43 protein-coding genes and 4 pseudogenes are annotated in these 45289 nt (G+C 40.4%); 3 read left to right on the top strand and 44 right to left on the bottom strand.

The annotated features are described in order from the left end of the window. Positions 1–108 precede the first annotated feature (108 nt). From trxB to STRDD10_RS04160, 17 genes and pseudogenes are all read right to left on the bottom strand, one after another. Positions 109–1020, bottom strand: a complete 912-nt coding sequence (gene trxB / locus STRDD10_RS04240) for a thioredoxin-disulfide reductase (protein ID WP_067193397.1) — start codon at positions 1018–1020, stop codon at positions 109–111. A gap of 61 nt (positions 1021–1081) precedes the next feature. Then, entirely contained in the window at positions 1082–1306 is a 225-nt protein-coding gene (locus tag STRDD10_RS04235) for a DUF4059 family protein (protein ID WP_067193395.1), read from the bottom strand. Between the two features lie 346 nt (positions 1307–1652). Continuing rightward, positions 1653–2396, bottom strand: a complete 744-nt coding sequence (locus tag STRDD10_RS04230) for an amino acid ABC transporter ATP-binding protein (protein ID WP_067193393.1) — start codon at positions 2394–2396, stop codon at positions 1653–1655. After that, entirely contained in the window at positions 2393–3172 is a 780-nt protein-coding gene (locus STRDD10_RS04225) for an amino acid ABC transporter permease (protein WP_067193391.1), read from the bottom strand. Before STRDD10_RS04225 ends, STRDD10_RS04230 begins: the two co-directional genes overlap by 4 nt. Before the next feature lie 483 nt (positions 3173–3655). Beyond that, on the bottom strand, positions 3656–4999 hold the full coding sequence (locus STRDD10_RS04220; protein WP_067193389.1) for a DEAD/DEAH box helicase: 1344 nt from the start codon (positions 4997–4999) through the stop codon (positions 3656–3658). 231 nt (positions 5000–5230) lie between these two features. Beyond that, entirely contained in the window at positions 5231–5776 is a 546-nt protein-coding gene (locus STRDD10_RS04215) for an ECF transporter S component (protein WP_067193386.1), read from the bottom strand. Then, a complete protein-coding gene (locus tag STRDD10_RS04210) occupies positions 5748–6632 on the bottom strand; it encodes a pyridoxamine kinase (protein WP_231853371.1) in 885 nt (294 codons plus the stop codon). Before STRDD10_RS04210 ends, STRDD10_RS04215 begins: the two co-directional genes overlap by 29 nt. Before the next feature lie 86 nt (positions 6633–6718). Next, positions 6719–7390 (bottom strand): CPBP family intramembrane glutamic endopeptidase, encoded by a 672-nt coding sequence (locus STRDD10_RS04205; protein WP_067193382.1) that lies wholly within the window; start codon positions 7388–7390, stop codon positions 6719–6721. 53 nt (positions 7391–7443) lie between these two features. After that, positions 7444–7665 (bottom strand): hypothetical protein, encoded by a 222-nt coding sequence (locus STRDD10_RS04200; RefSeq protein ID WP_156468585.1) that lies wholly within the window; start codon positions 7663–7665, stop codon positions 7444–7446. Positions 7666–7833: 168 nt separating this feature from the next. After that, complete coding sequence (locus STRDD10_RS04195; RefSeq protein ID WP_067193379.1) at positions 7834–8550, bottom strand: alpha/beta fold hydrolase; 717 nt, start codon at positions 8548–8550, stop codon at positions 7834–7836. After that, the gene (locus STRDD10_RS04190; protein WP_067193377.1) at positions 8547–9107 is read right to left on the bottom strand and encodes a sugar O-acetyltransferase; all 561 of its coding nucleotides are present in this window, start codon (positions 9105–9107) and stop codon (positions 8547–8549) included. The genes STRDD10_RS04195 and STRDD10_RS04190 overlap by 4 nt, the downstream gene beginning before the upstream one ends. Before the next feature lie 53 nt (positions 9108–9160). Beyond that, positions 9161–9334 (bottom strand): twin-arginine translocase TatA/TatE family subunit, encoded by a 174-nt coding sequence (locus tag STRDD10_RS04185; RefSeq protein WP_067193375.1) that lies wholly within the window; start codon positions 9332–9334, stop codon positions 9161–9163. After that, positions 9318–10046: a twin-arginine translocase subunit TatC gene (tatC, locus tag STRDD10_RS04180; RefSeq protein ID WP_067193373.1), complete on the bottom strand. Its 729-nt coding sequence runs from the start codon at positions 10044–10046 to the stop codon at positions 9318–9320. The genes STRDD10_RS04185 and tatC overlap by 17 nt, the downstream gene beginning before the upstream one ends. Continuing rightward, positions 10033–11722, bottom strand: a pseudogene (locus tag STRDD10_RS04175) (FTR1 family iron permease). The gene tatC and the pseudogene STRDD10_RS04175 overlap by 14 nt, the downstream one beginning before the upstream one ends. Then, positions 11700–12875 carry an iron uptake transporter deferrochelatase/peroxidase subunit gene (gene efeB / locus STRDD10_RS04170; protein ID WP_067193372.1) on the bottom strand — a complete coding sequence of 392 codons (1176 nt, stop codon included), beginning with the start codon at positions 12873–12875 and terminating at the stop codon, positions 11700–11702. The pseudogene STRDD10_RS04175 and the gene efeB overlap by 23 nt, the downstream one beginning before the upstream one ends. A gap of 34 nt (positions 12876–12909) precedes the next feature. After that, positions 12910–13779: an iron uptake system protein EfeO gene (gene efeO / locus STRDD10_RS04165; RefSeq protein WP_067193370.1), complete on the bottom strand. Its 870-nt coding sequence runs from the start codon at positions 13777–13779 to the stop codon at positions 12910–12912. Between the two features lie 353 nt (positions 13780–14132). Then, positions 14133–16229, bottom strand: a complete 2097-nt coding sequence (locus STRDD10_RS04160; RefSeq protein ID WP_067193368.1) for an AAA family ATPase — start codon at positions 16227–16229, stop codon at positions 14133–14135. 384 nt (positions 16230–16613) lie between these two features. Here STRDD10_RS04160 and STRDD10_RS04155 point away from each other — a divergent pair, with 384 nt between their 5' ends. Together STRDD10_RS04155 and STRDD10_RS04150 are read left to right on the top strand one after the other, a co-directional pair. Further along, positions 16614–17387 (top strand): DeoR/GlpR family DNA-binding transcription regulator, encoded by a 774-nt coding sequence (locus STRDD10_RS04155; protein ID WP_067193367.1) that lies wholly within the window; start codon positions 16614–16616, stop codon positions 17385–17387. Continuing rightward, the gene (locus STRDD10_RS04150; protein WP_067193365.1) at positions 17374–18183 is read left to right on the top strand and encodes a Cof-type HAD-IIB family hydrolase; all 810 of its coding nucleotides are present in this window, start codon (positions 17374–17376) and stop codon (positions 18181–18183) included. Before STRDD10_RS04155 ends, STRDD10_RS04150 begins: the two co-directional genes overlap by 14 nt. Here the strand turns inward: STRDD10_RS04150 and STRDD10_RS11875 are convergent. The 4 genes from STRDD10_RS11875 to STRDD10_RS04135 form a co-directional block, all read right to left on the bottom strand. After that, positions 18175–18432, bottom strand: coding sequence for a sigma(X)-activator ComW (locus STRDD10_RS11875; RefSeq protein ID WP_082782037.1), 258 nt, complete (start codon positions 18430–18432; stop codon positions 18175–18177). The genes STRDD10_RS04150 and STRDD10_RS11875 overlap by 9 nt on opposite strands. Positions 18433–18687: 255 nt before the next feature. Then, positions 18688–21024, bottom strand: coding sequence for an endonuclease MutS2 (locus tag STRDD10_RS04145; RefSeq protein WP_067193363.1), 2337 nt, complete (start codon positions 21022–21024; stop codon positions 18688–18690). A 44-nt stretch (positions 21025–21068) separates the two neighbouring features. Beyond that, positions 21069–21611 carry a CvpA family protein gene (locus tag STRDD10_RS04140; protein WP_067193362.1) on the bottom strand — a complete coding sequence of 181 codons (543 nt, stop codon included), beginning with the start codon at positions 21609–21611 and terminating at the stop codon, positions 21069–21071. Further along, positions 21608–21910, bottom strand: coding sequence for a hypothetical protein (locus tag STRDD10_RS04135; protein ID WP_067193430.1), 303 nt, complete (start codon positions 21908–21910; stop codon positions 21608–21610). The genes STRDD10_RS04140 and STRDD10_RS04135 overlap by 4 nt, the downstream gene beginning before the upstream one ends. Positions 21911–22154: 244 nt before the next feature. Between STRDD10_RS04135 and STRDD10_RS10430 the strand changes: the two are divergent. Further along, positions 22155–22298, top strand: a pseudogene (locus tag STRDD10_RS10430) (transposase); the annotation flags it as partial. On the opposite strand, the gene comW reads toward STRDD10_RS10430, so the two are convergent. The 23 genes and pseudogenes from comW to STRDD10_RS04025 form a co-directional block, all read right to left on the bottom strand. Then, positions 22295–22522 (bottom strand): sigma(X)-activator ComW, encoded by a 228-nt coding sequence (gene comW / locus STRDD10_RS10810; RefSeq protein ID WP_156468584.1) that lies wholly within the window; start codon positions 22520–22522, stop codon positions 22295–22297. The pseudogene STRDD10_RS10430 and the gene comW sit on opposite strands and share 4 nt — an antisense overlap. Before the next feature lie 265 nt (positions 22523–22787). After that, positions 22788–23771: a phospho-N-acetylmuramoyl-pentapeptide-transferase gene (mraY, locus tag STRDD10_RS04130; RefSeq protein ID WP_067193360.1), complete on the bottom strand. Its 984-nt coding sequence runs from the start codon at positions 23769–23771 to the stop codon at positions 22788–22790. A 1-nt stretch (position 23772) separates the two neighbouring features. Next, a pseudogene (gene pbp2x, locus STRDD10_RS04125) lies at positions 23773–26040 on the bottom strand (penicillin-binding protein PBP2X); the annotation flags it as partial. Between the two features lie 26 nt (positions 26041–26066). Next, positions 26067–26372, bottom strand: a complete 306-nt coding sequence (gene ftsL / locus STRDD10_RS04120; protein ID WP_067193357.1) for a cell division protein FtsL — start codon at positions 26370–26372, stop codon at positions 26067–26069. Between the two features lie 43 nt (positions 26373–26415). Next, positions 26416–27365, bottom strand: a pseudogene (gene rsmH, locus STRDD10_RS04115) (16S rRNA (cytosine(1402)-N(4))-methyltransferase RsmH). 266 nt (positions 27366–27631) lie between these two features. Then, complete coding sequence (locus STRDD10_RS04110) at positions 27632–27889, bottom strand: DUF896 family protein (RefSeq protein WP_067193355.1); 258 nt, start codon at positions 27887–27889, stop codon at positions 27632–27634. A gap of 12 nt (positions 27890–27901) precedes the next feature. Next, complete coding sequence (gene glyS / locus STRDD10_RS04105; RefSeq protein WP_067193354.1) at positions 27902–29938, bottom strand: glycine--tRNA ligase subunit beta; 2037 nt, start codon at positions 29936–29938, stop codon at positions 27902–27904. Between the two features lie 282 nt (positions 29939–30220). Continuing rightward, complete coding sequence (glyQ, locus tag STRDD10_RS04100; RefSeq protein ID WP_000038760.1) at positions 30221–31138, bottom strand: glycine--tRNA ligase subunit alpha; 918 nt, start codon at positions 31136–31138, stop codon at positions 30221–30223. A 453-nt stretch (positions 31139–31591) separates the two neighbouring features. Continuing rightward, entirely contained in the window at positions 31592–32434 is an 843-nt protein-coding gene (locus tag STRDD10_RS04095) for an aldo/keto reductase (RefSeq protein ID WP_067193352.1), read from the bottom strand. Positions 32435–32548: 114 nt separating this feature from the next. Next, entirely contained in the window at positions 32549–33703 is a 1155-nt protein-coding gene (nagA, locus tag STRDD10_RS04090; RefSeq protein ID WP_067193350.1) for an N-acetylglucosamine-6-phosphate deacetylase, read from the bottom strand. Between the two features lie 398 nt (positions 33704–34101). After that, positions 34102–34869 (bottom strand): acetyl-CoA carboxylase carboxyl transferase subunit alpha, encoded by a 768-nt coding sequence (locus tag STRDD10_RS04085; RefSeq protein ID WP_067193348.1) that lies wholly within the window; start codon positions 34867–34869, stop codon positions 34102–34104. Next, positions 34866–35732, bottom strand: coding sequence for an acetyl-CoA carboxylase, carboxyltransferase subunit beta (gene accD / locus STRDD10_RS04080; protein ID WP_067193347.1), 867 nt, complete (start codon positions 35730–35732; stop codon positions 34866–34868). The genes STRDD10_RS04085 and accD overlap by 4 nt, the downstream gene beginning before the upstream one ends. A gap of 29 nt (positions 35733–35761) precedes the next feature. Continuing rightward, on the bottom strand, positions 35762–37141 hold the full coding sequence (gene accC, locus STRDD10_RS04075) for an acetyl-CoA carboxylase biotin carboxylase subunit (RefSeq protein WP_067193345.1): 1380 nt from the start codon (positions 37139–37141) through the stop codon (positions 35762–35764). Positions 37142–37152: 11 nt separating this feature from the next. Further along, positions 37153–37575: a 3-hydroxyacyl-ACP dehydratase FabZ gene (gene fabZ / locus STRDD10_RS04070; RefSeq protein WP_067193343.1), complete on the bottom strand. Its 423-nt coding sequence runs from the start codon at positions 37573–37575 to the stop codon at positions 37153–37155. Further along, positions 37572–38060, bottom strand: a complete 489-nt coding sequence (accB, locus tag STRDD10_RS04065; RefSeq protein ID WP_067193341.1) for an acetyl-CoA carboxylase biotin carboxyl carrier protein — start codon at positions 38058–38060, stop codon at positions 37572–37574. The genes fabZ and accB overlap by 4 nt, the downstream gene beginning before the upstream one ends. 6 nt (positions 38061–38066) lie before the next feature. After that, entirely contained in the window at positions 38067–39299 is a 1233-nt protein-coding gene (fabF, locus tag STRDD10_RS04060; RefSeq protein ID WP_067193339.1) for a beta-ketoacyl-ACP synthase II, read from the bottom strand. 232 nt (positions 39300–39531) lie between these two features. Continuing rightward, positions 39532–40266, bottom strand: coding sequence for a 3-oxoacyl-[acyl-carrier-protein] reductase (fabG, locus tag STRDD10_RS04055; protein WP_067193338.1), 735 nt, complete (start codon positions 40264–40266; stop codon positions 39532–39534). Between the two features lie 13 nt (positions 40267–40279). Next, a complete protein-coding gene (gene fabD / locus STRDD10_RS04050; protein ID WP_067193336.1) occupies positions 40280–41200 on the bottom strand; it encodes an ACP S-malonyltransferase in 921 nt (306 codons plus the stop codon). Continuing rightward, entirely contained in the window at positions 41193–42167 is a 975-nt protein-coding gene (gene fabK, locus STRDD10_RS04045; protein ID WP_067193334.1) for an enoyl-[acyl-carrier-protein] reductase FabK, read from the bottom strand. Before fabK ends, fabD begins: the two co-directional genes overlap by 8 nt. Before the next feature lie 119 nt (positions 42168–42286). Then, positions 42287–42511 (bottom strand): acyl carrier protein, encoded by a 225-nt coding sequence (locus STRDD10_RS04040; protein WP_067193333.1) that lies wholly within the window; start codon positions 42509–42511, stop codon positions 42287–42289. Positions 42512–42562: 51 nt separating this feature from the next. Beyond that, positions 42563–43537, bottom strand: coding sequence for a beta-ketoacyl-ACP synthase III (locus tag STRDD10_RS04035; RefSeq protein WP_067193331.1), 975 nt, complete (start codon positions 43535–43537; stop codon positions 42563–42565). Then, entirely contained in the window at positions 43537–43971 is a 435-nt protein-coding gene (gene fabT / locus STRDD10_RS04030) for a fatty acid biosynthesis transcriptional regulator FabT (protein WP_067193330.1), read from the bottom strand. The genes STRDD10_RS04035 and fabT overlap by 1 nt, the downstream gene beginning before the upstream one ends. 110 nt (positions 43972–44081) lie before the next feature. Next, positions 44082–44873: an enoyl-CoA hydratase gene (locus STRDD10_RS04025; protein ID WP_067193328.1), complete on the bottom strand. Its 792-nt coding sequence runs from the start codon at positions 44871–44873 to the stop codon at positions 44082–44084. Positions 44874–45289: the final 416 nt, after the last annotated feature.

Raw genomic sequence — 45289 nt, 5'->3', positions numbered from 1 at the left:
GAACATTTCTAAACTTCATAAAAAATCACTGAAAGTATTTAGCACATATAAAAAAATGAGTATATCGTTTTTTCTGGAAACGCTATACTCACTCCTTTAATTAATTGATTAGTTTGTTTCAGTGATATACTTATAAACTTCTTGCCCAGCGATAGCACCATCTCCTACAGCAGTTGTAATCTGACGTAAATCTTTTTGGCGAACATCACCGACCGCAAAAATCCCAGGAACTGATGTTCTCATATGTTCGTCTGTTACTACCCATCCTGCTTCATCTAAGATTCCCAGATCTTTAGCAAAGGCACTAACCGGATCTAGACCAACGTAGATAAACACTCCTCCAAAAGATTCTTCACGTGATTGACCAGTTTGAACATCTTTTAGAACGACACTAGTCACTCGGTTCTCACCTTTTATTTCTTCAACAATTGTATTCCAAGCAAACTGAATCTTGCTATTGGCAAAGGCACGTTCCTGCAACACTTTTTGTGCGCGTAACTCCTCACGGCGGTGAGCAATCGTGACACTCTTAGCAAACTGTGTTAAAAAAACAGCTTCTTCGACTGCTGAATCTCCACCACCTACAACCAGCAAATCCTCATCTCGGAAAAAGGCTCCATCACACACTGCACAGTAGGAAACACCGCGACTATTTAGCTCATGCTCACCAGGCACTTCTAACAAACGATGATTGGAACCCGTAGCTATAATAACTGTTTTAGCGACAAACTCACCATCATCTGTTTTAACTTTTTTTACTCCTCCCTGATCTTCAATCTTTTCAACAAAACCAAATACATGTTCTACGCCAAGCTTTTCTAACGGCTCAAACATTTTCTCAGACAAATCAGGTCCCGTAATATTGACATAACCTGGATAATTTTCTATATCAGAGGTATTGTTCATCTGCCCACCAGGAATTCCTCGCTCAATAAGAGCCACTTTTAAATTACTGCGGGCTGCGTATAACGCTGCAGTCATACCAGCAGGTCCTGCACCAATAATAATCGTATCGTACATGATTTCTCCTTTTCGTTGTAATAATAGTTATTCTAACATTGTTTTTATAAATTCGCAATTCCTATGCTCGTAAAGCTAAAATTAAGCCCATGACAGCGAAAGATAAAACCGGTGTAACCATAATTCCAATCAATAAAACATCATAGAGATGAACATGGCGTTCTCGTAAAGTTTTATCCTTTCTGCGGCTTGCTCTAAAGCCAATCCATAAAATTGAAATCACCGTAACAGACAAAGCTGTAATCAGTAAACTTTGCATATAAAGCATTAAAATATCATTTAACATCATCTAAAACTTTCTAATTTTTAGCACTCCTAAAGATTTTTACAGACTTTATTCTTTTTTATTTGTATCATCTTAGTAGACTTTACATGCGTCAGTCAATTGAGTTAACGGTTTACTTTTTAGACCTTATCATTTCAATTTTAAATTTAAAGTATAAAACTTGGTTCTTCCGTTTTTAAAATTTGGATACTCTTCAAAGACCTTTAAAAGAACGTGATTGCTATCCAACTTTCATCACTATGGAAAAGGATTGAAGAATAATCTCATCTGACAAAAAGAAATAACTCAAAAATCAAGAGGTTGGAACACTGACTCCGACCTCTCTTTTTTATATTATACCAAATAGTCAGATAAATGTCCGTTTGTAGTTGGCAAAGAATTCCTTTGTTCGTTCTTCCTTTGGATTTCCAATTACCTCAGCAGGAGTTCCAGCTTCAAGAATTTTTCCTTTATCTAGAAAGAGAACCTTATCGGCTACCTGCTCTACAAAAGCCATGTCATGGCTCACCAAAATCATGGTTTGTCCAGCTTTTGCCGCCTCTGCGATTGATTTTTCCACCTCTCCCACTAATTCAGGGTCAAGAGCTGAAGTCGGCTCATCTAAAAGTAAAACATCTGGCTTCATAGCCAATGCTCGTGCTAAGGCCACACGCTGTTTCTGTCCACCTGATAATTGCCTTGGATAGTGATTTTCGCGATCCGATAAACCCACCTTTGCTAATTCCTCTTTAGCAATCTTGGTCGCCTCTTCTTTAGAAAGTTTCTTAACAACTAAAAGACCTTCCTTCACATTATCCAGGGCCGTCCTACGACTGAAAAGATTGAACTGTTGAAACACCATCGATAACTTTCTCCGAAGAATTAGAATATCTTCTTGACTAATCGTTGAAAAGTCAACCTGAAAATTATCAATAGTAAGAGTGCCACTATCAGGTTTTTCTAGATAATTCAGACTACGTAGAAAGGTTGATTTCCCTGCACCAGATGAGCCAATCAACGCAACGACATCACCTTTTTGAATATCGAGATTCAGATTATCCAAAACCGTTTGTCCATTGAAGGACTTGCTCAAATTTGAAATTTTAATCATAAACCAAATCCTCCTTCAGAACGATTTTCAGTAGGATTCTCAATAGACATCCTTTTTTCAACCCATCGACCAAATTGCTCGATGACGACACTTACAACCCAATACACAAGAGCTACTGAAATAAAACGCTCAAAGTAGCGATAGTCTGCACCACCAAGAATTCTCGCCTCTGCAAAAACTTCAACTACCCCCGCACTAAACGCAAGAGAGGTTCCTTTCGTCAACCCAATTAGGGAGTTAATCAAGGTTGGAGTGGCAACAACTGCTGCATTTGGAATGATGACACGACGATAAACTTGCGTATTGGTCATGCCAAGGCTCCGTGCTGCTTCCACCTCACCTGGATCAACAGACAAGATTGCTGCCCGAATGGTCTCACTTGCATAGGCTGCTTCATTGAAAGCAAAGGCGACAATAGCAAAAGCAGCTGCTGGAATATCATTAATATTAAAAGCTGTTCCGAACCGTTGGTTCAAAGCTTTCAAGATCAATGGAATTCCATAAAATGTCAACATAAGCTGGACTAAAACAGGAGTTCCCCGTAAAAAACTAACAAAAAAAGCTTGGATTGGATACAAAATTCGAGTGCGATTAATTTTTACGATAGCAAAAATCAAGGCCAAGACCAATCCTAAAACCGCACCACCAATCGTCAGACCAAGGGTAGTTGGCAACTGTCCAATAATACGAGGAATCCCATCAAAAACAGATCGGAGGCTAAAAAGCTGTCCATCTGGAATTAGCTGCATGAGATTGTCATACCATGTTACATTCATACTTTTCTCTCTTTCGTATCTTTCAAACTTTATTTTCTTATTGTAGCATCTTTTGTTACAAAACGCTTGATTTTGATACGCTTTGAACTATTCCTTTATTTTAGCATAATTTCAAATGAAAATATAATAGATTTTATCTATCTCGCTGATAGATAAAAATTATCACAAATTTGAAAACAAGTACATTTTACTTACTTTGTGTTTCTGTATTGTTCAATATTGTTCAATCTAAAAAGTACTTGTTTAGTCGCTCTATAAGCGATAAACGAGAGAAACCAAGTCTGACTATGGACTAAACGTTCTGGAACTTCAACTTTTTTTAAAAATAATTTACTGGCAACATAAAAAATGGAGGTTTGCTAATTACAATGCTCTATAAGGATAAAAAAATTGAAGAAATCGTTCTAATGCACTTTTTCTTCAATCTGTACAACTCTTAAATTGTTCCTTTTATCTCACTTTTCAAGTTGAGAGAAACTGATTCTAAAACGTTTGTCGCTTCGCTTTACGCTCTGCTCGTCCTCGAGCACGATTTTCTGCTCGTTTGGTTTTCCGGCGTTTTTCATTAACCGCCCACTGAATTTTTTTCTTGTAGCCTGGTTTAACCTTTTTCTTTTTCTTCTTAACCAGACCAATCATTTCAATATCTAACTTGTCCTGTTTTTTCTCACGATTTGCACGGCGATCACGGTCATAAGTCTCTTGAAACTCACCATTTTTAACCATTTTAGGTACAAACTTGATACCCATTTTTTCCAGCTCGCGGATATCCGAGTCGTCACTAGGTTGGTAAAGGGTAATCGCAGTGCCAGACAATCCATTACGCCCTGTACGACCCACACGGTGAACAAAGAAAGAAAGATCCTGCGGGATAGCATCATTGATGACGTGGCTAACCCCTTCAATATCAATACCACGAGCAGCAAGATCCGTCGCTACGATATACTCAAAATCCAAGTTCTTGACTTGATTCATAATTCGCTTACGATCTCTCGGAGGAATATCTCCATGAATCTTTGCCACTTTAAGTCCTTGAGAAGCAAGGTAAGCCTGCAACTCATCAGCTCGTGTCTTGGTATTAACAAATATCATAGCCAAGTAAGGTTGCATCAGCTGGGTCAATTCATAAATCTGAGCATTTCTATCTCGCCCTTTGGTAGAAATTAGCCAGTTGTCAATAGTGTCTGAGATTACTGTTTTCGTTTTAATCTGCTCCATGACAGGATTTGAGAGGTACTTTTTCAAGAAAGGTTGAAGCTTTTGGGGAATAGTCGCTGAAAAAACAAGAAACTGCAATTCCTTAGGTAAACTGCTCGCAATCTTATCTACTGTCTCCAAAAATCCCATATCCAAGGTCATATCCGCTTCATCCACAACAAAGGTATGTGCCTTATGGATTTCCAGATTACCTGACTGAACAAGATCATAAATGCGACCCGGTGTCCCGATGACGATATGAGGCTGACTACTGGTCAACTTGTCAATCTGGCGCGCCTTATCTGTTCCACCGACGTAATTGGCAACACGAATTTCCTGCTTAGAGTGCTCAGCAATCTGACGAGCTGCTTGGTAAATTTGCGTAGCAAGCTCACGGCTAGGAGCAGTGATAACTGCCTGTACATTATTACTAGCTTCTTCTAACTGCTGAAAGATAGGAAGCAAGAAAGTGTGAGTTTTCCCCGAACCCGTCTTAGACTCGCCGACCAAGTCACGTCCGGACAAAACAACAGGAATCAACTTTTCTTGCACTTCTGTCGGCTTGACAAAGTGAAGCTCCTGTAGTGCCTCCTGAATATAGTCTTTAAATGTATAATCTGTAAAATTCATGATATCCTCAATTCTATCTTATCATTTCCATTATACCACATTTTTGATTAAGACAGAGGTAGAGAGACAACACCAACATTAAAAGTCATCACGTACTCTATCGAATATTAAAAATTAAGAATCTATTTCTACAATCTGATTCACTAGCACTAAACAGCTTTCTAAATCATCTTCTATATAATCACTAGTTGATTTCTTATTTTCAATAATACTTAACTCCTATCCAATTCTTTATTTATTTTTCAAGTCAGTCAGTAAGCCTTTGAATACCGGATAGAGTATCGGTACCGCTACAACCGTCGCAAGAGCTGAGCCAAAACTCCCCACTATTTTCCCAAAAGCGAGAAGAACAGACGCATCCCAACTCAAACTCCCCCCCAACATACCTGTAATGGTATACTTGACTAAATTGAGAAGAATCTTAGTTACAGCCCCAGCTACAGCCACTCCCACAATATTAACCGCTCTATCTCTGCCTTTCAGAATTTTTTCAAATAGTAGAAAGACGATAAGAGCAACTACTCCACTCTCTAAGACCGTAATCCATACTACGGCTGTATAACCATTTAAGATATCAAAAACACTGAGTCCCACTGCCGCTGCAAGAAAACCTTTCTTGCTACCAAAAAGTAGAAAACCAACTAAAACCAAGGCATTCCCAAAGTGGATAAACTGAGGTCCAACTGGTATCCGGAAAAATTGGATACTAAGGTAAATTAAAGCTGCGTAGAGACTGAGTAAGGTTAATTCACGCAAGGTAAGATTTGTCTTTTTCATGATATTCCTCCATTATTCGTTGAAATTTCTGTACCCATTCCCCTAAGAATGGCTGATAATAAACTCCCATTCGCAAGTCTACTTGCTCTTCTAAGGTTCGCTCAAGGCTAGCATCCATGAAGTCCAAGACTGCCAATAAGATGATTTCTAGAGAAAGTCCCTGCACCCAAGCACTAGCTAACAGTGCGGTCACCATGTCTCCTGTTCCAAAAAAATGCTGGGAAAATTTACGGGTTGTGTAGAGTTGAAAATACTGTTTTTCTCCTTCATATAACGCCACCCCAATCTGTTCATCAGAAAGCTCCAATCCCGTCAAGACAATCGTTTCTGCACCTAAATTATGTAGGCCCAGGCAAATCTCCTGATAGTCAGACTCAGTGAGCGGACTCTCTGGGTAGGGACGGTTCAAAAGCAGGCAAGCCTCGGTTAGATTAGGCAAAATTAGTTTGGCTCTACTAGCTAGTTTTTGCATGGATTGAACAAAACTCTTTGTAAATCCTGCATAGAGCCGACCTCTGTCCCCCATAATAGGATCAACAAGTAAAGGAATCTTCTCTTGATTAGCAAAGTCAAAAATCAAGTCCACCTGGGCACTTTCTCTCAAATACCCTGTCACCATAGCTGAGAAATCCAACTGTAAGCTCTGCCATTGTCTCAAAAAAGCCTGCATCCCCTGAGTGTAGGACTGAACATAAGTCCCTGGAAAACCTCCTGTATGCGAAGACAGGAGAACTGTTGGGAGGACTGCAACCTCCACTTGACAAGCAGCAAAAAGGGGAAGAGCAGTCGTCGTCGAAACCCTGCCAAGCCCTGTCATGCTATTGGCAAAGATGATGCGTGGATGTTTCATAGGCATTCCTTTCTCTCATGATAGTTCCAGTATAAAAGAAAAACCATCTTGAAACAAGATGGAAATTTCCTAACTGTCTGGGGTCAGATTAACTATAGGTTAGATAGAACAATCAGAATCACATACCAAAAGGCTAAAATATTCACCAAAATATGCATCAAAATAGGATAAAGTAGCGACTGCGTCTGACGATATAAAAGCCCTAAAATGAACCCCGAACTAGCATAGATAAGAAAAGCTAAGGGAGTTATCCCCGAACGAACATGCACATAAGCAAAAAGCAGAGTTGATAAGAGAACGTCCAGATACCAAGGAGATTGTTTAAAAAAGGTCGTCATCACTACTCCTCTATAAATCAACTCTTCAAGGATTGGACCAAATAGACACATATTCAAGAGGAGATAGGGCAAGTCCTTCACTCCTGTCGTTTCTATCAAGGAGTTTAGTCCCACTTGGTTAGAAGTCGTAGGAATAAATAAAGCTAAGAAAGAGTCGCATAGATACCAAACCATGCAAGCCACTATCAAATATAGAAATTGAACTCTTTTCTGTCTCATCAATGATTTTTGAGGACCGTGGTATATCCATAAATAGCAAGAGGCAAGAAGAATGACTGCTAGATCAATGAGGGCTAATACAATAAAATATTCTCGACTTCCTTTTACATAAGGAGCTGAAAAATAGAAAAATACTGACCAAAACCAAACTAGATGATAAGAAAGTAAAATGCATGCATAGAATATTTGAAACACTCGTTTTCCCATGTTTTCCTCCCTCATTATAGCTCAATAAAAGCAGATATTATTCCGTCTAAGTGTTAAAAACGATTTGAACTTCCTTTGCATAGGAAATCTCCTCCACCAATGTAGCCTAAGTTATAGGTTCCTAGTGGACAATTTCCATGTACAGGTCGTATCATCACAGGTTCTTCTTCCCAAGAATGAATTCCGTGAATTGTAATTCCATAAGGATTATCACCACCACGGTATTGCATCAGTTCATCAATAGATAAGGCTGGAAATTTATTTATTTCTTTCATTGCAATTACCTCGATTACATTTTTATAATCTTTCACTACCATTAAGGGGACTCTTCATGTAATCGCATCGAGAACCTTCTCGCCTCCTGTTTACATTCTTACTATACTCTTCTAAAAAATGTTTTTCAATCTACTTTTTTTAAAAAAATACACAAATTTAATAGGTGCTTAGCTTTTTAAAAATTTCTCCACTAGGTCTGCAAGTCTCTGTGGCTGTTCCACATACAGGTCATGGCTGGCATTTGCCAACTGAACTACTTCCACAGAGGTTGGGACTTGGGTCAAACTTTCTCTGACCCAGTTGGGCGTTAGTTCTGTCAGTTGAGGAATGAGAAACAGACAGTCTTGCTGCAACTGCTGAATCTGCCCTTGCACCTGACGACGCAAACTGAGTAGGCGACTAACCCTATCCAGCGTCAAAAAGGACTGCCAGACAGCTTCTGCTGGATTCCAAACCAGACCTGCACGCACTGCCTGCTCCAGATAATCAGACCAGATAGCCGACTGGGATTTTTCCTGCTCCACCGCTTCTTCAACACTACTAAAACGGTAGCTGTTCAAGTAAGCCGCAGCACCCTCCAATTCCTCTTCCAAACTGCAAATTCTCTCCATATCCAGATAGCCACCGTCAAGGAGGATGAGTTTTTTAATGGCTGGAAAGTGATTTGACAGGTAAACCGCTAAGTCCCCACCCAAGGAATGGGCTAGGAGGACGACATTTTCTTCTGACTGGATTTGCTGAGCAAACCAATTATCCAACTCTTCCAAAGTTTCAATACTTGCTCTATAAAGATCGAGATAATGGACAGGAAAAGACAATTCTTGAAAAAATGCTTGTGGATAGACTGGATTGCAACCCAGCCCACCAATAAAATAGGATTTCATTCCTTGATCTCGATCTCCTTAATCACCCGTGCAGGATTACCAGCTAAGACAACATTGTCACCAAAAGACTTGGTCACAACTGAACCTGCACCGACCACCACATTGTCACCCAGCGTCACACCAGGAAGAATGGTCACGCCACCGCCAGCCCAGAAGTTATCCCCAATCGTGATGGGGGCTCCATACTCAATTCCTGAATTACGCTCAGTTGGAGCCAACGGATGGAGGGGTGTCAGTAGCTGACAATTTGGTCCCAACATGGCATTATCACCAATGGTAATAGGACAAACATCCAAGAGGGTACAGTTGAAATTGGCATAAAAATACTCCCCAACATGAATATTAACACCATAGTCACACAAGACCTGCTGCTCCATGTGCAAGTGCTCGCCCGTTGAGCCAAACCACTCCTTGATAAGGGCATTGCGCTTGCTGTTATCCTGCTCCGCATTAACTCGATATTGGAAATCCCGTGAACGCTGGACCAATTTTCGTAACTCTGGGTCTGCTGGACGATAGAACTCACTTGCGATCATTTTTTCATATTCTGTTTTCATGATGGACTCCTTTTTCTTTTATTATAGCAAAAAACGCGGAAAATTCCCGCGCTTTACTTGTTTTCTTCCTTCTCTTTATCAATACCATTAATCGCAGTCTTAAACTCAGACAGCATCTTGCCGATGGACTGACCAAGCTCAGGTAGGCGTTTGGGGCCAAAGATGAGGAGGGCGCCAAGAATGATAATAATCAAACCTGGAGCACCAATATCACGTAAAATTCCCATTAGATTTCTCCTTTTTTTTATAAATCAATTTGCTCAAAAAGACGCTGAGCTCATAGAGCAAAATAAGCGGAACAGTCATTGCCAAATCGCTAATAAAGTCCGCTGGGGTCAATACAACAGCTAAAACCAGCAAAATAAAATAAGCGTACCTGCGATAGTGAGTTAGAAACACTGGAGTCAAAAGACCAATTGAGGTCAAAAAGCTGACAATGACTGGAAGCTCAAAGAGCACAGCAATCGGTACAGTGGTATGGAGCAGAAAAGTTAGATAATTGTGAGCCGTCAATTGCGTCTCAAAGAGACCGTCTCCCAAACTAAGTAATACCTGCAAGATAGCTGGACTAACAAAATAAAAACCAAATAGCAGGCCTATCACAAAGCAGGAAAAACTAGCAGGAACATAGAATAAAACTGCTCCTGCCTCCCCCTCACGAAGTGCTGGCTTAACAAACTGCCAGATCTGAAAGACCGTAATAGGAAGAGTGAGAGTGAAAGCCATAATGCTGGATAAATTCACATAAATCCAAAGTATATCATTTGGACCTAAGACAATCAACTTCTGCTCAAAACGAGTTGTTAGCAGTTTATATAGGTTGCCTGCAAAGAGAAAACTAATACAAAAAATTAAGACGAAACAGACTAAAACAACTATAAATCGCGTGCGAAATTCCAGTAAATGTTCTACAATGGTTAGTTCCTTATCCTTTTTCATAATTTCGTACCGAAACAATCGCAATCACAAGGATAAAGAAAAACTGAGCTCCAAGAACTTCTACACTTGGATAAATTCCTGCCCAGTCAATCGTTGGAAAACCATTGACCAAGTGGTTTGGTGCCATATTGGTCAACTGAAGGGCATGAATACTAACTCCCAACATTTTAAAGGCCAAGGCATAAATTAGCCAAGTTAAGATGAAAAAGATTTTATGAGGTTTGAAATAGTGACTAGCCTTGGTCATGACCAGCGCAATAATGACTAAGATCAGGATAGCTAGTAGAATTCCCAATAAGAAATCTGCCATAGTAATGCGAGGTATGATTCCAACATAAAAGAGGATGGTTTCCGCTCCTTCACGGAACACGGCTAAGAAACTAAGGGCAAACATGGAGACAAAACTTCCCGTCGCCGTCACTGCCTTCATTTGTCGATCCATAAAATCATTCCATTGTTTGATGGAGGTCTTGCTATGTAGCCAAATCCCAATCAAAATCATCATCAAGACTGCAAAGATTCCGACTGCTCCTTCTATAATCTCCCGGTTGGAAGCTGAGGTTACAGCTGGAAAGACCAGTTGCAAGACGAGTGCAATGACCGCACTCGCTAAAATACCGACAAAAGCGCCACCGTAAACCCACTTCAGTCCCTTTTTCAGTTTGGTTGCTTTGAGTGTCGTCACGAGAGCCATGACGATGAGAAGTGCTTCGACGCCTTCTCGTAGAAGGATCAACATAGCATCAAAGGCATTATAGCTAGCACTGGTATCAATGGCTGATAAGTCTGTAATCAAACTTTCCAGTTTATCTTGGTATTCTTTTTCTGCTCCCTTTACCATAATCACAGGACTGTCACTTTCGACCCGTGTATAGAGGCTCGGATTGGTCGTGCTAACAGCTCCCTCAATCGTCGGCCAAATGGTGATAAATTCCTTCATATTGGCAGAAGCTTTCTTGTTCTCACCAGATTGAAACTGACTAAGTGCTTCTTTAAGGAGTTTAATCCCATCTTGCAAGGTCAAGTCAGTAGAAGTTTCTTCCACCTTCGTTCCCTTAACAAAGTTATCAATGGCTGTTTTTAAATCATCAAAAGAGGTCTGAATGGCTTCAAAATCCGTAGGCTCTGTCTCAATCGCACTTCGAAGGAAAGAAATCGCAGTCTCAACCTTCCCATAATGTCCTGTACTACTATCCCGGACGACACCTTCGTTGATCGTCCAGGTAGAGTTCATCTTTTTATAGGCTTCTTTGGTTTGATCCAAATTCTTCGCTGTTATGGCTGACTGCAGGTCTGCAAACTTTGGCTCCAAGCGGCTAACCAACTTGGATTTTTCAGCATCCAAGTCCACGGGGTTTTGCTCTTTTTCAAAGGCCAAAATCGCCGCTGAAACCTGAGTCAACTTGCTCTCGGTCACTTCCCCCTCTATTTCCAAGGCCTGACTCACTTTTTTTTCCTGCTTCAGAGTCATGATTGGTTTTGCTAGCGAAGTCTGCCTGTAGCTCTTCTACCAACTCCTTGGCTTTTGCCTGGTCCCCATCCTTTACAGCCGTCGTCGCATCCGTAATCTTAATAAAGAGCTCGCTATAGGATTCTGCAGCAGAAACGGGTGTCCCCCAAAAAAGCAATAAGACACTCAGTACCCACAATATTCTACTCAAATAAGTCTTGGCCAATATAGCCTCCTTTCTCCACCCCAGCAAAGCAGGCAAAGAGGCCGCTTCCGATATGGGTAATATATTCGTTCATCTTGTCGTCTGCTCCGAGATTGGTTTGCACTTTTACAAAACTATCTGGGTCCTTTTGATAAGAGATAAAGAGTAGTCCCGAATCAAACTGACCGGTCGTCTCATCGATTCCATCTGAGTAAGAATAGGACCTGCGGTAGATGGGTTTGTCCACCTCTTTGGCGAGTCGAACGTGGGAGTCTACCGGAAGGAGACTCAGGTCTACCTCGTCAAACTCATTTTTTTTACCAAAAGGCGCTCCACTATCTTTGTAGCGTCCAAAGGTATTTTCCTGCTCCTGAAGGTTGGTCCGATCCCAGGTCTCTAAGTGCATCTGAATCCTGCGAACGGCCATATAGGAGCCATCTTTCATCCAGTCCTTACTATCCGTCCAAACCACCTTATCAAAGTCACTTTCCTTCGTGACATTTGCCGTCCCATCTTTAAATCCAAAGAGATTTCGCGGGGTCTCCAAACGATTTCCAATAGCCGCAAATCCCGACTGACTCCATTTCATGGTAATGCTATTGCGACCTTTGCGAATCAGATTACGGATAGCATGAAAGGCTACCTGCTCATCGTCTGCACAGGCTTGAATGGCGATGTCCCCACCAGTGTATTTATCCTGCAATTGCTCCTTAGGAAAAGGAGGCAAATCTCGAAATAGTTTTGGTCGTTTGCTTTCCAGTCCCATCTTTTTGAGAAAATCAGCCGATACTCCAAAGGTCAAGGTCAAGCGATGAGGATTAAGTCCAACCGTCTCCCCAGTATCCGTAGGTGGTAAGAGAGCATTGCTCCCATCCTTTTTGACCAATTCGCCCTCGACGAGCTTCGCGCTATAATCCGTCCAGTCCTTAAAGAGCTGGATGATTTTGTCCTTGTCCGTAGTATGTAAGTCCAAGACAACAAAGTAAATATTTTTTTGCATGGCGGTAGTGATACCTGCCTGATGCTTTCCGTAAAAACGGATCTTCTCATCGCCATAGGAAATCTTCTCTGCTTCATCCGTCTTAGTAGCGAAAAAAGCAGATGCACCAGAGAGACCTAGTGCCAGTCCTGCTCCTCCGATACCTGCTTTTTTGAGAAATTCCCGACGATCCATTTTTTATCAAAAACAGTTTCGTCTTTTGTCATATTTATTCTCCATCAAGGATGGTTCCCATTTGAGACAAAGGTTCTCCGAGTTTGGTAACTGCTTCTGCCAACTCTTTCGTATCTTCCTTTGTCAAATCCGTGTAGAGTTTATAATGCTCCTTGTCTGTCATGTGTTTGTCCAGCAGACTGTTGACATTTTTAAACTCCGTTTCCAGTTCCGTTACCAAGTTCGGATTTTTCTTTTGAATGAGAGGCTTGAAGAGTTCAAAAATCTTTTGTGCCCCTTCGATATTGGCTCTAAAATCGTAAAGGTCTGTGTGGGAATAGATTTCTTCTTCACCTGTGATTTTGCTCGTCGCTACTTCATTGAGCAAGTCCACAGCACCGGTTAGCATAATATCCGGCGTCACTTCTACTGTTGCAATCTTCGCTTTAAGTTCCTTGATATCCTTGACCAGTTGTTCCCCGTATTCAACGGTTCCTTCTGTCGTATTTTGTTCCCACATGATTCGCTCAATCCGGTGGAAACCTGACCAGCCATCCTCTGTCTTATTTTCATCCAGATAGTCCGCTAGGCGGAAGTCAATCTTTACATCTGACTCTCCAAAGCTCTCTGCAATCGGTTCCGAACGCTCGTAAGCCATGCGGATCAGTGGATAAACCTTCTTGGCTTCCTCTAGTTTTCCTTCTTTAAGAAGAGTGACAAAACCTTCTGTATCCGTCAAAAGTTGGCTAATTTGTCCTTCTACAAATGTTTTATAATCAGCTGTCGCTTGATTGAGTTCTTTTTGATCCGCTGAGGACAAGGTTACCTTAGCTTCACTACTGCTTGAAGATGTACTACTGTTAGTATTCGCACAAGCTGTTAAAAGCAAAGCAGTAGAAAATAGTAAAAGACTAAGCTTTTTCATGATATCTCCTTTAAATCAATTAGAAAAATTTACACATACCATTATATCATTATTTTTCTCATCTTTCAACAATTGTCAGATAATTTTAATAGTCTGTCTTTACAAAAATACTAGCTCTTCATCACCACATATGACACAGATTTTCTCATCCATTCCGAAAGAAAATGAATCACTCAATCGAATCCGGTATCATCTCAAAATAGTCCCTTATTTCCTTTCTCGTTTTTAAGTAAACGAGCTATCCAACTGGCTACACGACTAGAATACCCCAAATATGAAAATATGAGTAGAAAAAACACATTGACTTCAGCCCAGTCAATGTGTTTCCTATTCTGCTTCCAATTATATAGATTTTACTTTTCTTTGATAACCAAGACACCGTCTTCCATATCAGCTTCTAGGTGTTTAGCATCAAGGTTATCCAAGTGGAAGTCTGTGACTTTGTCACGGATTTGTTGTTCAACCACACGACGGAGTGGACGAACACCCATGACTTCATCGTAGCCTTCTTCAGTCATGTATTCTTTAGCAGCTTCGCTAACTGCCAAGTCAATGTCTTTCTTAGAAAGAGTCTTGTTAACTTCAACCAACATAAGGTCTACAATCTTAGAAAGATCTTCTTTGCTCAAGTGTGAGAATTCGATGACAGCATTGAAACGGTTAAGGAATTCTGGACGGAAGTAAGGTTTCAAACGATCCATAAGTTCTGGTTTATCAGCATCTTCTGTCACCTTCGCTTCATAGCCAAAGCCTGCGTTTGAAGTTGCGATAATAACAGTGTTCTTGAAGTTTACAGTGTTACCTTGACCATCAGTCAAACGACCATCATCCAAAACTTGGAGAAGAAGTGTGATAACTTGAGGGTCAGCCTTTTCAATTTCATCGAGAAGGACGATTGAGTAAGGGTTACGACGAACACGTTCTGTCAACGTATTGCTATTGTCATCATAACCTACATAACCAGCTGTTGTACCAATCAATTTAGAAACGGCTGTGCGGTCGCTGTATTCTGACATGTCCAAACGAATGATAGCATCTTTAGTTCCGAACATATCAAGAGCCAATTGTTTAGCCAACTCGGTTTTACCAACACCAGTAGGTCCTACAAAGAGGAAGCTACCAATTGGACGGTTACCTTCGTCAAATCCTGCACGGTTACGACGGATAGCACGTGCCACTGCTTCAACGGCTTTATCCTGACCGATAACCTTAGTTTGCAAACGGTGACCCATATCTTTCAAACGTTCAATATCAGTTGCACCCATTTGTGACACTGGAATACCAGTCATACGTTCTACAGATTCAGCCACATCGTTGACAGTTGCAGTGACTTGGTGTTCTTCCGTGTGGTTTTCAATTTTCTTTTCAAGTTCTTCGATACGAACTTTAGCCTTCAGTGCCGCTTCGTAGTCTTCTTTAGCTGCGGCTACTTCTTGCTTCGCTTTTTCAGCTTCAATTTCATGTTCAACAGCATGCACATCAGTCACTGGGTGTTGGGCAGCCAAATGAGCTGCCGTTACATCGACAAGGTCAATGGCCTTATCAGGCAAGCTCCGTTGTGGAATGTATTGTACAGAGAAATCTACTGCTGCTTTCAAAACTTCATCTGGCAAGATAACATTGTGGTGTTGTTGATACAATTCACGGATTCCTTGGAGAATTTTGAAGGTATCTTCAGCAGATGGTGCATTGACCTTGACTTCGTTGAAACGGCGTGCAAGAGCTGCATTTTTCAAGATGGTGTTGCGGTATTCGTCTTGAGTGGTTGCCCCAATCACAGTCAATTCCCCACGTGAAAGAGCTGGTTTCAAGATATCCGCAAGACCTTTAGATCCTTGACCATCACCTGTGCTACCAGCACCAAGAATTTGGTGGATTTCATCGAAGAAGAGGATAATATTTCCAGCTTCTTTGACTTCATTTACCAAGTTTTGAATGTTTTCTTCAAAGCTACCACGGTATTGAGTACCAGCTTCAAGTCCAGAAATATCAATTGAGATGATTTCTTTGTTCTTGATAGCAGCTGGGACATCACCATTTACGATGGCTTGTGCCAAACCTTCAACTACGGCTGTTTTACCAACACCGGCGTCCCCGACAAGGACTGGGTTATTCTTGGTACGACGAGCCAAGATTTCGCAAGCTTCTTGGATTTCTTTGTTACGTCCGATAACTGGATCCAATTTACCTTCGCGAGCTTCTTCAGTCAAGTTACGACCAAGTTTAGCAAGAATACCATCTTGTTTAGGTCCTTTACCTTGATGTTGAGTTGGGTTCACTGCTTCACCTTCATTACCAGGCAATTGACCTGTTTGACGGTAAATAGCAAATTCTTCAGGTGTCACTTCACGACCGTTAATCATGTAGCGACGGTTTTCTGAACGGTAACCACCCATGTTACCCATCAATTGATTGAAAAGATCGTCCATATTGTTAAAGTTGTTGTTCATATAATTACCTCTTTTTACATAATTTTTGTTTATTTTTAAGAATAAGCAGAATATTCACTTATCTGCCACATTGTTTGTTTACATAATTTTTTGTTTTATTTTTAAGAATAGCCCTAAGGCTATCTGTCACTAGTCCTAATTTTAATCTGATTTTTTTGACTGAGAAAGAACATCTTACCCTCTCCCTTCTTCTTAATATAGAATCTTATAAACAAAGAACATTCATTTGTTTACATAATTAATTTTACCAAAGATTTTCCTGCTTGTCAACTATTTTACATAATTTTTTTATAATATAAAATATGCGTTTTTTTAAGCGTTTTATATCAAAATGCTTGATTTTACTTTTTATTTTGCTATAATAAACTTAAAAAGGAGTTTGTGATGCATCAAGAACAACGATTAGAAGAAATTTTACACCTCTTAGAAGAAAGAGGAAATCTAACTGCCAAAGAAATGGTGCTACATTTTAATGTTTCAAAAGACACAATCCGGAGAGACTTCTCTCTCTTAGATCGGCGTGGTCTAGTAAAACGTACCCATGGTGGCTTGCTTCCTTTAAGAAATCGAGCTATTTTAAGCTATCTTGATAGAAGAGGAAATCAAAATACAGAAAAACAAGCCATAGCAGATTTAGCTCTTGAACTCATTCAGGAAGAAGAATTCCTATTTCTAGATGTTTCAACAACCGTTTCTCAATTAGCTCAAGTACTAGACAAGAGTGTAACAGTTTATTCACATTCATTAGATAACGCACTGCTACTTAGTGGAAAAGAGGGGATTGATTTTTATCTTCTAGGGGGGAAATTTTATCCTAAAAACCGCTTTTACTACTCTTCTCAAGCAAGTGAAACTCTTAAGCGAGTAAGATTCACTACTGCTTTCTTTGGAGCCGCCAGTCTAGCTGATGGTATTCTATCTTTCGAAGATGAAGAAGATGCTCTCCTCAAAAAACTTGCTTGGGAGGCTTCTCAGACCAAAGTTTTACTTGCCGAAACAAAAAAATTTGACTGTTATTCAAAATATATCTTAGCTAAACTTTCAGAACTAGATTATTGGATTTGTGAACAAAAACCAGAACAAGCAATTTTGGATAGGCTTGAGGGACAAGTAACGATACTGTACCCAAGAAAGGAAGAAAACAATGACAGAAATTAAAGCGATTATCAGCGACATTGACGGAACCATTTTAACTGACCACCATCAGATTGACGATGAACTGCTTTCTCTCCTTCCACAATTAACGAAAAAAAAGATTCCATTTGTTTTAGCTTCAGCTCGTTCACCTCTTGGAATGGCCCCAATCGTTCACCGGTTAGGGTTAGAAAATCAACCGATTGCTTCCTACAATGGGGCACTCATACAGCTAAATCAAGAAATCCTCTTTCAGCATCTTGTTGACAAATCTGAAATCCGACAAATCATTCAGCTCATTACTGATTATTTCCCAAGTATTTCTATTAATATCTATTCCGGACAAAATTGGTTTACAAACCATATCAATAAATGGACTCAACTCGAAGCAAATATCACAGGAGAAACACCCCTTTTGCGTCCTCTACTTGATCCCATTCTGGATACTCTCATTCCCATCCATAAACTCCTCTTAATCGGAGAGCCTAAACTGATCCAAGAATTACAACAACAGATTGGAGCATTAAAACTGAGTTTGACTACCATTTACTTATCTAAAGAAAACTATCTAGAAGTTACTGCTAATGTGGTCTCAAAGGAACAAGCCCTCAAGGAAATCGCTCGTTACTACCAACTGGACCTAAACCAAATTATGACTATAGGGGACAATTTCAACGATATCCCTATGATACAATTAGCAGGGCTCGGTGTAGCCATGGGTAATGCTCCAAAAGAGGTGAAATCTGCTGCCAATCGAACTACACTTAGCAACAACCAACACGGGGTAGCCAGAGCTATTGAGCAATACGTTTTAACATGACCGTTTGGCTCTATAATTTCTGTAGTGGGTAAATCCACTGTAGGAATTATGGAGCCTATTTTTTGTAGAAAAAGTCCCATAAGAACTATAATGAAAAGCGGCAAAACCATCATTAGAAAGGTTCTTGTAAGAGATGAAGTAACGTAGATGCAGGCTTTCCCATTCGTATCGGTCCAACTTTAGAAAATCAAAATTTCTCTCTAAAGTGGAATCAACTTCTCTGTATTCCTTGTAAACTTCTTCAATCATAACAATCTCCCTACTCCCTAAATTTAGCATAGCAGAAAGAAATCAAGGATAGATTTTTTTAAGATGTCCGTTTTGACGTCTGAAATATCAAAAAAAAGAAGCAGATGACTCTGCTCCTTCAACATCTATGCTTTTCACATAAACTCTAAAGGTGTCAATGAACCAGTATTCTACTTGGAATTCTTTCATTGCTTTTATTCAAAACATTCATCTAATAATCTATGATTATACAGTTTTTCATAACACTTCTTGCTTTTATTTAAATATTGCAATTGTGACTCCACTTCCTCCGGCATTCTGTGGTGCATAACCAAAGCTTTTCACCTGTTTATTCCTTTTTAGATACCCTGCTACGGCTTCGCGAATTACCCCAGTTCCAATTCCATGTATGATATCGACCTGAGACATATTGTTTAATAATGCTTGATCAATAAAAGAATCTAATTCTTCTATTGCCTCTTCATACCGCTTTCCTCTCAAGTCTAGCCTTGCCCTTGGTCCTTTAGTCCTGCTTTTCTTGACAACATTCACCTGTTTGGTAGTTTTTTCCTGTTTAACTATATTTGGTTTTACTAATTCAAACTCTTGGTTTTCCAGAGTCATTTTCATCAAGCCGACTTGAGCTTCCCATCGACCATCTTTAAGCTGAGCTACCAAAGTCCCTCTCTGCCCATAATTCGTTACAATGATATCATCCCCTACATTAGCAACTTTTGCTTTTTTTGCTTTTTGTAAGACTTTATTTTGCGATAGTTTTGTTTGTTCTGGAACAAGATTTTTGAGTTTTCCTTTAGCTTCGATAATTTCATGAGGTTTAAGTTGAGACTTAGAATGTAATTTTTTTAGTATCGAGTCACTTTCAGAAATAGCTAAATCAACAATTTGAATTGCTTCTTCTCGTGCTTTTTCCAGTTCAGATTCTTTTTCTCGACTAAACTCATTGTAAAGCTTTTTCACTGCCCGATTAAATTTTACGTTTTCTTCTTCTACCTCTTTTATCTTATCTAGTCTCTTGCGACTTTCTAATGTTTGTTTTTCTAATTCCTCAATTATACGATTCACATCACTATCATGACGAACTTGATGACGAGCCATTTCAATGATCGTTTTTGATAAACCAAGTTTTTGGGCAATCGCAAAAGCACTGGAACGTCCTGGAACACCTTGCATAAACCGATACGTTGGTCTCAACGTAACGGTATCAAACTCCATACTAGCATTTTGAATTCCTTTTGTTTCAATTCCATAAGCCTTTAATTCTGGATAATGAGTTGTTGCCATAGTTTTGATTTCATTGTATCTTAACTCTTCTAAAATCGCCATGGCTAAAGCAGCCCCTTCTTGTGGATCTGTACCCGACCCCAATTCATCAAGCAAGACTAAGGAACGGGAGTCTAAATTTTCTAGTATCGATACAATATGAGTCATATGACTAGAGAAAGTCGAAAGACTTTGTTCAATCGACTGTTCGTCACCTATATCTGCAAATATTTGGGTAAATACACCAACTTGACTCCCTTTATCTGCCAAAATAGGTAATCCTGATTGGGCCATTAATTGTGCCACCCCTAAGGTTTTCAACATAATGGTTTTCCCCCCTGTATTAGGACCTGTTATCACAATCGCTGTCAAATCACTTGAAAAGTGTAAATCGTTTGGAATGGCATTCTGAATAAGAGGGTGGCGAATATTAAAAAGTTGGATAGAATTATTTGATGAAACTTGAGGAATAATAGCCTTTTTATCTTTCATAAAACGAACTTTAGCCTGAACCAAGTCGATATGTCCAATAATCCATGCATTGTTTTTAATACTGGTAGCATACGGACGAGCCAGATTAGAAATTTCCTGAAGAATTCGTACAATTTCGTATCGTTCCTCTGCATGATAATGAGTCAGCGTTTCATTTAACTCAATAACCGAACGAGGCTCAATATAAACAGTGTTTCCACTTGAGGATATATCGTGTACTACACCAGCAATTCGATTACGATAGCTATTTTTTACTGGTAAAACATTTCTCCCATTTCGACTCGCAATGATAGCATCCGCTAACATTTCCCCTTTTGTTTTTAAAATCTCTTGTAAAGTCGAACGAATTTCTCCCTCTGTCTCACGAATTTTTCTTCTGATTTTTCCTAATTCAAAACTTGCAAATTCTTCGATAAATCCACCATCATTAATTGCCTGTAAAGCTCCTTGAACCTGAGGAAATGTTTCTAATTTTTCAAACAATCTAGTCAAATGCTCTAATTTTACATTTTCCAATCCTTCGTAAAAATCAACCAGTTCACGGCTGACGGTCAAGAGACGTTTTAGTTTCAGAAGCTCATCGATATTAAGATCAGCTTGTAATTCTAAGCGTTTTGTTAAATCACTTACATTTTGCGTTCTTCCAATTGAAAAATATGGGTAAACTCCAAAAATTTGCTCCATCTCTTGGACTTCTGCAAAACTCGCCTCTATCTTTTCCTGTTTGTCCATAGGCATCAAAGTACCAAGTTCATCTTTTCCCTGTTGCGTTGACAAATATTCCGTAAACATCATCTTTACTTTGTCAAAATCTAAAATATTTAAAATTTTTCTATTCATATCTTTCCTTATCTTACTATTGCAAAAAGAGTAAGGATGTTTCCTTACCCTGTTATCTGTGAAAACCAGAGAGACTTAAATAAATCAGAGGTGATGGGAGCCTGAATTAAAAAGCGTGGTATCGCACTGTTCAAACGATTCTGAATTACATCAAGTGGAACTGTCGAAAGGACAATTAGAAGCATTTGTAACACTAAGGCTGTCACTATAACTGATAAAAAGCCTCCTAGTAGATTGGCCCAAACTTTATCCTCAAAAAAGGTTGGAAATAGATGAACTAATATCCCTATCAAACGAAAGAGTACATAAACAATGAAAAAAACGAACAGGTAGGACAGCCCCGCATAAAATACTTTATCTAATTCAAAAATTTGATTAGATGGATAATATAAAACAGTTGCCCCTTCAGATGGACTCGAATAAGGTATCCATAAACTTAAAATTCGCGTAAAATTACGAAAATAAGTAGATGCCAAAAAGATTGCCACTAGAGCTCCAATAACATAAAAGGATTGCAACACAATTCCTCGCTCGTATCCTATGTAAAAAGCCCAGGCAAGCAAGATCAGAATTAGCAAGGATATCATTTACTTTCCTCTTTACTTGATTTTTCTTTTAATTTGTCTAAGGCAGCTTTTCTAAAATCTTCCAATTCTTTTTCCTTATCATCGAACTCAATTTCTCTCTCTAATTGTGTAGAGAGACTATTGATTGCAAGTAAGATAGCTAGCGTCTCATCATCTGCGTCTAGCATTTGTCCTTTAATTGCCTCATATTTTTCACGTGTTACTCTTTCTACTTCTTCCATAAAAAGATTATCATGTTTGGTTGTTAATGTTAAATTCTTATTTCCAAAAGAAAATTTATATCTATTTAAATTTGCCATAAAATCACCTCGAGGTATTATACCAAATTTTTTCTCATTTGTCATTTATTATTCCACAAGGATATTAAGTAACAAAATAGCTCTCACTATTTCAGCCACAAATTTTCTTTCGATATTCACAAATAAATATAGAATAGAAATTTTAGCTTTATCATTTCTGTAATGGATAATCCACTGTAGGAATTATGGAGCCTATTTTGTGTAGAAAAAAAGTCCCATAGGACCTATATAATGATAAATGACAAAACTGGAGACAACCAACAACCTCATCAAAATTATCAAGCGAATTGCATTCGGTTTTCGAAATTTTGAAAATTTTAAGAAGAGGATTTTTATTGCCTTAAACATCAAAAAAAGAGCGAAAAAAATCCGCCTCTCTCGATGTTAATGAATCATGGTTCTCCCTATTTCATCCAAGTAGAGTCTGTAAGAAACCTTGTAATGATAGCTTATGAAGCACTCTATACTTTGAATGTCGTACTTGCGCAAGTAATAGATGAAGTAACGCAAGTGCAAACTTTCCCACTCATATCGGTCCAATTTTAGATACCCATAAGCTCTCTCTAAAGTGGAATAACATTCTCTGTATTCTGTGTAAACTTCTTCAATCATAACAATCTCCCTTCTTCCTAAATTTAGTATAGCAGAAAGAAAGTAAGAATAGATTATTTTTCTAAGATGTCCGTTTTGACGGCTAAAATTTTAAAAAAAGAAGCAGATGACTCTGCTCCTTTAAGATCTATGCTTTTCATCTACCCACTACAGCTGACAAAGATCCTTTTAAACACACAACAAGAATATTAGCTGAGAGAATGCTGTATTGTAAGACACATCCATTTTTAAAAATAGAAAAAGCTGGAGACACTGCTCCAACTTTCTACAAATATAACATTGCTAATGTTATTAAACTTGCCAATAAGCCTATCCCCCAGAAGAAGAAATCAACCTTCCACTCACTCCAAGACTTGCCATGTCCTGTCAGTCCACCTAATTCAAAATGATGATGAACTGGAGTCATACGGAAGATTCTCCTTCCACCAGTTAACTTAAAATAAGTTACTTGCATCATAACAGATGTCGTTTCAAATACGTACACAATCCCGATCAATAAAAGTGTCCATTCTTGATGTAGTGCAATCGAAATCGTTGCTAACATCCCACCTAAGGCAAGACTTCCTACATCTCCCATGAAGATTTTCGCTGGCTTGTGGTTGTAGCCAAAGAAACCGATCAAACCACCAATCATGCTTAGAATTACGATCAAGATATCGATACGCTGTTGCTCAAATGCAATCACACCATAAGCAGCTAGACTAATCACAACCGATATACTGGCTAAGCCATCGATTCCGTCTGTCAAATTAACTGCATTAGAAAAGCCAATCAACCAAAAAAGGACAAAGAAGAGGTAAAGAAAGCCTAGTTGAATCGGAAATCCAAAGAAGTTCAGCATATCTCCACCTCCGTGCCGATCATAAAAGAGGTAGAAAACAGCCGCTCCCACAAGTTGCAAGATTAACTTTTGCTTAGGATTTAAACCTTCGTTTATTTTTCGAAAAACCTTAAGGAAATCATCCAGAAAGCCGACGACACCGTACAAGACGATGATAAATAAAATCATGGAAGTCGTGTTCGATAAATTCCCAGTAGCTACTGCCAGTAGAAACGCAACTAGTACAGCTACTGTTAAAAAGACAGCACCTCCCATAGTCGGAGTTCCAGCTTTTTGCTGGTGTTGCTTGACATCTTCATGCATTTGTTGTCCTGTTATCTTGGCCTTGTGATAAAAGCGAATAAAAACAGGAATCAAGGCTACAGTAGCCACCAAGCTAATGCCTCCTGCTAGTAATGCTGTAATCATACTAATTAACTTCTCCTAACGTTATCGTGATTTCTTTGTTGTCCTTGATAGCCGTGTTAAATTTGGCACTTTGTCCAACAACCTTACCATCAATTGTTCCCTTAAAGGTGACAGCAATGCCATTCCATTTAGCAAAGGTCTCAACCATTTCTTTTTCCCAGCCATACATATCTGGAATAGTAGCAACATCCTCTGTTTGAATGAGAACTTGCTTATTTGCTGCAATTTTTGTACCTTCTGATGCTGAGATATTTTCAATTTTAGAACCATATCCCACCACTATCGGTTGTACAAGATTCCGTCTTAACTCATCTGCAAGAGCGCCTGGCCCTTTGTCTTTAAGAGAAGGCATTCGATACTCCAGTTCTTTTGTTACTCCTTCTAGAGCAGTTACAGGTTCTGTCAAATTCAGAGTATCTTTCATCTCAACAGCTGCTTCCAACACTGGATTAACAATTTCTTGCCAGGTCATGGCATCCCATTGTTTCGGTTGTTGCAAGGTCACATACATGATAAAATCCGGATCTTCCGCTGAAGTCATCGCTACAACAGAATAGATTAAGTCTGTTTTTCCTGTGAGGTATCCTCCACCTTCAGCTGCTGGAGCAGCGATTTCTGCGGTACCAGACTTCACAGCGACATTTTGACCAGCCACCTGAATAATAGGCTGTCCATTCGCATCTACTAAGGTTCCGACATCTGCATCTGTTCCTACTGTAATCATATATTGACGTGTTTGTTGAGCAGCATTTGCCGACACAGGTTTCCCAACTACTTCACGACTTGCAACGCGTGCTGTATTTTTTTCTGAATCGTAAATAGCACCCACAAACTTAGGTTCAAGCATTTCACCATCATTCGCTATAGAACTAAAGGCACGAAGCATCTGGGTCTGGGTTACAGAAATTGCTTGTCCAAATGAAGACATGGCAATACTTACCACATTATCAACAGGAAGAGAGCCCCATGCTTCATTCCCCATACCAAAACGTGTCGGGAAACCAAATTTGAACTTCGCCAAATACTCTAGCCACTTATCATTTCCCATCATCTGCTGAAGTCCCGTCATCCCCACGTTACTTGAAAAAGCAAAACCTTGGGCATAGGTTAGATAACGTGGCGACATCCCCATATTAATGGACCAATCTTTAATTACAGAATCCGCAATGGTGTACTGATCATTGTAGTAAACTTCATTTGCTGGAAAAGTTCCATTATCAATAGCAGAAGCTAGTGTCATGACCTTCATCGTTGACCCTGGTTCGTACTGCGATTGATATAGAGCCGTACTCCCATTTGTCGTTCCATCTAATCCTTCTTTTGTGTCCGCATTAAAAGTTGGTCGTTGCGTGGTTGCAAGAATTTCGCCTGTCTTTGCACTGACTAGAGTTGCAGTCGCTAGGACACTTCCTCCTGCCTTCTCATTAAAAGCATCCATGCGTTTCTCTAAAATTGTTTGTAAGGCAGTCGAAATGGTAGTATAAACATCTTTACCATTTTGAGTTTGTGTTGTCACCTGATCAGAGCCTGGAATAATAGCACCTTTCCGATCCTTCTCGTAAGTGATTTTTCCATTTGTTCCTGCAAGAATAGCATTCATTGAGGCTTCAATACCTGAAGTTCCAACTAAAACACTGCTACCATTTTCATCTTCTTGCGTTTGACTAATCCCAATAAACTGACTAGCAAACGTTCCATTGGGATAGGATCGTCCTGGACTAGTTGTAAAACCGACCCCTTTAATCCCAGCTTCATTCAAGGTATCTCGTATAGTCGTCATAGTACTATATGTGATCCCATTCCCTTTTGAACCAAAAGAAACTTGTTGTAATCCTTGACGTGAGAGTTGCTCTTTTACATAACTCTCCTCCATCCCCAGCTGCTCAGCAAAAACTTGAGCTACTCGATCATATTGAGATTCCTCTACATAGAGAATTTCTCCTGTAGCAGAGACGTATTTTTTATTGATAACAGCATATACATTATAGGTGGTTGAATCCTCAGCGATTGGGATACCCGTTCGGTCATAAATAGTCCCTCGCTTAGCAGCAACGGTTACCTCAGCCTGATGCACCTTAGCAGCAGCAACAGACAAATCCACACCAAACTTACTATCAGTTCCAATAATAACGGCAAAGTTTATCAAAAAGATAAAAAAGATAACAGTAGCTAACAAGCTAAGTCCCCGCCCTACTCGTCTACGATTTTCTTTTGGACTAATGCGACTATTGATAATATAGGTGTAAGTCTTTTTAGGGAGATTTTTAAAATTTTTTTACCAGTGTTTTTCATCCACTACTCCGTACTTGAAGAAGGCGTTGCTTTTTTGAGATTGCCATTTTGTTGCGTCATATTTTGCGAACTCGCAAGCTCTGCTAAGCGCTTTTCACGCCCAAGTTCATTAACTTCTTGCTTCGCATCATTCAGCTCTGTTTGCTTTTCATTAATCTGGCTATTGATAACCGTCATATCTTGTTGCACCTGCAAAAGTCTCGTTTGCATGAAAATAATGCAAATAGCCAAGATAATCGCTGTACCCACAATTGAACTATAAAAAGCCTTTTCGACACGAGTAAATTGCCGAATTTGCCGTTGAATCACTTGACTAGCACTTTCTCGTTTTTTTCTGCCATCCTTCTATCCTCTATTTATGAATTTTTCGCGCCACCCGCAATTTAGCTGAGTGAGCTCGATTATTAACTTCTAATTCTTTCTCCTTAGGTAAGATTGGTTTTCTTGAAACCAACTCCATCTTAGGCTTCAAATCATCTGGTATAAAAGGAAGCCCCTTAGGGACTTCAATGGTAGAGGCCTCTTTAAACAATTGCTTGGTTAAGCGATCTTCCAAAGAGTGAAAGGTGATCACTGAGATGCGCCCATCTAGTGCCAAAAGATCCATAGCTTGTTGAATCGATTCATCCGCTGCACCTAGCTCATCGTTCACTTCGATTCGAATCGCTTGAAAAATCTGCTTGGCCGGATGCCCCTTTTTCTTGAGTTCTTTGGCTGGTTTAGCAGACTTGATAATCTCAGCCAGCTCCGTCGTTGTCTCAATAGGCTTTAAAAGCCGCGCTTGCTCAATTTTTCTAGCGATTTGTTTGGAAAACTTATCCTCACCATACTTAAAAAAATCCTCACCAAATCATGGTAACCATAAGAATTAACCACATCATAGGCCGTCAAAGTTGCCTCACGATTCATCCGCATATCAAGCGGCGCATCTTTTTTATAGGAAAATCCACGCTCACGCTCATCCAACTGAGGACTAGAAACACCTAAGTCGTAACAAATCCCATCAATCTCCTTCACACCCAACTCATGCAATCGAGCGGAAAGATTGCGAAAATTATCCTCGATAAAGGTAACCATGCCCTTTTCTATATAGTCTGCCAATCGAATCTGGGCATTGTCGATTGCTGCTTGATCCTGATCAAAAGCATAGAGATGGCCTTTTTCTGAAAGTTTACTGAGTAAATACTGGCTGTGCCCCGCACCGCCCAAGGTCGCATCCACATAGATACCATCTGGTTTGATATCCAGCATATCCACTGTCTCATGGAGCAAGACCGTTACATGATGAAATTCTTTAGTCATATCTTTTCTATTTTACCATATTTTCGTCTGGTATGCACTTGATAGACCAAGGCACAAAAGTAATATGGTACACTAGAGATATGAAATATAGAATATTAATACTTTTATCTATTTGTCTTATTTGTCCGATAGCAATCTACTTCTTCTTTACTACTAGTAACCCTTGGATTTTTTGGATAGCCACTGCTAGTTTTTTTATATCAATCTGGTGGGGACATAAATCATTGAAAAATAAGGACTGATTTTTTAAATTCAGTCCTTATTTTTTATGATTCAGGATCATCAAGGCTACGACCATGCAAGCCTTTTTCACGTTGCACTTGGCGTAGTTTTTCAGGTGTCACATCGTTACCTTCTTCGTCAACCACTTTAATTCCTTCGATATGGTGGCGTACCGCACGGCGGTAGCCTTCGATGTATTCTTCCCGAAGTTTTGCTTGCTCCACTTTTTCTTCAGCAGTCAAACCTTCTGTTTTTTTCTTTTTAGCAAGCTCATTGATTCGAGCGATTTTTTTAGGATCCATTCCCTTTCACCTCTATTTTGTGTTCAATTGGTTGAAGGCTGCAACAGCGTTGGCTTTAGCTACAAGACCTGCAAGAAGGGCCAAACGGTTGTTTTTAACAGCCTCATCTTCTGCCATAACCATGGTATTGTCAAAGAAAGCATCAATGACTGGACTAAGAGCAAAGAGTTGAGCCAATTTATCACTAGCTGAACCTGTCAATTCAAGACTTTCTGCTGCTTGAGCCAAGGCTTTTTCTTGATCATTTTCAAAAAGACTAGCATCGACTGCTACTGAAGCATCTGCTTTTTCTGCCAAGTTGAAGGCACGTGAGAGTGATTCAACAGCAGACTTATAGCCATCCGCCTTCGCAGCTTCTGAGAGGGCATCAGTTGCTTCAAGCATATCAGCCACGACAAAGTTTGAACCAGCAAGAACGGCTTCTTTGATATCTTTTGAAGTGCGTCCCATCATCTTGTCCACACGCGCTTTGATGAAGTTGATGACTTCTGCTTGATTGTCATAGGAAAGGCTATCAAATGAAAGTCCGTAAAGGCTATCAATCAACTCATCCATAGGGATATGCCAACCAAAAGCATCCAAGATACGAACAATCCCTTGTGTTGCACGACGAAGCGCATAAGGGTCATTTGAACCTGATGGAATCAAGCCAACTGAGAAGAATGAAAGGAGGGTATCCAATTTATCTGCAAGCGCAAGGATAGCACCAACCTTAGTCTCTGGAAGAGCACCATCTGCTGAATCAGGAAGGTAGTGCTCACGAATAGCAGCAGCTACCGCAGCATCTTCACCAGCGAGAAGGGCATATTTTTCACCCATAATCCCTTGCAATTCATCAAACTCTCCGACCATACCAGTCAAGAGGTCAAATTTGTAGATTTCAGCTGCACGAACTACTGCTGCCGTTTCTTCTGCAGTCAAACCAGCTTGCTCAGCTAGTGACGCTGCAATAACACCCGCACGTGCCATGTGTTCTGAAAGAGAACCAATTTTTTCATGGAAGGTCACGTTAGCCAATTTAGCAACGAGGTCTTCAATCTTAAGTTTTTGGTCTTCACGCCAGAAGAATTCACCATCTTCAAGACGCGCCACCAATACTTTTTCATTTCCTCGAACGACATTTTCCAAATGCTCAGCGTTACCATTACGGACTGAGATGAAGTTTGGTTTCAGCTTACCATCAAGGTCACGTACAACAAAGTAACGTTGGTGCGTTTCCATTGATGTCACCAAGACTTCTTCTGGAACCTCCAAATATTTAGTGTCAAAACTTCCCATAAAGACAGTTGGGTATTCGACCAAGTTCAAGACTTCATTCAAAAGACCTTCTTTGATTTGGACTTGAACACCTTGTTCTGCTTCGATAGCCTTGATTTGCTCGCGAATCATATTTTCACGTTCTTTGCTATCCGCAATCACGTAAACGGTACGAAGGTCTTCTTCATAAGAATCCGCATTGATAATTTCCACTTCGTGTCCAAGGAAACGATGCCCACGGCTCACACGACCGGAATGGATATCTAAGAAATCAAGGTCAAGCGCTTCGTCACCCAAAAGAACTGTCAAGGTGTGAACGGGGCGAATGTATTCAAAGGTGTTGTTAGCCCAGTGCATGCTGACAGGGAAGTTCAATGAAGCAAGCACTTCTGGAACGCCAGCCAAGACTTCTTTGGCAGGTTTTCCAGCTTCGTGCTTCGTAACATAAACGTACTCTTCCCCTTTGACTTCACGAAATTCGATATCCTCAACGCTCAAGCCTTTCCCACGGACGAATCCTTGAGCCGCTTTTGAGAAGTTTCCTTCGCTATCTAAGGCAATTTTCTTAGAAGGCCCTTTGAAATCTTCGGTCAAATCTGTTTGTTGATCCGCCAAACCAATCACACGGACAGCCAAACGGCGTGGTGTCGAGAAGGTTTGAATGCTTTCGTATGAAAGTCGGTTGTCATCCAAGAAGGCTGCCATTTTCTCACCTAGTTGTTTTTCACTTGATGTGACAACGTAGGCTGGCAACTCTTCAAGTCCAAGTTCTACTAATAAGTTTTTCGTCATGTTTTTTCCTTTACAAAATTCTTCTTTTTGATAGGCACCTTAGGTACTGGGGACGTTGCTAACTAACTTTGTGAGGCTGTAGGAAAATCTTCTGTCTCCTTGACAGCGATTTCCAACAGTCTCATCAAAGTGGATTTAGCCAACTGATTTTTGAACCGAACGTTTCAAAAATCCCCATATAGCAGTACGGCGGTGCCTATCCCTTTAGCAAGTCTCCGACTTGCCTCTGGGTGGTCATGTGGGCTCACTTTGTTTGCCCATTTTCCTTTCTTGTAACTCTTTTTACTCTTCCTCTTCTGCTAGGAGTTTGGCTCGAGTGGCTTCGTCAAGTAGTGGGTAACCGAGTTTTTTGCGTTCTGCGACGAAGGTTTTGGCTACGACACGGGCTAGGTTCCGGATGCGAGCAATGTAGCCGGCACGTTCTGTAACAGAAACAGCACCACGAGCGTCAAGCAAGTTAAAGGTATGGGAGCACTTCAACACGTAGTCATAGGCTGGGTGAACAAGGCCCAATTCCAAGGCACGTCCTGCTTCTTTTTCAAATTTCTCAAAGTTTTCAAGAAGCATATCTTGGTCAGAAACTTCAAAGCTGTATTTAGAGTGTTCATATTCTGGTTGAAGGAAGATTTCTCCGTATTTAACGCCTGGAGCCCACTCAATATCGTAAACAGAATCTACTTCTTGGATGTAAGAAGCCAAGCGTTCCAATCCATAAGTGACCTCAGCGGTAACAGGGCCAGTTGCCAACCCACCAACTTGTTGGAAATAAGTGAACTGAGTGATTTCCATTCCATCAAGCCAAACTTCCCAACCAAGACCAGCTGAACCAGTTGATGGGTTTTCCCAGTTGTCCTCAACGAAACGAATATCGTGTTCCAAAGGATTAATCCCCAACTTTTCCAAGGATTCCAGGTAGAGTTCTTGGATGTTTGAAGGTGATGGTTTCATCACCACTTGGAATTGGTGGTGTTGGTAAAGACGGTTTGGGTTTTCCCCGTAACGACCGTCAGCTGGACGACGAGATGGCTCTACATAAGCCGCATTCCACGGCTCAGGACCAATGGCACGGAGGAAGGTATAAGGACTCATGGTTCCCGCACCTTTCTCATTATCATAAGCCTGCATGAGCATACAACCCTGGTCATTCCAGTATTGTTGCAAAGTCAAAATAATTTCTTGAAATGTTAATTTCTTAGACATTGAATACTCCTTAATAAAAAATGATTTCTTGCGACACGAGTCTACCCTTGTCGATCGTACGAGGCAAGACGAGTTAGTACTGCGTCTAGCTCAGGCACCCTAGTGCTGAGCGTGGGGCAGTCCGACTGTAAGGAGGTAGCTGCCACTGACACAGTGAAATGTTAATTTCTTAGACATTGTTTACTCCTTATTCATAAAGTTTCTTGTGACTCAGGATACAAAAAGAACCGTGTCTCTGCTCCTAAGTCATGTGACCTAGGGGCGTCAGAAACGCGGTTCCACCCTAATTTATTACTTCATTCCTTTTAAAAATATAACAGAAAGTGCCAGTTTCTTACTTTGCTTTACTTGGCTTTCACCCTCCCAAGCTCGCTAGAAAAACGCCGTAAGTCTTTCTTTCTTGCTAACCATTATAGCAAAACTTAATAGAAAAGTACAGTTTTTTGTCACTTCTTAAAAATCCATAGCATCGACACGTGGGGCACCTGATTGGACATCCACTTGCTTGAGGATTGTTCGCTCCTCTGAACTAAGGGAAATATCAAAACAGTCTAAGTTGCTCGCAATGCGAGAAGCAGTGACTGATTTTGGTAAGGGAAGGAATCCCTCTGCTAGACTCCAGGCTAAGGCCACTTGCGCAATGGTTTTTCCATGTTTTTCAGCTATCGCTTGAACTTGAGCATTTTCAAAGAGTTCCCCCTGACCAAATGGTCCCCAAGCTTCCAAGAGGATCCCCTTGTCTCGACAGTAATCTACGACTTCTTCCTGATAAACACCAGGTGCCAAGCGCACTTGATTAACAGCTGGAAGCACCTGGGCTGTCTCTAGCAAAGCCTCTAAATGGTGGGGCAGGAAGTTGCTGACACCGATAGCCCGAATCTTGCCCTCTTGGTACAAGTCTTCCAGAGCTCGCCACACAGTGGCATTTCGCACCTTCCATTGTTCCCCTTCTCGAAGGGACTTGGGATTGGGCCAATGAATCAAGTAGAGATCCAAATAGTCCAAGCCCAACTTCGCTAAAGATTCCTCAAAAGCTTGCTTGGCATCTTCATAACTGTGTTGGCTATTCCAGAGCTTGGTCGTCACAAAGATTTCCTGACGATGAATGCCCGAATCTTTGATTGCTCTGCCAACACTTTCTTCATTTTTGTAAATAGCTGCCGTATCAATGTGGCGATAGCCGGCTTCTAATGCCGCCAAAACAGCCTGATAGGCTTCTTCACCGTCTTGAGCTTTCCAGGTCCCAAAACCCAATACGGGAATTTCTACTCCGTTGTTTAGTTGGTAATGTTTCATAAGTATTCCTTCTCTATTCCTACTTGATTCCCCTATAAGTCAGAAAAAATGAATTCATTGAATAGCTTTATTATATCACAAAAGAGTACGATACTAGCTCGTACCCTTACTTTATCATTCAGCTTGGTAGCGTTTAACTCCATCTAAATAAGTAGCAACCAACTCCAAGTCTTTGTCCAATACGATAAAGTCAGCGTCATAACCTTCACGGATTTGTCCACAGACATCATCGATATGAACGGACTTAGCTGGGTTGAGACTAGCCATCATGACCGCTTCATGAGGATTAGCAATTCCCCATTCCACTACATTTTTCAGACCATCTTTGAGTTTCAAGATAGAGCCAGCTAGGTTTCCAGTTGATTTGAGACGGGCGGTTCCCTTTTCCACGATAACAGGAAACTCTCCCAACATATAATCGCCATCTTCAAGACCACCTGCTGTCATACAGTCGGTGATGAGGGCAATATGTTCTACCCCTTTTTGTTTGAGGAGAATGTCACAGGCCTTTGGATCCACGTGATGACCATCACAGATCAACTCAGCGTAGGTATGTGGCAATTCATACATAGCCCCAACCATTCCAAGTTCCCGGTGGGTCAAGCCCCGCATGCCATTATAGGCGTGCACCCAAACACTAGCACCTGCATCAACAGCTTTCTTAGCTTCATCAAATGTAGCATTAGAGTGTCCAAGCGCAACAGTCACTCCTTCTCCAGTAATCGTACGGACGAAATCTTCTACACCATCTCGTTCAGGTGCTAGGGCTATTTTATTAAGAAGTCCGTTGGCAGCTTTTTGCCAAGCACGAAACTCATCCATCCGTGGATCTTTCATATAGGCTGGATTTTGAGCCCCTTTAAATTCTTCTGTGAAATAAGGACCTTCAAAGTAAATTCCACGAATCTTAGCTCCTGTTGCTTCTTGGTAGCGAGCTCCGATATTTTCAGTCACTGCCAGGAGTTGTTCATAAGAGGACGTCAAGGTCGTTGGTAAAAAGCTGGTCACACCTGTGCTGAGAAGACCCTCACTCATGGTATGAAGGGTGCCTTCGATGTTGTTATCCATGACATCCACCCCACCAAAACCATGAATATGGGTATCGACAAGCCCAGGAGCAATGCTATACCCTGTATAATCGAGCACTTCTGCCCCTTCAGGAAGAGAGTCCACATGTTTTCCAAACTTGCCATCGATAAGCTCCAGATAGCCTCCCTTACGTACTCCATGTGGATAGAAAAATTGAGCTGCTTTGATAAATGTAGGCATCACACAAACCTCCTTAACTGATAATGATCGCCATTTATTATGTCAATTACATTATAAACCTTTCTCTTTTATTTGTAAATGGTATAGACCTATTTTTTTAGAAATAGATAGTAGATTTTTGTGCTTTAAATCACTTGTGAAAATAGTTTTTAACACAAGAGAGTGGGACAGAAATCGGTCATTCGTTAGCATTCGATTTCGTCGTCCCACCTCCGCACAGTTGAGTAGGGCTGTAAAAGCTGATGAAATCAGCCTAGTAGAGCCCATTCAACCACTGCGTCTTGCTCGACAATCCAAAAATAATTGAGAGGCTAGGACTTTTGTCCCAGCCTCACTGTAATAGTGACATAAGCCCCTTGCTCATCATCTTTTAAGAATATAATGACTGTGAATCATTATCAATACTTTCTAAAACGCTGGTAGCGTTCTTCTAGCATCTCATCCAAGGACAAAGTACTTAATTGAGTCAGCTCATTAAGTAAATCCTGCTTCATACTCTCCATCAATTCTTTACTAGAAAGCCCTAATTCAGGAATAACCTTATCAACAATTTCCATCTCTAATAGTTCATGAGAGGTAATTTTCATGAGTTCTGCCGCTTCCATCGCACGACTTCCATCTTTCCACAGGATGGAAGCGAATCCTTCTGGACTAAGGACTGCATAGATAGAGTTTTCTAACATCCATACACGATCAGCTACTGCCAACGCAAGAGCTCCCCCAGATCCTCCTTCTCCAATAATAATGGCAATTATCGGAACCTTCAAATCACTCATTTCCATAAGATTGCGAGCAATGGCTTCTCCTTGCCCTCTCTCTTCAGCTCCAATACCTGGATAAGCACCGGCAGTATTGATAAAGGTGATCACTGGTCGTCCAAATTTTTCAGCTTGTTTCATCAACCGTAGAGCTTTACGATATCCTTCTGGATGAGGTTGACCAAAATTGCGATTCAGATTGTCTTGAAGGCTCTTTCCTTTTTGAATTCCTATGACCGTAACGGCTCGGTTATCAAGCCAACCAATTCCTCCAATCACTGCACCATCATCACGAAAAGAACGATCCCCGTGGAGTTCTATAAAATCGTCAAAAATTCCATGAGCAAAATCTAACGCGGTTAAACGAGTTTGTTCTCTAGCTTCTCTGACTATTTTGGCTATATTCATGCTTTTTCTCCTCCATGGAATGCGACCAAACCTGCAATTGTACTAGGTAAGTCTCTCCGTCCTACAATCGCATCTACGAAACCATGCTCCAATAAGAACTCAGCTTTTTGAAAATCATCCGGTAAATTTTCACGTACTGTATTTTCAATCACGCGACGCCCTGCAAATCCAACTAAACTCTGGGGTTCAGCCAAGATAATATCCCCTTCCATTGCAAAAGAGGCCGTTACACCACCAGTTGTTGGATCCGTTAAAATAGTTAAATAAAAGAGACCTTCCTTCGAATGACGTTGAACGGCCGAAGAAATCTTAGCCATCTGCATCAAACTCATGATTCCTTCTTGCATACGAGCACCGCCCGAAGCTGTAAATAAAACTACTGGTAGCTGCTCTTGGGTCGCATATTCAAAGAGACAAGTGATCTTCTCACCAACAACCGTTCCCATAGAAGCCATGATAAAATTAGAATCCATGATTCCTAAAGCAACCTTCTGCCCATGGATACGAGCTGTTCCTGTTACCACGGCTTCATCCAATCCAGTTCTTGCCCGAACACTTTCTAATTTCTGTCGGTAACCGGGGAAATTAAGAGGATCCTTAGTTTCAAGTCCGGTAAACATCTCAGTAAACGTCCCCATATCAATCGTGAGAGCAAGACGCTCCTGAGCTGAAATACGAAAGGTATAGCTACAGCGAGGACAAATCCGTTCACTTCCTAAATCTTTTTGATAAATGGTATGCTTACATCCCGGGCATTGAGAAAAGAGTTCATCAGGAACCTCAGGCTTTGCTTGAGGTTTTTCACGCAATGAACGATTGGGATTGATTCGTATATACTTATCCTTTTTGCTAAACAAAGCCATGTGATTTCCTTTTGTTCACCTTTCTATTCTTACTTACTTGATTGGATTTTTTCTTGGTATTCAGGTAAAAAATTCTCCATCAAAAATGATGTATCATAGTCACCAGCGATGACACGGCTATCTGAAATCAAGTCCAACTGAAATTGACTATTGGTTTCTACCCCTTCGATTTCAAGCTCATATAAAGCTCGCTGCATCTTCATTAGGGCATCGAATCGATTTTCCCCATGAACGATGATTTTAGCAATCATACTATCATAATAAGGAGGAATTGTGTAACCGGGATAAACTGCTGAATCTACCCGCAAACCAACTCCACCACTTGGTAAGTAGAGATTCGTAATTTTACCCGGACTTGGAGCAAAGTTAAAAGCTGGATTTTCAGCATTAATCCGACACTCAATCGCGTGCCCTTTTAACTGAATATCTTCCTGTTCCACTGTTAATGGCTGACCAACAGCAATTCGAATTTGTTCTTTAACAATATCCACACCAGACACAAACTCCGTTACAGGATGTTCTACTTGTACACGAGTATTCATCTCCATAAAGTAAAACTCTCCACTAGCTTCATCTAGCAAAAATTCGATCGTTCCAGCATTCTCATAACCAACCGATTCTGCTGCACGAACTGCCGCAGCTCCAATCTTGTGTCGAAGAGTTTTTCCAATCGCCACGGACGGACTTTCTTCTAAAACTTTTTGATTATTTCGTTGGAGTGAACAGTCACGTTCTCCCAAATGGATGACCTTTCCATGCTGATCAGCTAGAATTTGTACTTCGATATGGCGAGCAGGATAAATAACCCGTTCTAAGTACATCGCTCCATTCCCAAAAGCTGCTTTAGCCTCACTAGAAGCAGATTCAAAGGAAGGCAACAAATCTTCTGCACTTTCTACCTTGCGGATCCCTTTTCCACCTCCACCTGCTGATGCTTTTAGCATTACAGGATAACCAATTTTCTCAGCGATTGCGATTGCTTCATCAGCCGTATGAACTTCACCATCAGAACCTGGTATCACCGGTACACCTGCTGCAATCATCTGTTCACGAGCATTAATTTTGTCTCCCATCATATCCATAACGGCGCTTGATGGTCCGATAAATTTAATGCCTACTTCTTCACATAAAGTAGCAAATTTAGAATTTTCACTTAGAAAGCCAAATCCAGGATGAATAGCCTCTGCTTCTGTCAACACAGCCGCTGATAAAATCGCATTCATATTGAGATAAGACTCCGTTGACTTCGCAGGCCCAATACAAATTGCTTCATCAGCAAGAAGAGTATGCAAAGCATCCTTATCAGCAGTTGAATATACTGCAACTGTCGCAATTCCAAGCTCTCGTGCTGCGCGAATAATTCGTACAGCAATTTCTCCACGATTAGCAATTAAAATCTTTCGAAACATGGAGAACCTCCTTAGTTCCCAATTGCAAAGGTAAGAGTACCACTAGCAGCCAATTTCCCATCTACTTCTGCCTTAGCCTCTACGACAGCAATCGTTCCACGACGCTTAACAAAGGTAGCTGTCATGACCAATTGTTCTCCCGGCACTACTTGTTTTTTAAACTTAACCTTGTCCATGCCAGCATAAAACACCAATTTCCCTTTGTTTTCAGGTTTGGACAATTCCAAAACACCTGCTGTTTGTGCTAAAGCTTCCATAATAAGAACCCCCGGCATAACAGGATATTCAGGGAAATGCCCATTAAAAAATGGTTCATTAATGGTGACATTTTTAATAGCTACAATCGTATCTTCACTAACTTCCAAAACCCGATCTACAAGAAGCATCGGGTAACGATGAGGAAGTGCTTCTTTAATCCCTTGAATATCAATCATTTGATACGTACCAACCCTTTTCCAAACTCAACCATTTCTTCATTTTGTACTAGCACTTCCGTGATAATTCCGTCTTTAGGTGCAGGAATTTCATTCATCACTTTCATAGCTTCGATAATTAAGAGAGTCTGGCCTTTTTGAACAGCATCACCAACGTTTACAAAATTTGGCTTATCTGGCCCTGCAGCTAGATAAGCAACACCTACTAATGGACACTCAACGAGTTCCCCTTCGGCTACTACTGCTTCATTTGGTGTTGACACTGACACTTCCTCTACAATTACTTCTGTCGTTCCTACTGGATTAGGTGTAGCAGCTACCGATGCAATTGCTTGTGCTGTTTCAACTTGAGAAGTCGGTTCCGTCAGTAATTTCCCCTCATTTTTACTAAAATGAAGTTCCTCTCCAGCATGTTTATAAGTAAATTCTCGCAAACTAGACTGGTCAAACTGGCCCATCAAGTCCTTGATTTCATGTACATTCATATAGATTTATTCTCCCCAACGTTTAAAGGCCAAAACAGCATTGTGCCCACCAAAACCAAAAGTATTTGAGATTGCATATGGGATTTCTTGCTCCAAACCTTTTCCGTAAACGACATTTGCTTCAATATAGTCTGAAAGTTCTGTCGTTCCTGCTGTCATCGGCACATAACTATGACGCATGGCTTCAACCGTAATAATCGCTTCCACTGCACCAGCAGCTCCAAGTAAATGTCCTGTAAAAGACTTGGTAGATGATACTGGCACTTCCTTACCAAAAACAGAAACAATCGCACCACTCTCACCTTTTTCATTAGCAGGTGTAGAGGTTCCATGAGCATTAACATAAGCCACGTCGTCTGGAGTAATGTCTGCTTCTTCTAGTGCCAATTTAATCGCTTTAATAGCCCCTAGCCCCTCTGGATGTGGTGATGTCATATGGTAAGCATCACAGGTGTTTCCATAGCCCACAACTTCTGCCAAGATTGTAGCTCCTCGATTTTCAGCATGTTCTAAGCTTTCAAGGACCAGCATTCCTGCTCCTTCTCCCATAACAAAACCATTTCGCTCTTTATCAAATGGAATGGAAGCACGAGCTGGATCTTCCGTCGTAGAAAGAGCTGTCAATGCTTGGAAACCAGCAATGGCAAATGGAGTAATTGACGCTTCAGCACCTCCAACTAACATTACATCTTGGAAACCAAACTTGATTGCTCTGAAAGCATCACCAATTGCGTCATTCGAAGAAGCACAGGCTGTGTTGATAGACTTACATATTCCATTTGCTCCTACCTTCATAGCCACGTTTCCAGCAGCCATATTTGGAAGAGCTTTTGGAAGCGTCATCGGTTTAACACGTTTTGGCCCCTTATCATGCAGACGAACAACCTGATCTTCAATTTCCTTAATCCCACCGATACCCGATGCAACGATGACTCCTAAACGATCTTTGTTCAACTCATCTAAGTTTAATTTAGCATTTTCAACAGCTTCCAAAGAAGCATACAAAGCATATTGAGAGTATAAGTCATAACGATTAGTATCTTTTTTAACAAAGTACTTATCAAATGGAAAATCTTTTACTTCAGCTGCATTGTGAACAGCAAAATCTGTTGTATCAAACTTAGTAATAGGAGCAATACCAGCTTTTCCAGCTCGTAAGTTTTCCCAAATTTCCTCCGGCGTATGCCCGATTGGAGACGTAAGACCATAGCCTGTCACGACAACACGATTTAATTTCATCTTCTACCTCTGTTTCTTTTCTTTTGGCACTTATCTTTTTGCGGCGAGGACCGGAATCGACCAACTTTGTCGTTCCATTCCCAAAAATTGAACCTAAAGTATCCATTCTCCCTGTCAGAGAACAACTCTGCAACTTAACTTCCACCTTTAAGAAAAGTGCCTCTTTGGATGGCTAGGCCACCTTTTCCAATGACTGCGCTTAACAACTATTATCGATTTATCTTCTGACTTCTCACTGCATAGTTAGTCCACCATCGATAGCGATGACTTGTCCTGTTAGATAGTCTTGGCTAGCGAGAAAGACTGTAACATCCGCTACTTGTTCTGCCTGTCCGAACTGCTTCATAGGGATTTGAGCCAACATAGCTTCCTTTACTTTATCCGATAAGACTGCTGTCATATCAGACTCAATCATACCTGGTGCAATAGCATTGACTCGTATATTTCGATTCGCAACTTCTCTAGCAACTGATTTTGTAAATCCTATCAATCCTGCTTTTGAAGCCGCATAATTAGCTTGACCGATATTTCCCATCAAACCAACTACACTTGACATGTTAATGATAACACCTTGTCGTGCTTTTATCATCGGTTTTAAGACTGATTGTGTCATATTGAAAGCACCTGTCAAATTAACTTTCAACACTTCTTCAAAGTCGCTTTCAGTCATTTTTAACATGAGCGTATCTTTAGTGATACCCGCATTATTCACCAATATATCTACTGATCCAAGCTCGCTAATTGCTTCCTCAATCATACGTTTTGCATCCGCATTATCAGACACATCTCCACAGATAGCAAGAATTTTAACACCATACTGAGAAAAGTCTATTAACAAATCCTCTGAAATAACTGTTCGGCTATTTAATACAACATTTGCTCCAAGACTTGCAAACTTATGGGCAATGGCCAAACCAATTCCACGGCTAGAGCCCGTGATAAAAACATTTTTTCCTTTTAATTCCATGTTTATCCTATCATTATCTAGCTAAAAAAGCATCCAAACTTTCCAGGTCTTCTACATTAGATATCGAAGCTGTTTTATCGATTTTCTTTATAAAACCGGACAGGACTTTCCCTGGTCCAATTTCGACAAAGTCTTTTATACCTAATTCTTGCATCGCTGCGATACTTTCATAGAAACGTACAGGTTCTTTTACCTGTCGCGTTAAAAGAGTCTTGATTTGTTCTAGTTTCATAACTTGTGCTTCTGTATTTCCCACCACCGGAAAAAGAAAATCACTAAAATCAACTGTTTCTAGCACCTTTGCCAATTTTTGGCTCGCTGGTTCTAGAAGAGCTGTATGAAACGGCCCCGAAACCTTAAGAGGAATCAAACGTTTCGCACCTTCCGCTTGGAGCAGTTCTACTGCCTTATCAACAGCCAAAACTTCTCCACCAATTACAATCTGACTCGGAGTATTATAATTAGCTGGTGTTACAACACCAAAGTGAGACGCTTCTTGACAGACTTTTTCAATAACAGCGACATCTGTATTAAGAACGGCTACCATTTTACCTGAACCAGCTGGTGCTGCTTCTTCCATGTAAGCGCCTCTTTTAGCAACCAGCGACACAGCATCCTCAAAATTCAAGCTTCCTGCTGCAACTAAAGCTGAGTACTCTCCAAGAGAAAGACCAGCAACCATATCAGGCCTCACACCAGCACTCTCTAACAAGCGATAAATAGCTACAGAGGTCGTTAGTATAGCAGGTTGCGTATAGCGAGTTTGGTTTAGCTTAGCTTCCTCATTGTCAATTAAATCTCGCAAATCATAACCTAGGATTCGGCTAGCTTCTTGAAAGGTTTCTTTAACTTGATCATATTTGTCATAAAGGTCACGCCCCATGCCAAGATACTGAGCTCCCTGACCTGCAAATAGAAAAGCTGTTTTAGTCATTTCTCACTACTCCTGACCAGCGTTGTGCTTCTTTTTGAATCACTTCAGCGGCCCCATAATACAAATCTTGAAGAATCTCTTCGACAGTTTCTTCCTTGCTAACTAAACCAGCAATCTGCCCCGCCATGACGGATCCCCCATCAACATCACCACGAACAACCGCATTTGCCAAGGCTCCTGCTCCCAAATTTTCAAACACAGTTAAATCCGGATTTTCTTGTTTAAAAGCTTCATTCTCTGCCTTTTCAAAATCGCGTGTTAATTGATTTTTTAAAGCACGAACAGCGTGACCAAAATGTTGCGCTGAAATAGTTGTATCAATGTCACGTGCTTTCAATATTTTCGCCTTATAGTTTGGATGAGCGTTTGACTCTTTTGCAACTACAAATCGGGTCCCGACTTGAACAGCATCTGCTCCTAACATGAAACCTGCTGCAGCACCTGCTCCATCAGCAATACCACCTGCTGCAATAACTGGAATCTCAACAGCAGCAGCAACCTGACGCACCAAGGTCATAGTGGTTAATTTTCCAATATGACCACCCGCTTCCATTCCTTCTGCGATAACTGCATCTGCACCGATTTTTTCCATACGTTTAGCTAAAGCCACACTTGGAACAACTGGGATAACCGTGATTCCTGCTTCATGGAAACGACTCATGTATTTACTAGGATTTCCTGATCCAGTCGTAACTACCTTAACCCCTTCTTCAATCACCAAATCTACAATATCCTCAACAAATGGTGAAAGAAGCATAATATTGACCCCAAAAGGTTTATCCGTTAAAGTTTTTATCTTATCAATATTGGCTTTTACCACTTCCTTAGGAGCATTTCCTCCCCCAATAATGCCTAAACCACCAGCCTTAGAAACTGCACCAGCTAAATCGCCGTCAGCAACCCAGGCCATACCTCCTTGGAATATAGGGTATTTAATATTGAGTAATTCTGTAATACGTGTTTGCATAAAGCCTCCATTTTCTTATTCGCTTAAAGAATACTTCGATATCCCTGATTTCTTTGAATATCAAAGTATCATTTAAACAAGCGGGAGTAAAAGATAACCTCTCACCCCCGCAAGTCTGATTATTTAGTTTGTTCTTCTACGTAAGCAACCAAGTCGCCAACAGTTTTCAAACTATCTTCTGCTTCGATTTGAATATCGAATTCATCTTCGATTTCTGAGATAACTTGGAAAAGGTCAAGTGAATCTGCATCTAAATCATCAAAAGTTGATTCAAGAGTTACTTCCTCTTTTTCTTTACCCAATTCTTCAACAATAATTTCTTGTACTTTTTCAAATACTGCCATGATAGACTCCTTAAAATTTTTTATAATGTGCTTTAAACACGATTACCTAGATTAAATAGTGACGATAAGCGTTCCCCAAGTCAACCCTCCTCCAAAACCTGAAAGAAGGATAGTTTGACTACCGTCTAGTCGAATTCGACCATCATCCACACATTCAGACAAAAGAATAGGAATGCTTGCTGCACTAGTATTGCCATATTCCATCATATTTGCCGGAAACTTATCTCGTGGAACACCAATTTTTTTTGACATTTTGTCTAAGATACGAATATTAGCCTGATGTAGCAGAAGATAGTTTAAATCATTTGCTTCAACTCCAGATTCCACAATCGTCTGTTTAATAGACTTTGCGACATCTCGGATAGCAAAATCAAAAACTGCTCGTCCATCCATCTGCAAATATGGTTTACTAGCCGTTCTTTCAGAAAACGGAGATTGAAGTCCCATTTCTGTGACTGATAAACTCTCTCCACGACTACCGTCCGTAAAGAGATTTTCAGCTAGAAAATGCTCTTCTTCACTCGCTTCAAGCAAAACTCCGCCTGCCCCATCTCCAAACAGTACAGCCGTTGAACGATCTGACCAATCCAATGCCTTAGAAAAAACTTCAGCCCCAATTACCAAACCTTTTTTATAAAGACCAGACTTGATAAATTTTTCAGCTGTTGACAATGCAAAGATAAAACCACTACAAGCTGCTGCCATATCAAAAGCAAAAGCTTTTTGCGCACCTATAATTGCTTGAACCTTAGCCGCTGTTGAAGGCATCAGTGAATCTGGTGTAATCGTAGCAACCAGAATAAAATCAAGTTCACTAGCCTCAAGACCAGACTTTTTAAGCAACAGCTTCGCAACCTCACTGGCTAAATCACTCGTTTGTTCACTAGCTGACACATGTCTTTGCTCAATACCCGTTCGACTCTTTATCCATTCGTCGTTGGTATCCATAATTTTCGACAACTGATTGTTTGTAATCACTTGACTTGGAACGTAATGGGCCACCTGCGTAATTTTTGCAAAAGGCATTATTTCAAATCCTCCAAAAATTGATGCAGCTTGATGAGACCTTTAGACAAGACATCTTTTTCTTCTTGACTCATATCGTCTGTAATTTGAGTTACCATCCGTCTATGAAAGCGTCGGTGTAGACGATAAACGAGACGGCCTTTAGAGGTCAAAGTGAGATGAACTACACGACGATCTTTGTCAGAACGAGTTCGTTCGATATAACCCTTTCTCTCAAGATTATTCAAACTAGCCGTCACTGTTCCCAGTGTCACCATCAACTCACGGGCAACCTCACTTGGAGTTGACTGTCCCTGATTTCCGATAACGTCAATTGTATGAACTTCCTTAATGGAGACGTCCTTAAACTGGCTACCTCTTAAACTCGCTTCTTCAACGACTAAAACATTGTTAAAAATAGCTGTCAAGTACCCATTTACTTCTTGGTAGTCCAACCCTTTGCCCCCCTTTCTACATATTCATCAAATTACTTTGACAACCAAAGTATAGCATAGAATGTTTAAGAATGCAAGTACTTTTTGTAGTTTTATATTAGCTAATAGAATTATTTCCCTGTAAAATTCGGACGTCGTCTATCCGCATGAGCTAGCACTCCTTCTTTAAAATCTTCTGTAAAAGCTAAAGACTTCTGCAACTCTAATTCTAACTCTGCATACTCTGACCAACCAGCAAATTGACTTTTCCAAATCATTTCTTTAATGGCTCTAAAAGAATTTGAAGAACTACGTTTTAATTTTTTAAGCAGTTGTTCAGTTGTCTTTTCTAATTTTTCAGATTCACAAAGTTTATAAACGATTCCATACTCCAAAGCTTTTTCAGCTTTTAAAGATTCTCCCGTCATGACCAAATGAGTTGCACGATTGATTCCAATCGCTCGTGTTAATAGATACAAGCCACCTGCATCGGGAGCTAAACCAACCCCTACAAATGCCTGTATGAATTTTGCTTTCTCACTTGCAATACAGAAATCCGCCGCAATAGCCATATTAGCAGCAGCACCAGCAACAGCACCATCGACAACCATAATAACCGGTTTCGGCAAGTGTTTCATGGTATAAGAAATTTCATTGACAAGCTCAGCGATTTTTACCAATGACTGGATATCATCCTCATCAACAGCACGCTTCATCTCAACTAAATCCCCACCTACAGAAAAGACACTCCCTTTTGCATTTAACAATACAAAATTAACGGTTTCATCTTTTTCTGCAAAAGATAAGGCTGTTAAAATTTCCTCACACAGAGGGATATTGAAACCATTTGCAACTTCTGGTCGATTCAATGTTATAGTAGCGAGACCTTCTTCTACAAAATAAAGCAGATTTTTAAATTCCATGGAGCACTCCTTTACAGTGATCATTCAAGAAACAAGTATTTTGACTTCCAAACAGTTTATCATATTTTAAAAAAAGTGCAAGTAAATCTAGATAAAAATGTGTTGCATCCGAATTTTGATGATGTTTTTCATCATTTTTGTAGTAAAGATAGCCTCCAATCGCCTCTTTTGGGTAAGGACGTAAGGGGAATTTCAGATTTTGCGTAATGTAGTCAGGAATATCTTCCTTAAAATTGAAATTGAAACGGATCTCCTATTCCAATAAATTCTATCCGATCTTTTCTGGTCATTTTCACCTAAGCATATTTATCTATTTTGCCGCTACTCCATCCAAGAATTTACTAGATTTTGTTGCTAGAAATGTATTTTCGTCTGTGTGATTAAAAAAAGAGTATGAGACAAAATGAACTGCACCC

This window comes from Streptococcus sp. DD10 (assembly GCF_001578805.1).
Classification (GTDB): Bacteria; Bacillota; Bacilli; order Lactobacillales; family Streptococcaceae; genus Streptococcus.
This window is presented reverse-complemented; position numbering and strand designations above follow the sequence as displayed.

Bases quoted from the DNA above. Each gene is read 5' to 3' on its own strand.
- STRDD10_RS04225 (WP_067193391.1), bottom strand. From the start codon at position 3,172: ATGAATGTAACATGGTATGACAATCTCATGCAGCTAATTCCAGATGGA.
- accB (WP_067193341.1), bottom strand. From the start codon at position 38,060: ATGAATGTACATGAAATCAAGGACTTGATGGGCCAGTTTGACCAGTCT.
- STRDD10_RS04190 (WP_067193377.1), bottom strand. From the start codon at position 9,107: ATGAAAACAGAATATGAAAAAATGATCGCAAGTGAGTTCTATCGTCCA.
- accD (WP_067193347.1), bottom strand. From the start codon at position 35,732: ATGGCTTTGTTTAGCAAAAAGGATAAGTATATACGAATCAATCCCAAT.
- fabK (WP_067193334.1), bottom strand. From the start codon at position 42,167: ATGCAAACACGTATTACAGAATTACTCAATATTAAATACCCTATATTC.
- fabZ (WP_067193343.1), bottom strand. From the start codon at position 37,575: ATGATTGATATTCAAGGGATTAAAGAAGCACTTCCTCATCGTTACCCG.
- fabD (WP_067193336.1), bottom strand. From the start codon at position 41,200: ATGACTAAAACAGCTTTTCTATTTGCAGGTCAGGGAGCTCAGTATCTT.
- trxB (WP_067193397.1), bottom strand. From the start codon at position 1,020: ATGTACGATACGATTATTATTGGTGCAGGACCTGCTGGTATGACTGCA.
- STRDD10_RS04210 (WP_231853371.1), bottom strand. From the start codon at position 6,632: ATGCCTATGAAACATCCACGCATCATCTTTGCCAATAGCATGACAGGG.
- glyS (WP_067193354.1), bottom strand. From the start codon at position 29,938: ATGACGAAAAACTTATTAGTAGAACTTGGACTTGAAGAGTTGCCAGCC.
- STRDD10_RS04235 (WP_067193395.1), bottom strand. From the start codon at position 1,306: ATGTTAAATGATATTTTAATGCTTTATATGCAAAGTTTACTGATTACA.
- STRDD10_RS04085 (WP_067193348.1), bottom strand. From the start codon at position 34,869: ATGAATATAGCCAAAATAGTCAGAGAAGCTAGAGAACAAACTCGTTTA.
- STRDD10_RS04110 (WP_067193355.1), bottom strand. From the start codon at position 27,889: ATGGATCCTAAAAAAATCGCTCGAATCAATGAGCTTGCTAAAAAGAAA.
- tatC (WP_067193373.1), bottom strand. From the start codon at position 10,046: ATGAAAAAGGATAAGGAACTAACCATTGTAGAACATTTACTGGAATTT.
- fabG (WP_067193338.1), bottom strand. From the start codon at position 40,266: ATGGAATTAAAAGGAAAAAATGTTTTTATCACGGGCTCTAGCCGTGGA.
- STRDD10_RS04160 (WP_067193368.1), bottom strand. From the start codon at position 16,229: ATGAACAACAACTTTAACAATATGGACGATCTTTTCAATCAATTGATG.
- STRDD10_RS04140 (WP_067193362.1), bottom strand. From the start codon at position 21,611: ATGATATCCTTGCTAATTCTGATCTTGCTTGCCTGGGCTTTTTACATA.
- STRDD10_RS04135 (WP_067193430.1), bottom strand. From the start codon at position 21,910: ATGGCAAATTTAAATAGATATAAATTTTCTTTTGGAAATAAGAATTTA.
- STRDD10_RS04150 (WP_067193365.1), top strand. From the start codon at position 17,374: ATGACAGAAATTAAAGCGATTATCAGCGACATTGACGGAACCATTTTA.
- fabF (WP_067193339.1), bottom strand. From the start codon at position 39,299: ATGAAATTAAATCGTGTTGTCGTGACAGGCTATGGTCTTACGTCTCCA.
- STRDD10_RS04205 (WP_067193382.1), bottom strand. From the start codon at position 7,390: ATGGGAAAACGAGTGTTTCAAATATTCTATGCATGCATTTTACTTTCT.
- STRDD10_RS04215 (WP_067193386.1), bottom strand. From the start codon at position 5,776: ATGAAAAAGACAAATCTTACCTTGCGTGAATTAACCTTACTCAGTCTC.
- STRDD10_RS04195 (WP_067193379.1), bottom strand. From the start codon at position 8,550: ATGAAATCCTATTTTATTGGTGGGCTGGGTTGCAATCCAGTCTATCCA.
- efeB (WP_067193372.1), bottom strand. From the start codon at position 12,875: ATGGATCGTCGGGAATTTCTCAAAAAAGCAGGTATCGGAGGAGCAGGA.
- glyQ (WP_000038760.1), bottom strand. From the start codon at position 31,138: ATGTCTAAGAAATTAACATTTCAAGAAATTATTTTGACTTTGCAACAA.
- efeO (WP_067193370.1), bottom strand. From the start codon at position 13,779: ATGAAAAAGCTTAGTCTTTTACTATTTTCTACTGCTTTGCTTTTAACA.
- STRDD10_RS04230 (WP_067193393.1), bottom strand. From the start codon at position 2,396: ATGATTAAAATTTCAAATTTGAGCAAGTCCTTCAATGGACAAACGGTT.
- STRDD10_RS04185 (WP_067193375.1), bottom strand. From the start codon at position 9,334: ATGGGAATTTTACGTGATATTGGTGCTCCAGGTTTGATTATTATCATT.
- STRDD10_RS04145 (WP_067193363.1), bottom strand. From the start codon at position 21,024: ATGAATAGAAAAATTTTAAATATTTTAGATTTTGACAAAGTAAAGATG.
- STRDD10_RS04200 (WP_156468585.1), bottom strand. From the start codon at position 7,665: ATGAAAGAAATAAATAAATTTCCAGCCTTATCTATTGATGAACTGATG.
- nagA (WP_067193350.1), bottom strand. From the start codon at position 33,703: ATGCCTACATTTATCAAAGCAGCTCAATTTTTCTATCCACATGGAGTA.
- STRDD10_RS04155 (WP_067193367.1), top strand. From the start codon at position 16,614: ATGCATCAAGAACAACGATTAGAAGAAATTTTACACCTCTTAGAAGAA.
- STRDD10_RS04040 (WP_067193333.1), bottom strand. From the start codon at position 42,511: ATGGCAGTATTTGAAAAAGTACAAGAAATTATTGTTGAAGAATTGGGT.
- mraY (WP_067193360.1), bottom strand. From the start codon at position 23,771: ATGATTACAGCATTACTAGCAGGAGGCATTAGCTTGGTGGCTACTGTA.
- STRDD10_RS11875 (WP_082782037.1), bottom strand. From the start codon at position 18,432: ATGATTGAAGAAGTTTACAAGGAATACAGAGAAGTTGATTCCACTTTA.
- STRDD10_RS04025 (WP_067193328.1), bottom strand. From the start codon at position 44,873: ATGGAATTTAAAAATCTGCTTTATTTTGTAGAAGAAGGTCTCGCTACT.
- STRDD10_RS04220 (WP_067193389.1), bottom strand. From the start codon at position 4,999: ATGAATTTTACAGATTATACATTTAAAGACTATATTCAGGAGGCACTA.
- STRDD10_RS04035 (WP_067193331.1), bottom strand. From the start codon at position 43,537: ATGCCTTTTGCAAAAATTACGCAGGTGGCCCATTACGTTCCAAGTCAA.
- comW (WP_156468584.1), bottom strand. From the start codon at position 22,522: ATGATTGAAGAAGTTTACACAGAATACAGAGAATGTTATTCCACTTTA.
- STRDD10_RS04095 (WP_067193352.1), bottom strand. From the start codon at position 32,434: ATGAAACATTACCAACTAAACAACGGAGTAGAAATTCCCGTATTGGGT.
- accC (WP_067193345.1), bottom strand. From the start codon at position 37,141: ATGTTTCGAAAGATTTTAATTGCTAATCGTGGAGAAATTGCTGTACGA.